Here is a 57671-nt window from a genome sequence, read left to right as displayed (position 1 = left end):
AAGCTTAAGCTTTCCTTCTGACGGCATCCCTTTCGCTACTCCTGCAACCAATACACCTTTATTTTCAAAAGAAACAGTACGGTTTGCACGTTTATACGCATTATAGATTGCTGCATTTTGCGAATCTTTCATCGCATAATTTTGGCGGAATTGATATTCTTCATCACTCTCACCTTTTTGCAATATTTCTTCCGCTTTCGAAATATGTGTATATTTATTAAACTGTGCCGCTATTAAATTCACCACATTTGCTGGTCCCATTGAAACCGTAACAAGCATAAAATCACCGGATTCTTTCGTTCCACCCTCAACTTGAACGTAAGGCTCTAATTTGGCCGCCATTCCTGGTTTTGTTACATAATACGGTAAACGTACGTAAACAAGTAACATCGCCAATATAACCCCTATTAAAATTGCATATATAAACCGAAAACGCTTAAACATTATGTTTCTCCTTCCACTGCTCAATTAATAAATAAATATTTGCAACATGTTTTTCCGCCTCTACTTCTCCAACTCGAATAATGTCTTCAATGTTTGTAAAAGCACGTGAACTAAATTGTTCTACAGCTGGTCGCATCATTAAATCCGATGCAATTTGTCGATTCATCACCAGCTCATGTTGCATAATTTCAATACTCTGCATAATTACATCATAAATAGACGTAACCTCTCCATTCACTTTAATCGGCGATACATCAACAGCAATAACAATATCGGCACCTAACTCTTTCACAACCGATACTGGAATGCGATCAATCACTCCGCCATCCACCAATAATCGTCCATCTATTTTTTCTGGTACAAACACTCCAGGTACAGATATGCTAGCTCTCACAGCCTCTGCAACAGGACCACTTGTAAAAACTACTTTTTCCCCCTTCAAGATGTCAGTAGCCACAACAGCCGTCGGGATATCTAACTCTTCTAAATTTTTATTATATGTAAACATTTTAATCATATCTTTGACACGTTTTCCAGCAATAAATCCCATTTTCGGAACTGTAAAATCTAAATAATATTTCCTCTTAAAAACATTTGCCAGTTTATACAACCTTTCAACGTTTGAGCTAGCTGCATAAAACGTACCTACTAAAGCCCCCATACTACTTCCTGCAATCATATGAATCGGTATACCATTTTCTCTTAAAACTTTTATAACACCAATATGCGCAAACCCTTTTGCGCCCCCAGATCCAAGAGCTAAACCAATTTTCGGTTCTTTCATTTTTCTCACCCTTTAATTTTTTTCATTCCTTTTTCATACTTATGGTCTAAATGCACTACGTATCCACGTATACTGAAATGAACGTTTTTTGGGACAAAGGGGGATTTACTTACATGTATGAAAAATGGAAAACGGCTTTTCTTACCATATCAACACTGTTTTTAACCTTTTCTCTTGTACTTCACCCCCAAGCTGCTTTGCAAGCTTCCATTCGAGGGTTAAATATATGGTGGGAAGTTGTATTCCCTTCACTTTTACCGTTTTTCATCATTGCGGAACTTCTAATTAGTATTGGTGTTGTAAAATTTATAGGTGTTATATTAGAACCACTCATGCGACCACTTTTTCGCGTTCCAGGGATAGGCGGATTTGTTTGGGCAATGGGAATGGCTTCTGGATTCCCTGCTGGCGCCAAATTAAGCGCTAGACTACGTAAAAGTAATCAGCTAACACAAATCGAAGCAGAACGCCTCGTATCTTTTACAAACTCATCTAATCCACTTTTTATTTTTGGAGCTGTTTCTATCGGTTTTTTCAATAATCCAAAATTAGGAATCGTATTAGCTGCTGCACATTATTTAAGTAACTTTGCCGTCGGGTTATTGATGCGTTTTTACGGCAATAACAATATTTCCACGAAGGATCAACATCCTACTAAAAAACGTCCTTTTCAAAACCCTTTTTCAGTCCTACACGAGACGCGCATGCAAGAAAAAAGACCATTAGGAAAATTACTTGGGGACGCTATCGTTTCTTCTATTCAAACATTACTTATGATTGGTGGATTTATTATTTTATTCTCTGTTTTAAATAAAATGATTACTGTATTTCATATTACAGCAGCACTTTCTTTTATTATGCAACATATTTTATCATTCTTCCAACTAACTACAGAATTTAGTATTCCAATCTTATCAGGCATTTTTGAAATGACACTCGGTAGCCAAATGATTAGTCAAATAAATGAAACACCCCTCCTGCAGCAAGCTATGGTAACAAGCTTTATTTTAGCGTTTAGCGGCCTTTCTATTCAGGCACAAGTTGCTAGCATATTAGCTGAAACAGACATCCGATTTAAGCCCTATTTTTTCGCACGAATTATCCAAAGTATTCTGGCTCCTATTTTTACTTTTATATTTTGGAAACCATTTTATGAAAAAGTAAGCTCTTTTTCACCTATGCAAAAAGATATCCCCGTATTTTTATCGAATCATTCTTCTATACTGCAAGAAATTTGGACATCTTTTGTACACTATGGACCGATCTTTACTTTATTTTGTTTATATGTATATGTTATCTTATTATTTTTTCGTAGCAACAAAGAAAAACCCCGTTCACTTTAACGGGGTTTGAAACTTTTCTTTTAAAGCACGTTCTACAACAGGAGGTACAAGATCTACTACGCTTCCTCCATATCTCGCAACTTCTTTTACAATGCTCGAGCTTAAAAATGAATATTGGTTATTTGTCATAATAAAAAAGGTTTCAATATTTTCATCTAATTTTCGATTCATAGAAGTAATTTGCATCTCATATTCAAAATCAGAAACCGCTCGTAACCCACGCAAAATCGCGTTTGCATTACGCATTTTCGCATACTCCACTAGTAGTCCACTATGTGAATCTACTTTTACATTCGGGATATCCTTTGTTGCTTCTCGAATTAAATCTAAGCGCTCTTCAACTGAAAAGAACGGTTTTTTTGACGAGTTGTTTAAAACTACTACGTATACCTCATCAAATACTTTTGCTCCCCTTTTAATAATATCCAGATGCCCAAGGGTAATTGGATCAAAACTTCCCGAAGAAATAGCTATACTAGTCATTCCGTCCCCTCACCTTCATACTTATAAATCGATATTGCTGTAATCCCATAATTTTCAGCTCTTACTTTTACAAGACTCCCTATAGAATCAGGTAAAACTACATCATTACCATGCTCTGACATAATTAATCCATCTCTATGTAGCAATCCATGTTGATCCATCACACTAATTAAAGATACAATTTTTTGATCTTTATATGGAGGATCAATTAATATAAGATCGAATGATATTTCACGTTTTATAAGAGCCTTTACCGCACGTTCTGCATCATTTCGATATACTTCAGCTTGTTCCTGTATTCGACAACTTTCTAAATTTTGATGGATTACTTTTATCGCTTTATTATCTCGATCAACAAAAATTGCTTTATCAATCCCTCTACTTATAGCCTCGATTCCAAGACCACCACTACCGCCAAATAAATCAAGAGCGATACCACCATCAAAATAAGGACCTATCATATTAAAGATTGATTCTTTTACTTTATCTGTCGTTGGACGTGTTGTATTACCTGGCACCGCTTTTAGTGGATGCCCTTTACATTTTCCTGAAACTACTCTCATCTGTTGTCACTACCTTTATTTCAATCTATCGAGCAATTATAGAAAACCTTTCTCCATTCGGTAACCGCTACCAAACTATACTATTCCATGAAATTTTCCATTCATTTCTCAACGAACAATAGGAGAACTTTGGCTTAAAATAACCGCTCTGCATTTTTATGTATTCATCTCACTATGCGCTAACACGAACCCATTATGTATATTCGTTTCACTTTATCTTTTTTATCCTATCATAAAATAAAAAAAAGAAAAATAAAAAGCCAAACATAAAATTTAATTTCATGATGTATATCTTCATTTAGATTGGACATAAATAATTATAACAACATCACCTTCGATGTTGTTGCCAACCGCGGAGAAGACTTACGTTTCCCCATAAGTTCTTCCTCCGGTTTCTCCTCTCCCTTTGCCTTCTTACTAGTACATGCTAGTATAAGAAGGGCCCTGCTTTGCAGGGTTTTTTTTCTTTGTCTACTTTTCATTTAAAAAGTGAGATGGTACAGTAAATAAAAGAAAGAGGAGGAAAAAAATATGATTCAACGCTTTATAGAACTCGGAGAAGGCTACTCTGATTTATATGAATTACTTGAAATTGCCAAAGCAAATCAAGAACGTATAACACATATGTTACAATTTGAAACGATTAAAAATGAAAAAAAAGTGTGCTCACTTGTTGTAATATTAAAACCAACTACTACTGGTGATTTCCAACCATTATACATATGTCGTGAAGGCATTCCTGTACTTGAAAATAAAAAAAGTAAACGCGTCATTTTATTTGAAGAAACGGCAGAACAACTAGGAAGAAAAGTGACTACCTTTACGGTAAAACCATCCACAACTTTCCCAGAAAAAGAACTGTTTTTCAATCATTTAATTGGTATTTTACGAATGAATAATTTCATTCCTCCAATGAAATAAAGTGTTATTTCAAGTAAAAAAATCCCCTACTAAAATTAGCAGGGGATTTTTTCTATTAACTATAATCGTATTCTTTTGCCCGATCAGGACGTGAATTTTCAAATTCCGTTTTTAAATACGGGCGGTACGACTGTTCTATCTTCTTCACAAAAGGAAGTTTGTTCAACTTTTGCATCATATGCTCAATTTGTTCCATATCACAATATACTACTGCGTATTTTAAGCGTTTTGATATGTAATGTATGTTACCATATTTCCTTAAAATCTTGGCATGTTTCAATGAATGTAAATAAACAATCATACTTTGTCGTTGCCCGAACATAATCTTCTCCATCTTCTCCTTTTAAAAACATATATTTTATATTTTATGAAAACCAATCAGAAATTTATGACATTACAGGACAAACTCTGTATACGTTTTCTTCTATCTTCTAAAAAACGGGGTAATTTACCCCGTTTTACAGCCACAACCTCCGCCGGTACCACAACCACCACCACAGCCACCAGCATCAAAAAATGGATTTCCTGTTGGAACTTTGATGGAAGAAGACACCTCAGAACCGATTGCTACACTAACTTCATCTAACAACTTTTGCAAAGCTGTTTCTACTCGTTTAAAAGCTGCAACCTTATCATGTAAGTCTACAGAACGCTTTAACTCCCTCATTTTCGTCGAAACGAAAGTATAATCAGGATGGTATTTACCGAAACGTTGCACTTCTTCATATCGTTCTTTCATCGCTGTAAATTGCTGAATTAACGTCTGAACTTCCATATCTTCATGCAATTCTTTATAACACTTACGATAGTCTTCTGCTATATCTGAACAGATAATCGCTTTTGCAAGCTGCTCTGCCTTATCTAATATCAATACGCTTTCCAGCGTCGCTACAATCATGAGAGACACCTCCGAGTATTCATCATACCACATTTAGAATAGAACTACTAATTGAAGTGTCTCACTAAACAGAAAGATATCACTCTAACTATTTTCCGTATAATCCCAGCACATACTTATACATTAATATGTTCCGCAATATTATATTTCAGAACATCCCATTTCCCACTATTTTCTTTCACATAACTAATACATGCATTTTTTAATGGTGTCTTAAACGAAATATCTTCCGGTGCAATTGCATGTAAAATTGCTTTTATCGCATGTGAATGAGCTACAATGATAATACGTTTGCCAGAATGAGTTTCTGCAACATCTTTTATAGCAGCAAAGCAACGAGTTACAATCTCGTCATCTTGCTCCATACCTTCTACTTTACCTTCTGCAATTAGCTCCCTAACAGTCGCAACCGGCTTCCCAGAAGCTTCACCAAAATTACGTTCAACAAATCGCTCATCTAATAAAATCGATTGCAATCCTGCAGCCCCTGCAATTTCCTTAGCTGTTTCGTGCGCTCTAATTAATGGGCTACTTATAATTACATCCCATGCTTCCGCTTGCAAAGCAACTGCACTTTGACTTGCTTGCTTCTTTCCCACTTCATTAAGTGGAATATCTTCACGTCCCTGAATAATCTCTTGAAAATTCCAATCAGTTTGTCCATGTCGTACTAAACAAATTTCCGTCATGCTCATGCTGCAACTCCTTTTTAAATAATCCGCTTCTATTGTATCAAAAGTTCTGCATGACGGACATAGTTTTCCCTTCCAATTATGTTGTATTTTGCTGCTTCATATACTGAAACATATCGATCATAATGGAGGCAACTGCCAATTGGTTTTGAAATTTCTCAACTTTATCTGGTATCGTTTTTTTGAAATGCTGCATAGCCGCTAACTCAAATGCCTCTTTTTCTTCAGGGTTTCGCGTTAGTTTTCTATACCAGTACGGTTGCTCCCTAATATAGCGAGATAAATCCTCATCAGCCTTTATAAACTCCATAATTTCTGCTCTCATCCGCTTTCCCCCTAATCCTTCTGAAAGAAAAATGGATTATTTTCGGAAGTACTTTCTTCTTGCCGCGCGGGCTTCCCTTGAAATTGTTGAAAAACTTGTTGCACACTACCAATAGCACTCGTCACATTAGCTAAATGGTGTTGCATCTGTTCCACATCTAGCTTTTTAAAGAAAGAAAGCATTTGTCCCATCACATCAGCAGTTTTTTCCTCTTCAGTTCGATTATCTTTTTCTTTTTCTTGTTTATTTTCTTTTACCGAAGAAAAAGCTGGCGCTCCATCAGGCCTAAAAGTTGCCCATATCGGATCTTCTTCACCAAGTAAGTACCATTCTTCATAAAACTGTTGCCAAGTTTTGTGACCACTTCTAACCTCATGAACCATTTTAGGGTGATGGTTTACAAACTCTTTAAACTGTTGAACCGATGGATGTAACGGCCCTTTTGTTGTTGGCATAATCCTCACCTCTTCATGTATATCTACTATATAGTAAGAAAAAAAAGGCACATGGTTCGCCTATTTTTAGACGATTCATGCACCTTTTTATCCTGCTATTTGCATACGGTAAGATTCCGACCTACACTTCAGTGAATACGAAGTACTTAAACGTGAGGTGTCCCCTACACAACTTAAAATTTCACTTTATTTTCGAATAAAGTTTTGTGTATAAAACTTATCGTATACCCCAACACCTAATCCTGTAAATTGTTCATTTAATACATTCTTTCTATGCCCTTCACTATTTAGCCAACCTTGCACCGCCGCAATTCCATCACTATGCTGCGCCGCTATGTTCTCACCAGCAAGTTGAAACCCTACTTTCCCGCGCTGTAAACGATCTCCTAACGTACCTAGTGTAGGTGAATCGTGTGAAAAGTAATTATTATCCTTCATATCTTTACTATGCCCTATAGCCACCTCTGCTGTTTGTTGATCCCAAGCTAGCAGCGGTAACTTATAGCGACTTCGAATAATATTTGTTAAATCAAAAATTTGTTGCATATTCCCATTCTCTATTTGTTTCATTTTATCTGGAGTCAATGGTTGTTCAGCTAGTAATTCACCCGAATAAACAAGCTGATACGGTCTTTGGCGTAATAACGTTTCATCATCCATATAACGAACACCAACAAGCTCATGTGTAAAATGATCAAAATATAATTGTGCCCAGCCATCTTCTACAGGTATTAATGGTTGTTCCATCACTTCCGTGTCAGATAACTCAAATTGATAACTATTTTTCCCTCTTTTTAACGAAATCTCATGCGAGAGTGGACTCTTTTTATACACTTCTTCATACTTTTCATTTATATAATAAGGCGGCACCTTAACTTGCTCACCAGCGACATACGCCGTTACAACTTTTCGTTCTGCAACTCCAAATTGCACATACTTAGTTAAATCTTGATTATATACCCACCATTCATATCCGTAAGCAGATGGCTCTATTCGAGATGGTTCGCCCCATTTTGCTAATAAATTTTCAGAGTCCCCACCAATCATATTTAAAACAGTATCGGAAGAGTCTTCATTTACTTGTTTTTTCTTTTTCACAATTTTATTTTCTTGCTTTGATTGAGATGGGGTTAATATATATTGTGAAACGAGTAATTTTCCGTATAAATCAACAGCTAAAATTAAAAATGTAATCATTACGATACGCAATAATTTCTTCAATCGATATACCTCCTGCACAAAACATAAAATTGAGATATACACAAATCCTTTTCTTTCCTTTTTTGTGTGTACCGTACTCTTTTCACTATATCATATTTTCGCAAAAAAAGTCTGGATTCTACCTTTTCTCTCAATATGAATTGCGCTTTCTTATTATTCGTACTATTATAAAAATAATGATGTAACATGAAAAGAGGAGGTATTATATGCAATTTACAAATACGAAATTTAATGGGGCAGTCGTTGATTTAACACTATTAACAGAGATTATGGAAAAGAACCATTTTGTACTTGCTGGACAGTGGGATTATGAACGAGTTACATACGATTATAAATTTGAAATATTAAATGATATTTATTATTTGCGCGTACAAGGTTTGGCTGTTGAAGGTGATGTTGGTAGCAGACACGCTGATATAAAGCTACTTCCCCCCTTATTAGGAAAACATTATTATCCTCACGGCGTTGAATATGGTGATGGTGAAACTTTCCCAACGAATGTACTTCAAAAAAGCGAACAACTCCTACAAAATATCGAAAAAGAGTTAAAAGAGTTCCAAATCATTGAGTAAATAGAAAAAGCGCATCATAGTGATGCGCTTTTTCTATTTATCTTACTTAAGAATGAATCGTCTTTTTGACTGGATACCCATAAATAGTTCCATCCTTTACTTTAATCTCATCTTCCCAAGGAACCTTATATTTACCTTCAGCTAAATCTTTTACAAACGTATACGGGTTTTCTTTCACCCCTCCAGGAGTCGCTACATATCCCCTTGAACCTAAATTATATATATTATTTTCGAGACCCCATCCTAATCTAGCCTGATCTGCTAGCTCTGGATATACTTCGGCAGTAACAATCTCCCAAGGATTTCGGTGTCCCTGCACTAAAGTAGTCCCATCAAAATTACATACTTGTCCTTCACCAAAGTAATAAAATACCCCATCATAACCCGCTAAGTTCACTGACAATGTATACATTAAGTTTTGCCATGCATTCGAACGATTAGTTAACATCCATTGTTCACTAACTTGTGTGCTATATCCAGAAATACGAATCAAGACATTTGCACCTTTATAAGCTGCTTCACGAGCTACTTCAGGAAACATACCATCATGACAAATACAAACAGCTAATTTACTTCCTCCAGGTCCATCACAAACAGGTAAGCCTAAATCTCCAGCTTTCCAAGGTTCGACTGGCACCCAAGGATTTAGCTTACGATACTTCAAAATCATTTCACCTTGTGGATCAATAATTATTGCTGTATTATACGGTTCTCCACCATCAGGGTTTCTTTCCATTATAGAAAAAACACCATATACCTCAGACTCTTTACATGCCTCAGCAAACAAGTCTGTTTCTGGCCCAGGAACTGTACATAAAAACTCTTCTGTAGTCCATTTTTTTGTATTAAGCCCTTGTGTACTATATTCTGGAAATACTATCAATTCCAATCCAGGATACCCTGATTTAGTTGAATAAATTGTTTTTATGATCTGTTTAATTTGTTTATCAATGTCTGCACGTGACTCTACTACCGGTACTGGATATTGTATTAATGCTGTTAAAAAACCACTAATTGGCTTTACCATACTTCCACTACTACCCATTTAAATTCCCCCTTAAAATAGTTCTTGTTTATTAAAGATAACAATATAAATTTGTAACTCTCTAAAAAACTTGCACTACACATGGAATCATTACGTATTAAAGCTAGTAGTAAATCTTATATCCACTTTTAGTACATGCCTACACTAACTTAACATAAATAAATTGAAAATTCAATCTTTTTATAGTTTACTAAAACTAAAACTAAAAAAGTGTATGGAAACCCATACACTTTTTTACTTAGTCTGTAAATACGGCGGCAATTGTTGCAACTGCTCTTTATCCTTTTCACGCTCTCGACGCGCCCATCGAAAGAATACATAGCCTATAATTGTGCCATACACTATTTCCTGGACAATTTTCATAATGATGCCACCTGTTTGTTGGTCTTGTACGACTGGCATCCAGTGTAAAAATTCTGGTCCCGTTATATTTAAATCTGATAAAGTTCCCGCGGGTACACAAAGTTCCATCGCCTTCATCCAAGCAGCCGGATCCGTATAGGTTGCAAATAACGGTGCAGTTGCAAAAATGATTAACGCACAAGCTGGCGTTAATAATATACCGTTAGCAAACATATAACCAAGTTTCTTTATATCACTTAATGTTTGATATTCTGGTAATGGATTTAGCATCGGCCACCACATCATGATTGCCGTAAAGAACAATATAGCGAGACAAATAGGATGAGCAATTTGACTTTGTTTTACTGTATCAAAAACAACTGGTAAATGATAAAAAGAAAACAGGCCATTAAATACAAACAATGCAATAAGTGGTTTAACAAATATCTTTAATATAATTTGAACGAACTTAAAAGAAGTAATATAACGATATAACCAATCTGGTATACCAAGCAACAATAACGGTGGAACTGCAATATACATAACTGCCATTTCAAACATATGTGCACTAAATATAATATGACCAATTAAATCAATAGGCCCTCCCTTTACAAGATACAAAAGAACAATCCCGGTCGTAAAATAAAAAATTTGCTTCTTACTTACCTTCCTCGCATTTTCAAATCGCATTCTATATGGCCCAATAATTAAAAAGTACCCAATAAGAATCGAAAGCATAAATAATAAAAAGATTGGACTCCATAGAGCTTGAAAACCAAATATCCACAAGTTACTCATTGTTACACCTACCTTCTTAAGGTTATCCTTTCACATAATAAGAAGAGGGAGCTGTGCCAACACAAGCTCCCTTATTTTTCACTTTTCAAATCCACACAATTGTCATAAAAGCTAAAATTGTAATTAACCCGATCAACAGACCAGAATAAAGAAAGAAACTTGCCGCTTCATGTCCTTTATGACTCATATGCATAAAATAATACAATTGAAAAATTACTTGTACCACTGCTAATAGTAAAATAAATGGTACTGAGAAAGTCGGACTAAAAGTTTTCGGATATGCGACTGCTGCAAATGCAACTAATGTTAAAAAAATCATTAATGCAAATGTAATAACTTGATGCTTCATTTCCTCCGCACTTTTTCTCTTCCGATAAACAAGATCAACTTTAGGATTATTCGTTTGCTTTATCGCCATTGTTTATCCCACCATTCCCATCAAATATACTACAGTGAAAATAAACACCCAAACTACGTCAATAAAGTGCCAATAAATCGATGCAACATAAAACTTCGGTGCATTGTATAAATTTAGACCTCTCTTCGCATTTCTAAAGATTAATGTTAAAATCCAACATAATCCAAACAATACGTGGAGACCATGTGTACCAACAAGAGCATAAAACGCGGAACCAAATGCACTACTTCTCATAGTATGCTTAAATTCATGCGTATAATGATAAAACTCATATATCTCAAATGCTAAAAACCCTAAACCTAGCAACACTGTTACTAGTAGCCAAAGTTGCATTTTTTTAAAGTTAAAGTTTTTCATATGATACATCGCATAAACGCTCGTTAAACTACTCGTTAATAAAAGCATCGTCATAATGAAAACGAGTGGCATTTGGAACATCTCTTGAGATGTTGGTCCACCATTTGTAGAATTCTTTAACGCCAAATATGTGCCAAATAAGGAAGCGAACAATACTGTTTCGCCTCCAAGAAATAACCAAAAACCGACAAACTTATTTTTCCCCTCAAGGGTTGCTTTTTCAGGCTCTGCTGGAAATGTTTCATTCGTTAATTTTTCATCTACATGCATTATGCCTTGCCCCCCTTATCTTCTAAATCTTCCTTATGAATATGATATCCATGATCATCAATTACTGAACGTAGGAACATTGTGCCAAATGTAATGATTAAACCGATAATTGCTACTAATAACCAAAACTTATCTTTTCCACCCTGCATATACATTGCACCGAATGCCGCTATAAACAATCCTAAAGAAATGATAAATGGTGAAAATGATGGATTTGGCATATGAATATCACCAACTGGTTCCGCCGCTGTCATCTCTTTATTCCCTTCACGTTTTTCAATCCAAAACGGATCTAACCCGCGAACAAATGGTAATTGTTTAAAGTTATATTCTGGTGTTGGTGCTGGCATCGTCCATTCTAATGTACGTGCATCCCATGGATCACGACCAGCCTTGTCTTTTGAAACTGTCGTTTTAATTACATTGAATAGAAGAACAATCGTTCCAAGAGCCATAAATACCGCTCCAATAGAACTAATCATATTCCCCATTTCCAACCCTTGGCCTTCAAGATATGTGTAGTAACGACGTGGCATACCAATTAAACCAAGGAAATGCTGTATGAAGAACGTTAAATGGAAACCGATAAAGAATAGCCAAAATGTTATCTTTCCTAACGTTTCATTCAATACTTTATTAAACATCAGTGGCCAATAATAATGAGCTCCTGCAAGTAGACCAAATACAACACCGCCGACAATTACATAATGAAAGTGAGCTACTACGAAATAGTTATCATGAAATTGATAATCCGCTGGTGCAGATGCTAGCATAACCCCTGTAACTCCACCCATTACGAATGATGGAATGAAAGCTACTGCCCACATCATCGGTGTCGTAAAACGAATACTTCCTCCCCACATCGTAAAGAGCCAGTTGAATATTTTAATACCGGTCGGTACTGCAATCGCCATTGTTGCAACTGAGAAAATAGCATTTGCAACTGGACCAAGTCCAACAGTAAACATATGATGCGCCCATACCATAAATCCTAAGAATCCAATTAATACTGTCGCGAACACCATCGACGAATAACCAAATAATCGTTTTTTCGAAAATGTCGCGAAGATTTCTGAGAATATTCCGAAAGCTGGGAGTATAAGAATGTATACTTCTGGATGACCGAAAATCCAGAATAAATGCTCCCATATAATCGTATTCCCGCCCAATGCTGGATTAAAGAAACTTGTTCCAAATAAACGATCTAACATTAAAAGTCCTAATCCTACAGTTAACGGCGGAAAAGCGAATAATATTAGAGAAGATGTTACAAATGTCGTCCATGTAAACATCGGCATACGCATATACGTCATTCCTGGCGCACGCATATTAATAATGGTTACAAGGAAGTTAATACCTCCAATTAATGTACCAATACCGGAGATTTGCAAGCCGAGTACATAAAAATCAACACCATGGCCTTTAGAGGCTAAAGCTAAAGATGCATAAGATGTCCAGCCTGCATCAGGTGCTCCACCTAAAAACCAACTTAAATTTAAAAATACTCCACCAAAGAAAAATAACCAAAATCCGAGTGAATTCAAAAACGGGAACGCTACATCACGTGCACCAATTTGAAGTGGTACAGCGGCGTTCATAAATGCAAACACGAGTGGCATAGCTGCGAGGAAAATCATTGTTGTACCGTGCATCGTTAATACTTGATTATAAGCATCCCCAACAAGAAAAGCGTTGTTAGGAATCGCTAATTGAAGGCGAATAAATAGAGCTTCTATTCCGCCTATTATAAAAAACAATCCACCTGCAATTAAATAGAGAATGGCAATCTTTTTATGGTCTACTGTCGTTAAATAATCCCATATGACAGCACCCATCCCCTGTTTTTTTGCTACAGAACTCACGTTTTCAACCTCCCCTTCGCGAATAATCTCTCTTTACTTTTCAACTTTTAACGTTTGTAAGTATGCATTTAATGCATCAACTTGATCATCCGTTAAGTTGCCATATTTACCAGTCATTTTATTTCCTGGTTTCATATTTTCAGGATCTTTCAGCCATTTTTTTAAGTTTTCTTCATTGTTTTCGGCAATACCGGCAACCATATCGCGATCCGCAAAGTTTGCTAAGTTTGGTGCGATACGAGCGGAAGGTGGTCTACTATCATTAGATCCAACTGCGTGACAACCAATACAGCTTTTATTAAATATTTCTTGGCCCTCTTGCGCCTTTGTTGAAGCTACTTCTTTCTTCCCATCAATCTTCTTCATATCAGCAAGCCACTTTTTGTACTCGCTTTCATCTAAAGCTTTCACTTTGAATTGCATTAAAGAATGTGATGGGCCGCAAAATTCTGTACAAAAACCATTATAAGTGCCCGATTTATCTGCCTTTAACCACATTTTGTTCACATTGTCTGTATTTGTATCCATTTTCCCAGCTAAAGATGGAACCCAAAACGAATGTTTAATATCGGCACCCTTCAAATTCAAATACACTTTCTTACCTGTGGGGATGACTAAATCTTGAGAAGTTACTATTTTTTCTGATTTATAAGAAAATTCCCACCAATAAAGATTCGCTGTTACATCAACAACGATAGTATCTTTATCAATATTCTTTTTCTCCATTGCACTTACATCAGCAAGTTTGAATGTATATGTAACCGTCGGAACAGCTAAGATTAACAAAAGAATAATCGGAATAACTGTCCAAATAATTTCTAGTTTGTGATTCCCTTCAACTTGCTCTGGAATATAATCTTCCTGACCTTTCTTTTGTCGGAAACGCACAATTACATATAAGAAAATAATAGTAACTACTAGTACTACTCCTACCATAATCGCAGTTGCTAGTAAGAGCAAATCATATTGCATTTTTGCTACTTCTCCTTGCGGAATTAAAGTAGATTGAAAGGCTTTACCGCATCCCCCTAACAGTAAAGCCAGCAGTGAAACGAACGAAAGCAGTCGCCACTGTTTCTTCATACAAACAACCCCCACTTTCCTTGTGAATTAGATTGTACTTTATAGTTAAGTAAAGTAAATCTCAACGTAAAGAAATCCAATTATGTCGTTGTCTTAGAAGAATGTAACTACAATCATTGATACAAATAAGATTGTTAAATAATTTAGGGAATAAACAAACATTTGTACGGACCATTTGATGTCATCTTGCTTACGGAAGCCATAAAATCCTAAAACGATCCATCCGATGTTTAACAATGTTGCAATTACCATAAATGTTATCCCTAGTCCACTCATATAAAATGGTAGTGGTAATAAACATACTGTCCAAATCATAATTTGGCGTTTCGTAATTTCAAATCCATGAACTACAGGAAGCATTGGAATTCCTGCATTTCGATATTCATCAACACGTTTCATCGCTAATGCGAGGAAATGTGGGATTTGCCAAATAAACATAATTAAAAATAACATCCAAGCAATTGGATGGCCTAAAGATGGATCGATTGCTGCCCATCCAATTAAAGGTGGAACTGCTCCAGATATACTACCTACAACAGTATTTAGTGTATACTTTCTCTTTGTCCATAACGTATATAAGACAACATATGTGAAAGCACCAATAAATCCCATTAATACTGCCATTGGTGTTGTTAATAATAAAAATACAAATCCAAGAAGTAATATAACTAGTCCAAATGTAAGTGCAAATCCCGGTTTATACTTCCCAGTAACTGTTGGACGGGTTTTTGTTCTTTCCATTAACGGGTCGATGTCTCGATCAATGTAGTTATTTAAACAACATACCCCTGCCATAATTAATCCAGAACCAACGATTGTAAAGAATAACTTATCCAGATTATCCATCACACTTAATCCATTAAAATGTAATGCCAACCAAAATCCTGTAAATACAGTAAGTGTATTTGAGTTTACAATCCCCATTTTAACGAGCGCTGATAAATCTTGTAGCCGAGTTGTTTCCGGTACGCTTGTAACAGCTGACTCATCATGCAGCTCACTTGTTGCATGGCTCATCACTTTAACCCCCTCTTAAAACTTTCATCTTTCTTTTTGCGCCTATTTCGAATGAAATATTTCGCTTCTATATAGCAATATTATTACAGTAGAAATATTGTTAATCCATTCTACTACTAATCTACGCCCATACTCCAATATATTAAATCATATTTCCCGAACATTTTGTGAAGAAAACATGAACTTTTTGTGTCGAATATAAAAACTTAATTCTTACTTGTCCTTATCATAACATGATGTTACCTTCTATAATAAACTTTTTTGTCATATTTAACACGTATTCTCCCCATATCTTTTCAAAATAGCCTGTTTTTCACCTAAAAATTCCCTTATATATCCTATTTCCACACCCATTTTCTCTCCCCTGTCTGCCCCCGCCATTTCTTTGCTATTTTATTATTTTTTATATATCATAGGAACTAGCGCTTTTTATTCTATACATAATGGAATGAAAATATTTCGCAATAACTTCATAGCAGAAAGATGGTGAAATAGATTGCAACGCTTTATTAAATGGTTAGCAGTCATTACGAGTCTTGATTTATTAATAGTTTTACTAGGAGGCGCCTTAGTTACAAAAACAGGTTCTGGCCAAGGGTGCGGTAAATCATGGCCACTTTGTAACGGTGAATTTGTTCCATCTAATTTATCAATGGAAACTATTATTGAACTAAGTCACCGCCTTACATCAGGATCAGCAGGAATTCTTGTCACTCTCCTTTGTATTTTGTCCTGGAAATATTATAAACATGTGCGCGAAACAAAAACGTTAGCAATTTTATCCTTCGTATTTTTAGTTGCGCAAGCATTAATGGGAGCGGCAGCAGTTGTTTGGGGACAAATGCCAGCTGTACTTGCTATCCATTTCGGTATTTCCTTAATTTCATTTGCTTCTGTCATTTTATTAACGTGTCTTATCTTTGAAATTGATCAGAAATTTGATGCACGTTCACTTATTATGGACAAAAAAATGAAATTTCATATTTATGGTGTAACAATTTACAGTTATATTGTCGTCTACACAGGTGCTTTAGTACGTCACGAACGAGCTAGCTTAGCCTGTCCAGACTTTCCTTTATGTAGCAAAAATAGACCTATGCCAACTCAACTACATGAATGGGTTCAAATGGGACATAGAGTTGCAGCGATGTTCATTTTCGCTTGGATACTATACGCGATGATTCTCGCTATTCGCCATTACAAGCAGCAGCCTGTCGTATACTGGGGATGGATCATTTCATTTATCCTTGTTACACTTCAAGCTATCGTAGGAATTTTAGTCGTATTTACAAATGCTAATTTAGTAATGGCATTATTACATTCACTATTCATTTCTTGCTTGTTTGCTGTACTATGCTATTTAGTTATGTTAGGTACACGAAGTAAAGTGAATGCAAAAGAAGCTGAATCAACTTCTAAACAAACAAAATAAATTCAAATTAAAATACCTTGCTGAATTGGCAAGGTATTTTTTGCAATAAAGTGAAACTTTAATCAGTGGGGGCTTCATCCCCCACTGATTATTAGCCCGCACCAATCAGGCTTTTATGGGCAGTTGATCCCCCATCTAACTTCTTTGTTTTCGCTGAATTTTGAGGCGGGTGTCTTACTGTCCGGCGAATAGCGGGATAAAGAAAAAGAGCTGCATTTACACAGCTCTTTTTCTTTTTTAGTGATCTAATTCAATGAGTAAGTCACCCGTTTGAATTGCATCTCCATCGTTAACATATACTTTTTTCACTTTACCATTGAACGGCGCTTGAACTGTCGTTTCCATTTTCATCGCTTCTGTAATTGCCATAGAATCGCCTTTTTTCACTTCATCGCCTTCTTTTACAACTACTTTAATAACCGTTCCCGGCATTGTTGCACTAATGTGGTTTGGATTTTCACGGTTTCCTTTCACACGTTGTGCCACTGTTGCTTTCACACTTTCGTCTTTCACAACAATCTCACGTGGTTGACCGTTAAACTCCAAGTAAAGAATACGATTTCCATCTGGCTGAGGCTCTCCGATTGATACTAGTTTAACCATCAATGTTTTACCTTGTTCGATTTCCACATTAATTTCTTCACCAAGTCTCATACCATAGAAGAATGTCGGTGTATCAAGCACAGACACACTTCCATAAAGCTCAGCAACTTTTTCGTAATCCATAAATACTTTTGGATATAATGCATATGCAACAACATCAAAAATCGTCACTTCACGTCCAAGCTTATGGAATAGCTCTTCTTTTAACGCGTCGAAATCTACTGGCTCTAATAATTCACCCGGTCTTACTGTTAATGGCTCTTTCCCTTTTAAAATAATTTCTTGTAACTTTTTCGGGAAACCACCATACGGTTGTCCTAAATCTCCTGAGAACATTTCAACAACAGATCCTGGGAAGTCCATAGAATGCCCACGCTCTAAAACATCTTGTTCTGTTAAGTGATTTTGAACCATAAATAATGCCATATCACCGACAACTTTAGATGATGGTGTTACTTTAACAATATCGCCAAACATGTCATTCACACGGCGGTACATTACTTTCACTTCATCGAAGCGATCTCCTAAACCAACCGCTTTCGCTTGTTGTTGTAGATTACTATACTGTCCGCCTGGCATTTCGTGCATATATACCTCTGTATGAGGTGCATTCATACCACTTTCAAACGGTGCGTAGTATTTACGTACATCTTCCCAATAATGAGATAGTTTTTCTAATGAATCTATATTAACGTCTGGCTGTCTTTCGTTTCCACCTAATGCATAGTATAGCGTGTTCGCACTTGGTTGTGACGTTTGACCAGCCATAGAACTTACTGCTACATCGACAATGTCAACACCTGCTTCAATTGCCTTTGTATACGTTAATATACCATTTCCACTCGTATCGTGTGTATGCAAGTGAATCGGAATCGATACCGTCTCTTTTAATGCAGAAACTAAATCATATGCCGCATTAGGTTTTAATAAGCCTGCCATATCTTTAATTCCTAATATATGTGCTCCTGATGCTTCTAACTCTTTTGCTAAGTTTTTATAATAATTCAAATCATATTTACTACGTAACGGATCATGAATATCTCCTGTGTAGCACATTGTTGCTTCTGCAATTTTACCAGTATCTCGTACAGCATCAATCGCAACTCTCATACCTTCTACCCAGTTTAAGCTATCAAAAATACGGAAGACATCAATTCCAGCTTGAGCAGAACATTCCACAAATTTTTGAATTAAATTATCCGGATAGTTTTTGTAACCAACTGCGTTTGAAGAACGAAGTAACATTTGGAATAAAACGTTTGGCATTTTTTCACGAAGATCTAGTAATCGTTCCCATGGATCTTCCTTTAAGAAACGATATGCAACATCAAACGTTGCACCACCCCACATTTCCGCTGAGAATAGGTTCGGTAACATTCTCGCTGTTGGCTCTGCAATTTGATGTAAATCTTTTGTACGAATACGAGTTGCAAGTAATGACTGATGCGCATCACGGAATGTTGTATCCGTTAAAAGTACACGGTTTTGATCTTGTACCCATTTTACTAATCCATCTGCTCCACGCTCGTCCAAAATTTGTTTCGTTCCATTTTGGATTGGCTCTGAATGTAATACATTCGGTATACGAGCATCCGGGAAAATTGGTTTCTCTTTTTTCCCTACTCCTGGGAAGCCATTTACTGTTACTGAACCAATGTAATTTAACATTTTCGTTCCGCGGTCTTTACGTTTCGGGAACAAGAATAGTTCAGGTGACACATCAATAAACGAAGTATCATATTCTCCTGATAAGAAGTTTTTATGTTTTACTACATTCTCTAGGAATGGAATATTTGTTTTAATACCACGAATACGGAATTCTTTTAAGTTACGTTCCATTTTTGCAGCAGCTTGTTCAAAAGTAAGCGCCCATGTTGTAACTTTTACAAGTAAAGAATCGTAGTACGGTGTAATAACTGCACCTTGGAAGCTATTTCCTGTATCAAGACGCACACCGAAACCACCGCCTGATCGGTACGCCATTATTTTTCCTGTATCCGGCATAAAATTATTTAGTGGATCCTCAGTTGTTACACGAGATTGGATTGCAAATCCATGCACAACTACTTCCTCTTGCTTCGGAACACCTACTATTTTACTATGTAATGCATGTCCATCAGCTATTAAAATTTGCGATTGAACGATATCGACTCCTGTAATCATCTCTGTAATCGTATGTTCAACTTGAACACGCGGATTTACTTCAATAAAGTAAAACTCATCACCTTTTACAAGAAATTCTACTGTTCCTGCGTTTAAATAATTTACATTTTTCGTTAATTTCACAGCAGCATCACAAATACGCTGACGCAAATCATCTGAAAGCGACACACTAGGTGCGATTTCTACCACTTTTTGGTGACGACGTTGTACAGAACAGTCACGCTCGTATAAATGAACAACATTGCCCTCTTCATCTGCTAAAATTTGAACTTCTATATGTTTAGGTTTTTCAACGAATTTTTCAACGTATACTTCATCATTACCAAAGGCTGCTTTCGCTTCTGACTTCGCTCGATTATACGATTCTCTTAATTCTTCACTACTACGTACAATACGCATACCACGACCGCCACCGCCAAGGGAAGCTTTAATAATAATCGGGTAATCATACTTTTCAGCAAATTCTCCAACTTCTTCTACTGAATTTACCGGCCCATCACTACCAGGAATAACTGGAATTTGTGCTAGCTGCGCTTGTGTTCTTGCTTTCACTTTATCTCCAAACATATCTAAATGCTTACTCTTTGGACCAATAAAGATAATCCCTTCTTCTTCACAACGTTTTGCGAATTGAATATTTTCTGACAAGAAACCATATCCAGGGTGGATTGCATCTACATGATTACTTTTCGCAATCTCAATAATGCCCTCAATATCTAGATAAGCATCAATTGGCTTTTTCCCTTCCCCAACTAAATAGGACTCATCGGCTTTATAACGATGATAAGAACCACTATCCTCTTTAGAATAGATTGCAACTGTTTTTAATCCAAGTTCCGAACAAGCTCGAAACACACGAATTGCAATCTCTCCACGGTTAGCTACCAATACTTTTTGAATACGTTGCAGCTTTGTCATGATTTTCCCCCTCTACTTTCCTACCACTCTAGAGATACAATATATACACACCCTAAAGAGCGTGAAGTTCTTCACTTTCTACATTATATTATACTTAGAAAGCTTCACTTTATTTTTATCCATCATACCTTATTTTTTAACAAATGATAAGTTTTCTGATCAATTTGTTTCACAAAAATAGTATAGCATACCTCTTCCTTTTCTAACAACTTAATTGTATATCACATTTAATTTAATGTGATATATTTTTCGGTATATATATCAATTAATGTATCCTATTTGATGTTTCTTGCACATAAAAAAAACACATCGCGCTCTAAAGCACAATGTGTTTTTTATTTTACTACAACAAGACGCGGTCCATCTTGCTCTCTTTCTTTCATTATCTCATTTTGTTGTTTCTCTTGTCGTTTTACATGACTAGCAACATTTAATAATATACCCATCGCAATTAGATTAGCCAATAAAGAACTACCACCATAACTAATAAACGGTAAAGGTACTCCTGTAAGTGGTATTAATCCAGACATACCACCAACATTAACAAAAGTTTGTATCCCAATTAAACTTGCAATTCCGATTGCAATTAAACTTCCAAATGGATCTTTACACTTCTGTGCAACTCTAAACGAACGAATGATAATAAGTAGTAAACAGATTAAAATGATGGCTACACCTATAAAACCTAGTTCTTCAGATATAATTGCCATAATAAAATCCGTTTGCGGCTCTGGTAAGTAGCCATACTTTTGTATACTATTTCCTAGTCCTCTACCATTTAACCCACCTGAGGCAATTCCAATAAATGAATTTATTAATTGAAATCCATCTTTTTGCGGATCACTAAATGGATCAAGAAAAACTGAAAATCGAGCTTTTTGGTAAAGACTTAATTTATAGTTTCCGATAAAATACAACGCCGGAATCCACACGACAGATGTTAATAAAAATCTTTTAATCCACAAGTTAACATTAACTCCTGAACAGAAGAACATAATTAACACTGTTCCACCTATTAATATGTCAGTCCCTAAGTCATTTTGTAATAAAATTAACACCATCGATCCACCGACAACAAATATAGGAGGTATTATCCCTTGAAAAAAAGGGGTTTGCCTCTCTTGTTTCTTAGCAAAAAAACTTGCTAGCGTAATAATAACTGCTATTTTTACAAACTCAGCTGGTTGTATACCTAGTATCCATCCTTTTGCACCATTGATTACCTTACCGAAAAGAAAAGCTGCTGTTAGTAAGCCCAGACTCCCTAACCCCATCGCTGTAAGAACTATTTTTTTCCTCCAAAATTTGTAAGGAATTACAGCGACAATCACTAGCATTACTGTTCCAATAGCAAGAGCAACTAATTGTTTTTTAAAAAAGTGATCTGCTGGCCAGTTATATTTCGACGAAATCGCGACAATGGAACTAGAACTATATACCATTATAACTCCCAACACACATAATATAACAAGAGGAAGTAATAATGAATAATCCATTGATTTCCATACTCTTTTCATTTCATTTCCTCTTTCTGTTTCAATTTAATTATTGTTGTATTCCATATGTACATTGATTCTTCCTGCTTTATTATACAAATAAAAAGCCCAAACTATTTCAGTTTGAGCCCCCCTATTTGAACCCGTTATTGTTGTTTGTTCGTAAATGCTTCATGAAGTGCAGATAACTCACGTTCAAGCTCTCCTAACATTGCTTTCCCTTGTTCTTCTGCAATAAGACCAAGGCGAACTGCAAAATCGACCTCGCGGGATAGTCCAAACATTTGTGTGTCTAACACTTCTTCATATAATGGACATTGCGGCATTGTAAGATTGTCCATTTGCACCTTAATAAGTCTTAAAATCTTCTCCGCATCCGCTTGTAGAAGGGCTAGTGCCTTTTCCTGATGATTTGATACTGTCTCAGACGCCAAATTGATTCCCTCCGTTTCCGTCCTACTCTCTCCTATCTATTAATATTAGCGATAGTTTTAGTAAATTGCAATAGAAACATTTTTTGTGACAACCGTGTCTAATGCTATTATACTGAAAAGTGGGAGTATAACACAAATGGGGGAACAACAATGAGCGAAATTTTATTTATTAATGGAAAAGTTCGTTTTCCAATCACTATCGATCCAACTGTTTGGATCTTTGATGATCGAAAAGTAGATTTGACAACTTACTTTGATGAAACAAGAGAAAACACTTCAGAACTAGAAGCTTATTTAAAAAACACTTCAGAGCATTGGGATCGCGAAATCCGTGATGGTGCTGCGTTTCCACCGATACAACAAAGTGTAAAGAAATATAAAAAAGAACAACTAATTACCGGAACGTTCGGTATACCATTTCATCCATTTCTTGCTAACGCCGAAATTTCAGAGGACGCTACGCAAGTCGAAATTGAAACAGTAGATCAAACAATAATACTTCCATTAGAAACTGTAGAAAATGCTATTCTTGGTTTTTCAAAAGAAGGAAAGCCATTAAAAGAGGATGGACCTGTTCATCTATATTACAATGATGGATCTAATAGACAAAATCCAATCCGTAACATCCGTAAATTTACAATTATTTAAAGTGTATACTTGGAAGAAAAAGGAGTGAGCCTCAGCTCACTCCTTTTATAATAAATCTGCTGCAAGTTGAGCTAAATTAGACCGCTCCCCTTTAACAAACTTTACATGACCACTAATACGTTGCTCTTTAAACTTCTCTACAACATATGTTAAACCATTATTATATTCATCCAAATACGGGTGATCAATTTGCTGAGGATCTCCCATTAATACAATTTTACTTTTTTCTCCTACCCTTGTTAATATCGTTTTCACTTCATGCTTCGTTAAATTTTGTGCTTCATCAATTATAATGAACTGATCTGGAATACTTCTCCCACGTATGTAGGTAAGGGCCTCTACTTCAATCGAACCCATTCCAGCTAAAATAGCATCTAACTCTCCTGGCTTTTTCGTATTAAATAAATACTCTAGATTATCAAAAATCGGTTGCATCCATGGTCTTAACTTTTCTTCTTTTTCTCCTGGTAAATAACCGATATCTTTTCCGACCGGAACAATTGGCCTTGCAACGAGTAGTTTTTTATATAGTCCTAAATCTTCCGTTTGCATGAGTCCTGAAGCCAACGCGAGTAATGTTTTTCCTGTACCAGCTTTCCCCGTTAACGTTACTAGCGGAATATCTTCACGAAGCAACAATTCTAATCCCATAATTTGCTGCACATTTCGTGGTCGTATCCCCCATACTTGTTCATTGTGAAAAATAAGTTTCTTTACCTTCTTACCTAAATGATCCACAATGCCAAGTGCTGAACTAGATCCCCCTAATGCATCTTTCATTACTACAAACTGATTTGGATAAAAAGGGTGATTTGCAATTTCGGATAAAGGCAATTCACCTTTTTCATAAAAATAATCTAATTGCTCTTTTGATATATACCCTTCTAAAAATCCTGAATATATATTATCTACTTCAATTACACGATCACTTAAATAATCTTCCGCCTTCAAACCAATTGCATCAGCTTTTACCCTTACGAGCACGTCTTTACTTACTAAAATAACAGACTTCCCGTCCTCTTTTTCTTGTTCTTCTAAAGATAGATTTTTTGCTACAGCTAAAATTCGATTATCATTCGTTTTTTCTACAAAAATATCTTGTAGTTGAACAAATGAACGATGATTTAATTCAATACGAAATGTACCGCCGTTTTCTAACGGAATACTTTCATGCAGCTTTCCTATTTCACGAAATTTGTCTATTAACTTAGATACATAACGAGCGTTTCGTCCTACTTCATCCATATAACGTTTTTTCGAATCAACCTCTTCTAATACAACTGCTGGAATCACTACTTCATTTGTTTCAAATGAAAAAATAGATAAAGGATCCTGCAAAAGTACATTCGTATCTAACACATAAATTTTATCCAACCTGTTACCCCCTGACTCCACTTTTAAATTTGTAGAACAAGGGTTTCATCCATAAAATATGGACGAACCATTGTTATAATTATATGTACCGTATAAACGAGGTAGAATCGAAATTCATAGCCATGAAACCTTTTATTTATTTTTTATTCATTTCTATTCAATATATTACTTTTAATTATAATTATTAACATAAAATCACAATAACTGATTACAAAAGTTAATAACTTATTTTCTTATTTATCACATTTATAATTCTTTTATTCCTACTAACACTTGGTTATCCAGCTTTTTCGCTGCGCGAATATCATATGTTTTTTCATAGGTTGGCTCAGTTGCAAGCTTCGCTCCATAAAACATAACATCACGTACTTCTTGTACATTTACTTCTATTACAGTTAATTTTAGAGGAATGCCTTCCATTCTATCAGTCAAAATTTCACCTGCACCACTTATGGAAAATACGGATTCATTCGCCATTATAGTCAATACTAGCCCAGTACTATGCCGTATATTTTCCACAATACGTGAACGTTGATCTACTGCAAATCGAATACTAGTTTTACTCACTGCATACACCCAAGAAATAGCACTTACGTTAGGAACTTGTTTTTCGAAGTCTGTTGTTGCTACCATAACAATACATTCTTTACGTAACGTTTGTACTAAATCATCTGTTAATGTAGGATCTACTACATTCGCCATATTTCCACCTCCAAATATAATTAGTATATCCTTATCATAACTTATTTTTCGAATTGCGAAAATATTATTTTTTCCCGCTATTATTCAAAAATATTACACTTCCATGATATACTTATACTGATAGAATTCGTATTGAGGTGACGAAATGAGAGTCAAATGTATGATTTGTGATAAAAAAGATATGTTAGATGATGAAAATCCTATGGCAAAAAAACTACGTAACCGCCCTATTCATACATATATGTGCATGGAATGTTCGGAACGAATTGCAGAACGTACGATGGAACGTCATGCAAGTGGTAATTTCCGATTATATCGTGATAAAAAAGTCGAAGACGATTGGTAAAATGTAAATAAGTCCTTAATCATATAGATAAGGACTTATTTATATTTTTCAGGTTCACGATTCATTTGATCCAAAAAGCAATCAATAGCTTCTAACGGAAACCTCGCAGATTTTCTTTCTCCATTCATTTCATATGTAATCAAATACATTTCTTCATTCTTTTTAACTTCCACATTCTTTAATTTATGTTCCTCATATATCATATTTTGAAATAACAAATACGTTTCTTTTGCAGCACGATCATCTGGACGTGCTTCGGCAACTGTTTTAATTGTTAACCAATTATATAATGCATCTTGTACTGAACGCATAAAACTCCCCCCTCATCCTGCTTTTTGTTGTCTCGCTTGACGTAAACGCAACCTATAAATCCCAAGTACAATTGCCGCTACAACAAGGCCCTCTCCAACAGGTAAAAAAACTGCAAAGAAAGTTAAAACTGTACACCCAATCGCTAACGATATATATATCACTATATTTTTTATTATTGATAGTTTTCTTGCAAAACCTAAATTATACACAAGTGCACTTAATATAATAATGATGCCATATAGCAACCACATCCCTAGTTCTGGATTTTCATCAACTTTACATAATTTCGCAAAAAACGACATTCTTTCTAACATCATTCATCCCCCTTTCTCACAAGAAACAAATTTTATTTATGTACTTAATACAAGAGTAACCCGCAAAAAAAATACTGTCCACAAAAAAGATTAAATATTCCAAAAATAAATACAATAAAAAAACAGCTACCCCTCAAAGGTAGCTGTTCTATTATTTTACGCTTCTACAGATTTCTTTTTCTTAGCAGCTCTTTCGCGCTCGCTCTTATCAAGAATCTTTTTACGTAGACGAATTGATTCTGGAGTTACTTCACAGAACTCGTCATCGTTTAAGTACTCTAATGACTCTTCTAAAGTCATTAAGCGTGGTTTTTTCATTGTTGAAGTTTGATCTTTCGTCGCAGAACGAATATTAGTTTGTTGTTTCATTTTTACAACGTTAACTGTTAAGTCATTCTCACGAGTGTGTTCTCCAACAATCATACCAGCATATACTTCTGTACCTGGTTCAACGAAGATTACACCACGGTCTTCAACTTGCATAATACCGTATTGTGATGCTTTTCCTGTTTCAAGTGAAACTAGAACACCTTGGCGACGTCCACCAACTTGTCCAGCGTGTACTGGTTGGTAGCAATCGAATGTATGGTTTAAAATACCGTAACCACGAGTTAATGTTAAGAATTCTGTTGTGTAACCAATTAAACCACGTGCTGGAACCATGAAAGTAAGGCGAACTTGACCGTTTCCGTTATTCACCATATCTAACATTTCACCTTTACGTGCACCCATAGATTCCATAATAGAACCAGTGTATTCTTCAGGTACATCGATTTGCACGCGCTCTACAGGCTCACATCTTACGCCATCAACTTCTTTAATAATTACTTCAGGCTTAGATACTTGTAGTTCATAACCTTCACGACGCATGTTTTCAATTAGGATAGATAAATGTAATTCCCCGCGTCCAGATACGATCCACGCATCAGGAGAATCTGTATTATCTACACGTAAACTTACATCTGTTTCTAATTGTGAACGAAGACGCTCTTCAATTTTACGAGATGTAATGAATTTACCTTCACGACCTGCAAATGGGCTGTTATTTACAAGGAATGTCATTTGTAGTGTTGGCTCATCAATACGTAATAATGGTAAAGCCTCTTCATGCTCAACCGGACATACCGTTTCACCTACGTTAATGTCTTCCATACCTGAAACAGCTACTAAATCTCCAGCTTTTGCTTCTTCAATTTCTTGACGTTTTAATCCAATGTAACCAAATAATTTCGTTACACGGAATTGTTTTACAGTTCCATCAACTTTCATTAATGCAACTTGTTGTCCTACTTTCATTGTACCACGGAATACGCGTCCAACTCCGATACGACCAACATAGTCATTGTAATCAAGAAGTGCTACTTGGAATTGAAGTGGCTCTTCGCTGTTATCAACTGGTGCTGGAATATGTTCAATAATTGTGTCAAATAATGATTTCATATTCTCTTCTTGATTTGCTGGATTTGAATCTAAGCTTGCTGTTCCGTTCATTGCTGATGCAAATACAACTGGGAACTCTAATTGATCTTCGTTTGCACCAAGTTCGATGAATAAGTCAACTACTTCATCAACTACTTCATCAGGGCGAGCGAAGTCACGGTCAATTTTGTTTACAACAACGATTGGAGTTAAGTTTTGCTCAAGAGCTTTCTTTAAAACAAATCGTGTTTGTGGCATACAACCTTCATATGCATCAACAACAAGTAGAACACCATCAACCATTTTCATGATACGCTCTACTTCTCCACCGAAGTCAGCGTGACCAGGTGTATCTAAAATGTTAATTCTTTTATCTTCATAGTGAATCGCAGTATTCTTCGCTAAAATTGTAATACCACGTTCTCTTTCTAGATCGTTTGAGTCCATTGCGCGTTCTTCAATATGTTCATTCGCACGGAACGTCCCCGCTTGACGTAATAACTGGTCAACAAGTGTTGTTTTACCATGGTCAACGTGGGCAATAATTGCTATATTTCGTAAATCTTGTCGTTTTTTCAACATGTCCAACTCCTAATGTCTTTTTAATCCTTCTCTATTATAAGAGCGAAGGGGATACAATGGCAATCAAAATAAAATCAAGAATGAAAATATAGTTGTATTCTTACTTTTGTGAAAGTAAAATGAGATTGGAGGGTGAAGAAATGGAACACATTCAATATCGCTTTTTATTAACTGCAATTATCGGTGTTATTTTCTTAATCGGTATCGGCATTATGGTTGCTGAAAATAGTCCCATCGGTATTATTATTTGCATTATCGGCACATTTGTTACAGTTGGATACGGTTTTGTAACAAAAAGAAAAATGCGTAAATCGAAATAACGTCAAAAAGTAAGAAGCGCTTATACAGCCTCTTACTTTTTTTGTTACTCCGCTATAAATCGTAACAACTCTTCATACACTCCTGGTTTTGCAACTAATACGCTGCTCTTCTCTACGATAGAAAGCGGGGATCCAGAAAAAGTTGTCACCTTGCCTCCAACTTCCTCTACAATTATCTGTCCCCCACCAAAATCCCATGGTGATAATCTCGGCGTTACATATGCATCTATTCTTCCTGTTGCAACGTATACCATCTCTAACGCTGCACAGCCATATGATCTCGTGCCTCTTGCTTTCTTAACCAGTGCCATCATACTTTCCTTATTAAGCATTGGATTGTCGGTAAGCCATATCGCATTTAAAGCTACAATACCTTGCTCTACAGTTCCTTTTTCCAATAAAGGTATTGGTACTTCATTACAAAATGCTCCAGCTCCCTTTACCGCATGGTATAATTCATCATGAACTGGATCATAAATGAGTCCAACCTTTCCGATACCGTTCTCATAAATTCCAATTGAAATTGCGAAATTTCTTTTTTGATGAACAAAGTTCATCGTGCCATCAATTGGATCAATTAACCAAACAACCCCTTCAGAAGAAGTTACCTCATCTCCATAACCTTCTTCTCCTAAAATATTATGGTTCGGGAATGTTTCTTTAATTTTCCCAATTAAAAACTGTTCTATTTCTCGGTCCATATTTGTTACTAAATCAGCTGCATTGGATTTCGTTTCTATAATAAGTGCTTTTTCCATTGATGCCATTAAAAACTCTCCTGCATCTCGAATCCACTGTTTGGCGTGTGCATCGATGTCTTTCCATACTTCTTGCATGTTTAAACACTCCGATCTATACTGTTCACAGAAAAAACGAACCCTTTATAAGGTTCGCACCAACTAATTTTTTATACATATACTATTATTACGCTTCTAAACGAATCATTTCAAGTCTTAACACTTCTAACTTTTGTACACACTCTTCTTTTTTCAGTTTATCATTTTCCATCATCGCATCATATAAAGTTGCTAATTCATAATCTAACTCCAAACGTAGCACCGGTATTCTCTTTTCAGCATCTGTTCTCTTTAACGCATTAATCACCTGTCTCATATTATTTGCCTCCTCCCAATATTCGTCTGCCCTCGGACTAGAATTGATTCAATTTTCTGATTTTTTGTTTTATACTATACTATGTTGGATAAATCATCTATGCAACAAAATTATATTTTTTTATTTAAATTTTTTTGTGCTGTTTTTTTTATGAATAGTACAAGCTATGCTAAAATAAAAGCAAAATAGGAGTTGGAGGAACAATCATGACACTACAAACATTCAAGTCAACTGATTTTGAGGTCTTTACAGTTGATGGTCTCGAAGAACGAATGAGTGCAATTAAAACGAACATTCATCCTAAGCTGGAAGCTTTAGGGGAACAGTTTGCAACGTATTTATCCAAACAAACTGATGAGAACTTTTTTTATCATGTAGCAAAACATGCACGTCGCAAAGTCAATCCACCAAACGATACTTGGGTTGCTTTTTCAACAAATAAACGCGGATATAAAATGCTACCACATTTCCAAATTGGATTATGGGGTACTCATGCCTTCATATACTTTGGTTTAATCTATGAGTGTCCACAAAAAGTGGAGACGGCTCACGCCTTCTTAGAACATTTAAATGATTTAAAAACAAATATTCCAAATGACTTCGTTTGGTCCATTGACCATACTAAACCAAGTGTAAAATTACATAAAACACTTGAAACAGAAGACTTACAAAAGATGATTGAACGTCTAGCTACTGTTAAAAAAGCAGAATTATTAGTTGGTATTCATATATCACCAGAGGAGTTTTCAGCAATGACCAACGAACAATTCCTTGCTAAGATTGAATCTACGATGCAATCACTCCTTCCTTTATATGCACTTTGTAATCGATAGTAGAAAACGGACAATTTATATTGTCCGTTTTTAGTTGTTATCACATTATATCACTTCAGTTTTTATTTTTCAAAATATTTTTACATTTTCACGAGCTTTTGTTCTTCCGTTTCTTTCGCCCTTTGAATCGCACGGTATATAGAATATCCACTTACTTCTTGAAACTCTTTATCAATTTTCTTCTCTTCTGCTTTAGATGGAACAATCTCTTTAAAACGACGATATAATTCCATTAATTCTTCTCTTATAATTCCTTTTTCGTATGCTTTCTCAATTGCTTCATAAAACTTTACAATTACAACCATTTCCTCATTTGACCAATTATAATCTAACGGATATTGATATTCCATTTCGCACCTCATTTATCATTTCTTCTTATTTCAATATGCTATCTTAAAGGGATTTTTTTCTTCTTCACTATAGCCACTTTGCATTATACACTATTTATTCATTGTGATGGAATTCTCTTCCTCTATAAGTTAATTGGAAATAACTATTTAACATACTCACTGTAAAAATATTTTTTTCTATACATCTATAATTATTGGTGATATAATGCTTTTGTTTTATAGAAAATAAAGTGAACCTACCATCTCAAAAATGCTTTTGTGATTGGCAGAAAAACAAGTCTCATTCTAAAAAGCACTTAACTTTTTTAGAACAAGATTATATAAAACAAACTCTAATAAATATTATGAAAAAGAAGGGGTGTATAGATTGTCCCAATACGAAACACCATTGTTTACCGCTTTAGTTGAGCACAGTAAGCGAAATCCAATTCAATTCCATATTCCTGGTCACAAAAAAGGACAGGGCATGGATCCTACATTTCGCGAATTTATTGGGCATAATGCATTAGCAATTGATTTAATTAATATTGCGCCGCTCGATGATTTACATCATCCAAAAGGTATGATTAAAGAAGCACAAGATTTAGCAGCCGCTGCATTTGGTGCAGATCATACTTTCTTTTCTATTCAAGGTACAAGTGGTGCAATAATGACAATGGTGATGAGCGTGTGCGGTCCTGGTGACAAAATCCTAGTGCCACGAAACGTGCATAAATCAGTAATGTCAGCTATTATTTTCTCAGGTGCAAAACCGATTTTCATGCATCCTGAAATCGATCCAAAACTTGGTATTTCACACGGAATCACAATTCAATCTGTCAAAAAGGCACTTGAAGAGCATTCAGATGCGAAAGGCTTACTTGTTATTAATCCAACATACTTTGGCTTTGCTGCGGACTTAGAACAGATTGTCCAATTAGCCCATTCTTATGATATCCCTGTACTAGTTGATGAGGCTCATGGTGTTCATATTCATTTTCACGATGAATTGCCGATGTCAGCGATGCAAGCCGGTGCAGATATGGCAGCAACAAGTGTTCACAAATTAGGAGGATCTTTAACGCAAAGTTCTATTCTTAACGTGAAGGAAGGCCTTGTGAACGTTAAACATGTTCAATCTATTATTAGCATGCTTACGACTACATCAACTTCTTACATCTTGTTAGCATCCCTAGATGTTGCTAGAAAACGTCTTGCTACAGAAGGAACAGCACTCATAGAACAAACAATTCAATTAGCGGAACAAGTTCGTGATGCTATTAATGCTGTTGAGGATCTTTACTGTCCTGGGAAAGAAATGCTAGGTACAGATGCTACTTTTAACTACGATCCTACAAAGATAATTGTATCTGTAAAAGATTTAGGTATTACAGGCCATCAGGCTGAAGTATGGCTTAGAGAGCAATATAACATTGAAGTAGAACTCTCGGATTTATACAACATACTATGTCTTGTCACTTTTGGGGATACAGAAAGTGAGACAAATACACTTATTGCAGCATTACAAGATTTAGCAGCAACATTTAGAAATAAAGCCGATAAAGGTGTTCAAATACAAGTAGAAATTCCAGAAATACCAGTGCTAGCACTTTCTCCTCGAGATGCTTTTTATTCGGAAACAGAAGTCATTCCGTTTGAAAATGCAGCAGGTCGTATTATAGCTGATTTCGTTATGGTTTATCCGCCAGGGATTCCAATCTTTACTCCGGGGGAAATTATTACACAAGATAACTTAGAGTATATTCGTAAAAACTTAGAAGCGGGTTTACCTGTACAAGGTCCTGAAGATATGACATTACAAACATTACGTGTGATTAAAGAGTACAAGCCTATCAGTTGATAGGCTTTTCTTTCACCCTTTTTCTCTTTTCCCATACGATATTAAGTAATGTAACGTATAGGTGGGGATACTATTATGATTGTAATAGGCCGTTCTATTGTACATCCTTATATCACAAATGAATATGAGCCATTTGCAGCTGAGAAACAACAAATTTTATCGATAATGGCAGGAAATCAAGAAATTTATTCCTTCCGAACATCTGATGAACTCAGCTTTGATCTAAATTTACGAGTGAATATTATTACTTCTGCATTAGAACTTTTTCAAAGTGGATTTCAGTTTCGCACATTTCAACAATCCTTTTGCAACCCCCAGTATTGGAAAAGAACACCACTTGGAGGATTCGAGCTACTACCAAACATACCCCCTTCCATTGCCATACAAGATATTTTCAAAAACGGAAAACTATATGGAACTGAATGCGCCACCGCTATGATCATTATTTTTTACAAAGCTTTACTATCGTTATATGAGGAAGAAACTTTCAACCGTCTCTTTGCAAACCTTTTACTTTATACGTGGGACTACGATCAAGATTTAAAGCTCATAACAAAAACGGGTGGCGATCTTGTTCCAGGTGATCTCGTTTATTTTAAAAATCCACAAGTGAATCCAGCTACGATCGAGTGGCAAGGAGAAAATACAATCTATCTAGGAAATTTCTTTTTTTACGGACATGGCGTAGGTGTAAAAACAAAAGAGGAAATTATATACTCATTAAATGAACGACGAGTCCCTTACGCTTTTATTTCAGCTTTCTTGACCGATACTATTACCCGTATTGATAGCCGTCTCATGAGCCACTACGCCTCTCCTAGCACTCCACAGACATCGATAGGATTTATTCCGATTAGAGATGATGCAATCGTTGCAACAGTTGGCCATACAACTACAATTTATTAAAAAAGCGCCTACATATATATGTAGGCGCTTCTTCTTATTTAAGCTTTTGTATGTTCTTTATGGTCACATTCGCAATGAGATCCACATTTTCCGTATAGTACTGTTGATTTTTCATCTTCAAAATGTCCGATTGTTCCTTCACATACTTGGCATACGATTGTTCCCATTTTTCATTTCCCCCTGAGTTTTAATAATAATCTACTTATTTATAATTAAGCTTTCGCCTTGTCTCTATTAGCACAGTCACAATTTGTACCACATTTTCCGTAAAGCACTGTCGTTTTTTCATCTTCAAAATGTCCGATTGTTCCTTCACATACTTGGCATACGATTGTTCCCATTTTTCATTTCCCCCTAAGTTTATGGTCCTAAAAACTTTTAGCTGTCCATTTCCTATCAATTATTGGGCTTTTGTATGCTCTGTGTGATCACATCCGCAAGATCCACATTTCCCGTAAAGTACCGTTACTTTCTCATCCTCGAAGTGTGCAATTGTACCTTCACAATCTTGACATACGATCGTTCCCATTTTTCATTTCCTCCTAAGTTTATAATCCCAAAAACTTTTGTAACCGCTTAACTTTCTGTCTTTATTTTAATATGTTATACTTTTTACGTCAATAGGTTTTTAGTATAACACATTAAATATTTTTAATTTAAATTAGTATGCGATATTCAAATAAAAAAACAGCCATATTTATACGTACGACTGTTTTACATTAATTATTCTTCATATTCCGCATGCAAAGAAGTAGATGGGACTAAAAATTTAAAAAACTGAGCTAACTCTGCTGCTTCCTCTTCTGACCCTAATTTAAAAACTTCCTGTATATGTTGCACATTCTCTACATCATCTCTTCCAAGTAAAGTAGACCTTCCTGTTTGCATACAAACAATGAGCGGCTTTCCAAAAAACATATTTGTATAAATAACACCAAAATCATAACGAGTATCATGTGTCATAAACCCCAAAAATCGTACCTTCACACTTTCATGCTCATCATACAATTTTTCAAACATCGGTTTCCACCTTTCTACATCACCTTTCATTAGTATATTAAACAAAAAAAGGAATACTCCTTTTAATTGTCAAAAAATTCAGTAGGATGTAGAATGATAGTATTCTACTAAGTTAGGAGGAACTTATATGCAACATGCCTTTATTACGCTTGTACCTAAATCCAATCAACAAACTGTTTCAACAGATGATATAAAACAACTTTTTCAGTACTATAAAACAGTTACTTCCAAAACTGGTGTTCAAATTAATTACGCTTATACAAATACCGCTTTTCCTTATGAAATTTTAGATACATCAGCAACAACATTAAAACTACAAGCTACTCACGATCGATATGACTCCATATATGTTGGTGTTGGTATAGAAAAGGAACAATCTTTTATTCAGATTTCTTTACCACCTAATGCAACATTCGGTGATAAAGGAAAAGCAAATGAATTTTGCCGTTTTCTAGCGAAGAAATTAGAAGGAGAATTACAATTATTTAATGGAAGAACGATGTATTTCTATAAACGTTAATTTAAAAAATAGAATATACAATAAAAAAAAGTATGCAATTTGAACACGTAAGGAATAATGCCTGCTTTCTGATGTGCAATACAAAATATGCGATCACATATGCTAAATAAAGAAATACAAAGAATAGCATTACTTTGTAATGCAACTTATCACCATTTGACAATGATAATACTACGGAAAAACCACTCCATAATAAAAAATGATAAAATATAACATGTAATATTCTCATGGAACCTTCTCCTTTGACATGCTCTATTTTATTAATATATGGGATTAAGTTTGAATCAATTACATATTATACGAAAGCATATATACTACTTTTGAATTAACATATGTTCTAACGATTCATTTAAAGTATTATATATTCATTCGACAAGTACACATAAAGACCTTGCAAGCTATTTTATTAAAATAAAAATAACCCCTCTCTTTAAATAAGAGAGGGGTTATTTTCATTACTTAAATTATTTTACAATGTGAATTGGCATTCCAAGAGCAACTTCAGCTGCTTCCATTGTGATCTCACCTAATGTTGGGTGAGCGTGGATTGTTTGAGCAATATCTTCTGCTGTCATTCCAGCTTCGATAGCTAAACCAATCTCAGAGATAATATCAGAAGCGCCTGCACCTGCAACTTGAGCACCTACAAGAAGACCATCTTCTTTACGTGTTACAAGTTGTAGGAAACCGTCAGTGCTGTTTAATGATAATGCACGACCGTTAGCAGCGAATGGGAACTTAGATACAGCTACTGTCATTCCTGCTTCTTCAGCTTGTTTCTTAGTGTAACCAACAGATGCTAATTCAGGATCAGTGAAGCATACTGCAGGAATTCCGATATAATCGATTGCTGATGCATGGCCACTAATTGCTTCAACAGCTACTTTACCTTCGTAAGAAGCTTTGTGAGCTAATGGTGGTCCAGGAACGATATCACCGATTGCATAGATGTTTGATACGTTTGTACGACATTGCTCATCGATTTCGATGATGCCGCGGTCAGTCATTTTAACTCCAACTTGCTCAAGACCAATTTCTTGAGTGTTTGGACGACGACCTACAGTTACTAATACGTAATCTGCTTCTACAGTTTGGATTTCACCTTTAACTTCAAAGCTAACTTTTACGCCAGTTTCTGTTTCTTCAACGCCTTTAGCCATAGCTTTTGTATGGATATTTACGTTACCTTTCTTTTGAAGAGCACGTTTAACAACAGAGCTCATAGCTTTTTCGAAACCAGCTAAGATTTCGTCGCCAGCTTCTACTACAGTAACTTCTGTACCGAAGTTAGCATATGCAGTTCCTAATTCCATACCGATGTAACCGCCGCCGATTACAACAAGTTTTTTAGGAATTTCAGGTAAGCTTAAAGCACCTGTAGAGTTGATAACACGTTTAGAGTATTTGAATCCTGGAATTTCGATTGGTGTAGAACCAGTTGCAAGAACAGCATTTTTAAACGTATACGTTTGTGCTGCATCTTCAGTCATTACGCGTAATGTGTTAGCATCTACGAAGTAAGCTTCACCGCGAATGATTTCAACTTTGTTACCTTTAAGAAGGCCTTCAACACCGCCAGTTAATTTCTTAACTACGCCGTTTTTCCATTCTTGAACTTTTGTAAAGTCAACTTTTACGTTCTCTGCAGTGATACCCATGTCATCAGAATGCATTGCATTCTCATAACGATGACCTGCATTGATTAACGCTTTTGAAGGAATACATCCAACGTTTAAGCATACGCCACCAAGGTTAGCTTTTTCGATAATTGCTACCTTTTGACCTAATTGTGCTGCACGAATTGCCGCAACGTATCCACCAGGACCTGCACCAACAACGACTGTATCTAATTCAATTGGGAAATCTCCTACTACCATTGTTATTACGCCTCCATTACTAATAATTGTGGGTCATTCAATAGACGTTTAATTTGGTTTAATGCTTTTTGAGCAGTTGCGCCGTCAATTAAACGATGGTCAAAGCTTAGAGATAATGCTAATACTGGAGCTGCAACGATTTCACCGTTTTTCACAACTGGCTTCTCAGCGATACGGCCGATACCAAGGATTGCTACTTCTGGGTGATTGATAACTGGAGTGAACCATTGTCCACCTGCAGAACCAATGTTTGTGATTGTGCAAGAAGCACCTTTCATTTCAGCCGGAGCTAAACGACCATCACGTGCTTTACCAGCAAGATCATTGATCTCGTTAGAAATAGTGAAGATAGACTTGCGATCTGTATCTTTAACAACTGGTACTAATAGACCTTTGTCTGTATCAGCTGCGATACCGATGTTGAAGTAATGTTTATGAACTACTTCTTGAGAAGCATCATCTAAAGAAGTGTTTAACATTGGGTATTCACGTAATGCAGATGTTAAAGCTTTAACAACGTATGGAAGGTAAGTTAATTTAATACCTTTGTCAGCTGCAACAGCTTTGAACTTCTTACGGTGAGCAACAAGTTCTGTTACATCTACTTCATCCATTAATGTTACGTGAGGAGCTGTATGCTTAGAGTTAACCATTGCTTTAGCAATCGCTTTACGGATACCACTCATTTTCTCACGAGTTTCTGGATATTCACCAGCTGGGATTGGTTGTGCTTTTGGTGCTTCTTCTTTCGCTGCTGCTGGAGTAGCTTCTACTGCTGCTGGAGCCTCAGTTGCTGCTACTGCTTGTCCACCATTTGCAAATGCATCGATGTCAGCTTTTACGATACGGCCGTTCTTACCAGAACCAGCTACTTTATGAATGTCTACGCCGTTTTCACGAGCATATTTACGAACAGATGGCATAGCGATTACGCGCTCATTTACTACTTCTGCAGTTGCTGCTGGAGTAGCTTCCGCTGCTGGAGCTTCTACTGCTGCTTCTTCAGCTTTTGGAGCTGCATCATGATCGTCACCTTTAAATTTAAGGTTTTCGTATCCAGGAGCATCAAATTTAATTAATGTATCTCCTACAATTGCAACTGTTCCTTCTTCTACAAGTACTTCAAGTACTTTACCTTTAACAGGAGAAGGGATTTCTACTACTGCTTTATCATTTTGTACTTCAAGAAGTACATCGTCTTCGTTTACTTCATCGCCTGGTTTAATAAACCATTTTACGATTTCACCTTCGTGGATACCTTCACCGATATCTGGTAGTTTAAATTCAAATGCCACGGAATTCAGCCCCCTGATTCATTTCATTATTATGGAATATGTACAAAAGAAACCAGCATGTGCTGATTTCTTTTGCACATGAAAAGCTAAAAATTAGAAGTTCATTACTTTGTTAACAGCTTCAACAATATCTTTATGGTTTGGTAACCATACGCTCTCAGCTTGAGAGAATGGGAATACTGTATCAGCAGCTGCAACACGTACAACTGGAGCTTCTAAGTTTAAGATTGCACGGTCGTTAATTTCCGCTACAACGTTAGCTGCAATACCAGCTTGTTTTTGTGCTTCTTGAACTACAACTACGCGGCCTGTTTTTTCAACAGAAGCGATGATTGTTTCGATATCTAATGGTTGAACTGTACGTAAGTCAACTACCTCTAAAGAGATACCTTCTTTTTCAAGTTCTTCAGCAGCTTTTAATGCAGCATGAACCATAGCACCGTAAGCGATAACAGATACATCTGTACCTTCACGTTTAATATCAGCTTTACCTAAATCAATTGTGTAATCGCCTTCTGGTACATCTTGACGGAATGAACGGTACAATTTCATATGCTCTAAGTAGATAACTGGATCGTTGTCACGAATCGCAGAGATTAAAAGACCTTTTGCATCGTATGGAGTAGATGGAATAACAACTTTTAGACCAGGTTGTTGAGCCACTAATCCTTCTAAGCTATCAGCATGTAGTTCAGGAGTATGAACACCGCCACCGAATGGAGAACGAATTGTTACTGGAGCAGTCCAACGTCCACCAGAACGGTAACGCATACGAGCTAATTGACCAGAAACTGAATCCATTACTTCATAAATGAAACCGAAGAATTGGATTTCTGGAACTGGACGGAAGCCTTCTAATGCAAGTCCAACTGCAAGTCCACCAATACCAGACTCTGCAAGTGGAGTATCCATTACACGATCTTCACCGAATTCAGCTTGTAAACCTTCAGTAGCACGGAATACACCGCCGTTTACACCAACGTCTTCACCAAACACAAGTACGTTAGGGTCATTTTTCATTTCAACGCGTAAAGCATCAGTGATTGCTTGAATCATTGTCATTTGAGCCATGGCTTACTTCGACTCCTTTTCTTTGTAAATTTCATATTGTTCAGCTAAGTTGTAAGGCATTTTTTCGTACATGATTTCCATTAAATCAGTAACTTTTTGTTTTGGAGCTTGGTCAGCCTTAGCAATTGCTTGTTTGATATCTTCTTTTGCTTCTTCGATTACTTTCTCTTCAACTTCTTGAGACCATAGGCCTTTGTTTTCTAAGAATGCACGGAAGCGTACGATTGGATCTTTTTGTTCCCATTCGTTCTCGATATCTTTTGTACGGTAACGAGTTGGGTCATCACCAGCCATTGTATGTGGACCGTAACGGAATGTTAAAGTCTCGATTAAAGTAGGGCCTTCTCCGTTTACTGCACGCTCACGAGCGAAAGCAGTTGCTGCGTATACAGCTAATGGATCCATACCATCTACTTGAATTCCGTAAATACCTGCTGCTACTGCTTTTTGTGCTACAGTTTTAGCTGCAGATTGCTTTTCTACTGGAGTAGAGATTGCATAACGGTTGTTTTGTACAACGAAGATTGCTGGAGCTTTGAATGCACCCGCAAAGTTCATACCTTCGTAGAAGTCACCTTGTGAAGCACCACCGTCACCAGTGTAAGTAATTGCAACAGATTTTTTACCACGTAGTTTCATACCTAACGCAACACCAGCAGTTTGGATGATTTGCGCACCGATAATGATTTGTGGAGCAAGTGCATTTACATTCTCAGGCATTTGGTTACCCATGAAATGTCCACGAGAGAATAAGAATGCTTGGTATAATGGTAAACCGTGCCATACTAATTGTGGCACATCACGATATCCTGGTAAGATGAAATCTTCTGCTTCAAGTGCGAAATGACTTGCTAATTGAGAAGCCTCTTGTCCAGCTGTTGGTGCGTAGAAACCTAAACGTCCTTGACGGTTTAAAGAAATAGAACGTTGATCTAGTACGCGAGTGTACACCATACGGCGCATTAACTCTTTTAATTGATCATCAGATAATTCAGGCATAGCTGCTTCATTCACAACTTCGCCTTTTTCATTTAAAATTTGTAATGTTTCAAATTGAGCTGCGATAGCTTTCATTTGCTCATCAACATTAAATAGGGTCTTTTTTGTTTTAGTACCCATTCCGTTCACCTCTTCCTCTCTTGAACCATATTCTGAAACGCTTTCACTATCTATTAGCTAGACTGAAAACGCAACAATGTAAACCAACAAATTTATCTGTCGGTTGAGAATAATTTTGTGTACCTAACAATCTGTACTAATGTTTTTTCAGAAACATATTAATACAATCTTGATCACGTTTTTTAGTTTACAACTATTCTAATTACGATGTCAATTACTTTGGATACGTTTTTTTATAAATAATATGCAGGTTTCTTCTACACAAACGTGTTTTTATTTTTCACATCTGTATTAGTAAGCATTAACCTACTGTTATATTATTCCCTTTTCAACTTATTTTTTCTCTTAGAATAATATGTAAACGATTTAATTCTCTTTAGTTTTTCTCTCTTCTTAGCAAAAATATACAAACTCTTCTTCCTTTTATAGGTAATTACCCATACATTTCTATCCTTCCCTCCATACATTATAGTAACCGCAGTGTTAGCGGGAAATGATAAAGGAGGTCATCTCATGTACGGATACTCATATTGCTATCCAACTTGTTCAAATCCTTCCTACGGTTATGGCGGTTCTTGTGGCGGGTCTGGACGCGGCTTCGCCTTAATCGTTGTGTTGTTTATTCTTTTAATTATCGTTGGTGCTGCTTGCATTCGCTAATGTAAAATGAAACAACTATGGAAGAAACAGACGGCTTTGCCGTCTTTTCTTTTTATTACATACATAAATATTCTATAGTAAAACACTTTCCAAAGTGCTTCCCTACTTGTCGATGACTTTTTCCACCTCCTTTGGTAGACTAAAGAAGAAAGGAGAGATTACATATGCTTACAATGAAAGATGTAATTCGCGAAGGAGATTCTATTTTGCGAAACGTTGCAGAAGAGGTATCAATGCCGGCGAGCGAAGAAGATACAACTGCCCTAAAAGAAATGATTGAATTTGTAATAAATAGCCAAGATCCTGAAATGGCTGAAAAATATAGTTTGCGCCCTGGAATCGGATTAGCGGCTCCACAAATCGGTATTTCGAAGAAAATGATTGCGGTTCATGTAACTGATACTGACGGTACGTTATATAGTCATGCATTATTCAACCCCAAAATCATTAGTCATTCTGTTGAACGTACATATTTACAAAGCGGGGAAGGCTGTCTATCAGTAGACCGCGAAGTACCTGGTTATGTCCCTCGTTACACAAGAATTACAGTGAAAGCAACATCTATCAACGGCGAAGAAGTAAAATTACGTTTAAAAGGTTTACCAGCAATTGTATTTCAGCATGAGATTGACCATTTAAATGGTGTTATGTTCTATGACCACATTAATAAAGAAAATCCATTTGCTGCTCCTGACGATTCAAAACCTCTAGAGCGATAATAAAAAAAGGCGGGAGTTAATCTTCCGCCTTTTTTATATGAAATGGGTTCCATATTCACTTATAGCAATCCAGCCCATTTTAAGCCATGATATATGCCGTCTTCACTAACATCCTTTGTCACGTGATTTGCAAGTTTTTTCAAGTCTTCGTGACCATTCCCCATCACAATACCTGTCCCAACTGCTTCGATCATTTCTAAATCATTTAAGCCATCTCCAAATGCATACACTTGTTCACGGTTAAATCCTAATTTTTCAATGAATTTCTCAATTCCTTTTGCCTTCGAACCACCATTCGGAATAATATCCATTGAATATGCATGCCAGCGAATAAAATGAAAGTCTGGGTAATGATTAATAAACTTTTCTTCTTCATTCACTTCACAGAAAAGAAGTGTTTGATAAATATTACGTTTCTCATAGAAATCAGGTTCATATGCCGGATGTTCAAAGTTTAAGCTTCCAAAACCTTCTTTCACATAATCATGATATTCTACTGATGCTCTCATTTCTTGATGATCCAGATATACAAGTGGATATCCTTCTTGTTTTGCAAACTGAGTAAACTTATGTAAGGCAGCTGGATGTAACGGGTTATTAAATATTACCTCATCTTCAAATACAACGTACTGTCCATTAAAGCTAACATAATTATGTATATTGAGTTCCTCACGAATATCTTCAAACATAAATGGCGCACGTCCTGTCGCAATTGCTACATGCACACCTTGTTCTTGTAAATGTCTTACTGCATCTCGTGTAGATTGCGGAATCTTCTTATCGTGATCTAATAATGTTCCATCAATATCAAAAAAGACAATTTTATCATTCATTTGTCAAAATCCTTTCCGTTACTCTATATTCCTATTTTGATTATCACTTTTCAAATTCTAAAAAAAAGTATAACATATTAAACATCTGTGAAGAAAGCGTTCACTTTCTGACCTTATTTATGAAACCTGCATATATATATTAGTAAAAAATGTGGATACTTGTTCGTATGAATTTTCTTTTCTATTCTTTCTCATACTATACCTATAACTAACGGCTACTAATCGTTACTATAGAATAACTTTCCCTGTATGAGAAAGGACAAGATTCAACATTCACTTTTGTCTTCTTTCTTATATCAGAGACGGAGTTTTCACTAGTAATATGCATGTTTAAAATAAGGAAAGGAAGGAGTAATCATGCTGAAGAAGCTGAAGAAAAAGCTCAAGCGTTATTTAAAAGATCTAGTCCGTAAAAAGACAATCGCTTAAATTGTGCCCATTTCGGGCTTTTTCTTCATTCTCATTCGAAAAAACATGAAAATCGTGACTGTTTGCTTTATAATAAGTAACAGATAATGCAAAACATAGACAAGGAGAGGTTTTCCAAATGATTTTTAAAGTATTTTATCAAGTAAAATTGACTGAGGTTCCAGTACGTGAAAATACAAAAGTTTTATATTTAGAGGCTACGTCTGAAAAGGATGTTCGTAAGAAATTAAATAAGTTCGCATATAATATCGAGTTCGTTCAGTCTGTTACTGGTGCTCATCTTGAATATGAAAAAGAAAACGCTGATTTAACATTAGCGGAAATCGTATAGTCATATGAAATTTCTAAAGAATGATCAAGCAGCCGTTTTTGCTTTAGGTGGACTTGGTGAAATCGGTAAAAATACATATGCTGTTCAATTTCAAGATGAAATTATTATTATTGATGCTGGAATTAAATTTCCAGAAGACGAACTCCTCGGAATCGATTATGTAATACCAGATTACACTTATTTTGTGCGAAACGAAGATAAAATTAAAGGATTATTCATTACACATGGTCACGAAGATCATATCGGTGGAATTCCTTACTTATTACGTCAAGTAAACATCCCGATTTATGGCGGAAAATTAGCAATTGCACTAATCAAAAACAAATTAGAAGAGCACGGATTACTTCGTAAAGCAAAACTTTATGAAATTCAAGAAGATGATGTTATTAAATTTAAAAAGACATCTGTTTCCTTCTTCCGTACAACTCACAGTATCCCAGATTCATACGGAGTTGTTGTGAAAACACCTCAAGGACAAGTTGTTCATACTGGCGATTTCAAATTTGATTTCACACCAGTCGGCGAACCAGCGGACTTAACAAAAATGGCTGAAATCGGAAAAGACGGCGTACTTTGTCTCTTATCTGACAGTACAAACAGTGAAGTTCCAAACTTTACAATGTCTGAGCGCCGTGTTGGTGATAGTATTCAAGATATTTTCCGCAAAGTAGAAGGTCGTATTATCTTTGCAACCTTTGCATCAAATATCCATCGTCTACAACAAGTTGTTGAAGCGGCTGTTGAAAACAATCGTAAAGTGGCTGTGTTCGGTCGCAGTATGGAAGCGGCGATTGAAATCGGACAAAACCTTGGTTATATTCGCTGTCCGAAGGATACATTCATAGATACAGCTCAACTAAACCGCCTACCGGCTAATAAAGTTGTTATTTTATGTACAGGTAGTCAAGGTGAGCCAATGGCAGCACTTTCACGTATTGCTAATGGTACTCATCGTCAAATTCAAATCATTCCTGGCGACACAGTTGTTTTCTCTTCTTCACCAATCCCTGGTAATACAATTAGTGTAAGCCGTACAATTAACATGTTGTATCGTGCTGGTGCTGATGTAATCCACGGAAAACTGTCAAACATTCATACGAGTGGACACGGTGGACAAGAAGAACAAAAACTAATGCTTCGTCTAATTAAACCGAAGTATTTCATGCCAATTCATGGTGAATACCGCATGCAACGTATGCATATGAAGTTAGCAAACGATTGTGGTATTCCAGAAGAAAACTGTTTCATCATGGATAATGGTGATGTTCTTGCTCTTCGTTCTGATGAAGCAAGCGTAGCTGGTAAAATACCATCTGGATCTGTCTATATTGACGGAAATGGTATTGGAGATATCGGTAATATCGTGTTACGCGATCGTCGTATTCTTTCTGAAGAAGGACTTGTTATTGTAGTTGTAAGCATTGATATGAAAGAGTTTAAAGTTGCAGCAGGACCTGATATTATCTCACGTGGTTTCGTGTATATGCGCGAAAGTAGTGATTTAATTAATGATGCTCAAACATTAATTACAACTCATTTAGAAAAAGTAATGGAGCGTAAAACAACACAATGGTCTGAAATTAAAAATGAAATTACAGACACATTAGCACCATTCCTATATGAGAAAACGAAACGTCGCCCAATGATTTTACCAATCATTATGGAAATATAAGAAAAAGGACAATACCTTCATGGTATTGTCCTTTTCTCTTATCTTAAAAAGTGTTTAAAACGATCTACTTCATCGTCATGACCAATTACAATTAATATATCTCCCGCTTGAATATTTTCCGTAGCTCGAGGAGATACAATAACTTCTTTACCACGTTTAATCGCTACAATATTCAATCCAAACTTCGCACGAATATCTAATTCGATTAAAGAATGACCATCAATTTTTTTATTTGCAATAATCTCTACAATACTATGCTCATCTGAAAGCTCAAGATAGTCTAATACATTACTTGATGCAATATTATTAGCAATCCTTTTTCCCATATCACGCTCGGGGTGCACAATGTGATCTGCCCCTATTTTACTTAACACTTTTTCATGGTAATCATTTTGAGCTTTTACAGTAATATTTTTTACACCTAACTCTTTTAAAATTAATGTTGTTAAAATACTTGAATTTAAATTGTCTCCAATAGCAACGACTACATGATCAAAATTACGAATACCAAGACTTTTTAATACCATCTCATCTGTTGAATCTGCAATTACAGCATGTGAAGCTATATTTGCAAACTCATTAATTTTATCTTCATCTGAATCAATTGCCATTACTTCCATACCTAATTGAGCGAGTTCTCGGCAAATGCTTCCACCAAAACGTCCAAGGCCAATGACAGCAAATTCTTTCTCTTTTTCACCCACAGGAATTCCTCCAATAACATCGAATACTATGTATTTTTATTGTAACATACTTTAGATTTGCTACAAAAACCTGTATATCATTCTTATTTTTGTTTTTGCATATAAAAATACTGTTGTAAATAAAATGCGATACTGAAAATTAACATACCAAATACAAATATATTTCCAAATGAACTAAATGTTTCAAAAACGAATAATAACGTTTCTTGTCCGAAGAAAGCAAATAATAGTTGTGTAAATGCGAATAGCAATGCCAATATATAATGATGTTGATGGAATAAATAATGTGTTGCACCTAAAAAAGCGATAAACGAAATAATGAAAATCCACCAATTTTCTAAAAACAGTTGCCAATTAGTAAATTGATATCCATTGACTAATATCGCAATAATTCCTATAACAGCCATCGTTGGCACACTCCAAAATAATGCTCGCCCTCTAAAGAAGCGCGTTCCTTTAACATCACCTTTTTCATGTGCAATGTATGTGAGTACTACCGTACTTATGTACAAAACTGAAAGAATTGTTAAAACGATAATAAGCCAAAAATGTAATTGATAATACTCATGCTCTATGTTTGTCACGATAGCCGCTAACATACACGGGATTAACATTCCAGTCCAACCATCTACTTTTCTTTCATTCCAAAACACTGTGTTACCAATCCGTATCCCTAACAACATAAAAATAATGATACCTAGTACAAATAATGTCGTTTTATTCCCTACTAAACTCGTCGAGAAAGCAATTAATCCAATAAATAAAAAGAGCACAAACCCATTCATAATTTCTAATACAGGTGATAAATATCTTTTCACCCATTTATAAGTTTCGTCATATTCATGATTATCTACTAAACGGTAGGCATAAAAACTTATCCCAAAATACACCGCCGCAATAATAACATACGCATATAAGACGAAACACAACATTGCACTGCTAATTTGCACGTAATTCCCCACCCTTTTTTCTATGTTTCACCTTGATTTTACACACTTTCTACACGAAATGTAAACATATATAAGCTAGTTAACTAATCATCTTCTCAATAAGCAATAATGAATAATGAGCAGCGGCTCAAAACCGCTGCTCATTACTTTATCCATTTGTATGCCAATGTGTATCCAAAACAAATATGAAAGATGTTTTCGTCTTGGAACTAACAAGTACCCACTGTAAGTTTTTGCAAAGTTGGCGAGCGAGTTTACTTTCTAGTTCCTTTCCACTTTACATATTGATCTAAAAATGCGATAGCTTTCTCAATAACCTCTTCATCTGGTTTTAATTTTGCATGGTGTAAACCATATTCTGAATTTACCCCAAGCCAAAACATAAATCCAGGAATCTCTTGAAGCATATAACCAAAATCTTCCCCTGTCATTGCCTCAGTACATGTAATTACATTCATATCAGTTTGTTCACTTACAAACTGCATAAACTCTCTCGTTAATACTTCATGGTTATATACTTGATGATACATCGCTCCATAGTCAATAACAGCTTCACATTGGAAGGAAGCTTCTATACCTGCAACAATTGCCTCAATCCTACTTTTAACACGCCTCATTGATTCCACTGATAACGTTCGGATCGTTCCTTCTAACCGAGACTTTTCTGCTATGATATTTTGAACTGTACCACCTGTTATTTTTCCGATTGTAATCACTGCACTATCAAGAGGATTCACATTACGACTAATAACGGATTGAAGTTGTGTAACAAGGTGACTTGCTGCTACAATCATATCATTTGCAGTATGCGGGTAGGCTGCATGTCCACCTTTCCCTTTTAAATCAACATATAACTCTGATGTATTCGCAAATAATAGTCCCTCTTTTGTGGCAATTGTTCCTACAGCGTATTCAGGTGCAATATGAAGACCAAGAATTATATTCGGCTTCCATTCTTTTAACTCTTCACTCTCTAACATAGGAAGAGCCCCTCCTGGCCCTTCTTCAGCTGGTTGGAATAGAAACACAAGGTCATCATCTATTCTTTCTGTTACAGCTGCTGTTAGAAGGCCTAAACCGATTGTTGTATGCAAATCGTGTCCACATGCATGCATCATTCCTTCATGAATAGAAGCAAACTCATATCCAGTTTCTTCGGTAATTGGTAAACCGTCTATATCTGCGCGATAACCGATAATTTTTTCTGGATTTTTTCCATTTACTTTAACAATGACACCCGTTTTCCATACTTTCACTTCCACATATTCATTCGAAAGCGTTCCTATGTAATCTAAAATATACTGTTGTGTTTTCCACTCTTTAAATCCAATTTCCGGTATTTTGTGTAAGTCTCTACGAATTTGAACGAATTTGCTTACTGCCATTTTTGCACCTCTATCTATAAAAAGCGCAAGAGCCTGTTATGCTCTTACGCTTTTTTTGTGTTTATTTCTCTGGGTTTAATTGACGAAGCTCTTGTTTAATTTCAGTTTTTGCTTTTGTCTTCTCATCAATCTCTTTAATTACACGTGCTGGAGTACCGGCAACAACTGTATATGGAGGTACATCTTCTGTTACAACAGCTCCTGCTGCTACAACTGCACCCTTACCTACTGTAACTCCCTCTAACACAACTACGTTTGCACCAATTACAACATCATCTTCAACGATAACTGGTTTTGCTGAAGGCGGCTCAATAACACCTGCAAGTACTGCACCTGCACCTACGTGACAGTTCTTACCAACAGTTGCACGTCCACCAAGTACCGCGTTCATGTCAATCATAGTACCTTCACCAATTACAGCACCGATATTAATTGTTGCATTCATCATAATAACAGCGTTGTCGCCGATTTCAACGTGATCACGAATAATCGCGCCTGGCTCAATACGAGCTTTAATACCTTTTAAATCAAGCATTGGAATTGCAGAATTACGACGGTCATTTTCAACAACGTAATCAACAATGTGCTTGCTATTTTCATCAAGAATTGTCTTAATTTCAGACCATTCTCCAAATAATACACCAGACTTTTTATTTACAAATGCTTGTACCGTTTCAGGGAATGTTACTTCTTTTAAATCCCCTTTTATGTATACCTTTACAGGAGTTTTCTTTTCACTTTTTTGAATAAACGAAATAATTTCGTTAGCGTCCATCATTTTCATTCTTGTTGCCTCCTAAATCCATTTATAATGTTACTCTACCAAACGATAGAGCGAGTAGCAAGATAATAATCCTATTTTTCCATTTGAATTTCTTCTATAATTTCTAAAAATGCCCTTACTTGCTTCAATTGTCTGGCCGATTCACTCGTCAATAACCATGTTTCTCTCGTTAATTGAACAGGTGTTTTATACATATTTTCCTGTACTTCTTTTAAAACAGTAGAAGGTAAAAGAGCATAACCTATACCATTTAAAACGAGTTGTTTGCAAGTCTCAATTTGATCAACCACAATTGTTCTCTTAGGTGGATTAGAAAATAAACCATACCACCAATTTTGTATTTGTCCATAATAAGTCGAATCACTTTTAAATTGAATAAATGGTCTATTTGTTTCTTTTAACATCGTAATATCTTTTATTTCTTTATCCACTAAATAAAGTTCATCTTCAAATAATTGTTGCTTCTGACCTTTATATTCTTGTGTTCCCCTCAATATAGCAACATGAACGTCCCCTTCATAAAATTGCTTTTGCACTTCACTACTCCAGCCAGTAAACAGCGATATTTTCACAGAAGGGTATTTATGTACAAACTTCTTCAAAACAGGAGGAAGCCAATATTGACCAATAACTGATGCAACAGCTATTTTTAACGTTCCGTGAGTTTCTGTTCTAAAAACAGCTAGCTCACTTTTAATATCCTCTTCCTTTTGTAGCATTTCTTTTGCATAATTTGCGACTTTTTCCCCTTCAGGTGTAATTGTCAATCCTTTTTGTGAGCGAATAAAAAACTTCATTCCCCATTGTTTCTCCATAGATTGTAATCGTTGACTAAGCGCAGGTTGTGAAACAAATAAACGTTCCGCCGCTTTTCTCATATTTGATTCCTGAGCTAACACAACCATCATTTGAAAATCATCAATTTGCAACTTTCTCCCTCTTTCCTTAGCTTCCATACACCTTATCTCAATAAGCTTTTCATCCTTAATTTAACTATATACTCTTATATTTTTTATCTTTTTAAATATAATACATACACAACTGATATGCACGAAAAAAAGTGACTTCTCCGCTTCTATGAAGTCACTTTTCTCACATTATCGATTATGTTGCCTTACTTTTTTATTCAACAATTTTAAAATAGCCCGACGTGTTAAAATCCCCTCAAAATACCCATCTTCATTGACAGCGCAAATAAAAGGATGATCAATTGTCATTTCTAAAGCTTTTGCAAACGAATCTTCTAACTTAAGAACCGGAATGTCTTCCTTCATCACCTGTTCTACTTTCATTTCGTCAAGTCTTTCAAACTCAATACGTTCCAGCCCTAACATACCGTCTAAAATCATGGCAGTACTAATTAACCCATGCAATTTATACATCGGGTCCAAAACAGGTATCGCCGAGTATCCAGATTTCACAAGAACGAGTAAAGCATGCTCTAAACCATTCCCCATTTGGACATGTGCTACTTTTTCTGATGAAATCATTAAATCTTTCACAAAAATTTGTTGAAACTCGTCTTTCGGAATACTAATCATATTACATCCCCCATTTTCCATTTTCCCTACTTTTAATCACCGAATCTATTCATATTTTATGACAGCGTTTTCATATTATTATTTTGTCCTTACTTTATTTCAATAAAAACAAAATTACACAGCTATTTTAGCATACAACACAAAAAAAAGACTACCATTCCGGTAGCGCTTAATACCCCTTATTTTTTAATCTGTAAAATAACCTTGTGATTTTTTTATATTGTGTCACATCTGTCTGTTTTAAACCATTCTCAATATCTGTAATTTCCACAGATAAAATTTCACTCGCATAATTTTGCTGAAATAGAATATCTAGTAACAAACTCTCTTCTTCTTCTGTTAAAACAAATTCCCTTTTCATATACCCCTCTCCTTATACTCGCATCGTTACTCTTATTATATATAATTTCCAGCCTATTTAATAGATGTAATATTCAGTTTTTAGCGAAGGATATATAAAAATTGTTTTTTATTTCGTATATCGATTTGCATAACTAAACGCCGCATAAGCATCTGGCTTAATTTTTGCTGTTAATCCCATCGCTTGAATTTTCGCTGTCATATCTAGAATAAATTCTTTTGTTAAACCATCATTTCCGATATCCAAGTGAATTTCCATTATAAATCCAGCTCCCTCTTGAGCATATGGATGCAATAAATCCCATATTGTTTGTATATGGTTCGGAGTAAATAGACATGCAATTTCTTGGCTAAACTGCGTTTCTAAATATATTTTCTCACGTAAAGTTGCTGGCTTATCTTTTACTGATTTATGGTGTAAACACCCCCAGGCACCTTTTCCAACGCGATGAATATGAATTGCCGTAATAAACCTCGTATCCTTTTGATGTGCTTGTGAGTCTGTCCCAATGGATAAACGATATAAATTTCGTGGATCCTTTTCAATGAAACTGCAAATACGCCTAAAGACCATATCAAAATTTAAATGTCTCTCTGAAACATTATAAAATGTATGTTCACCGGCCACATAGTCACGTCCTTTCAATTAGACAGACTTTTCGTATTCTCATTGTATGGGACAAAAATAAAAATTATAACTTCCTATCCTTTATTCGTTTCAATATTTCGAATTACATAATGGCAAACTTGCACGTATAAATTACATTTTGATTCGATTGAGCCGTTAATACATGAATAATCTCAGCAGAATTGTGACATTTAGGACAAACCACAACTGGTAAACGTTCCATACAACACACCTCCTCGTTATTTTTATCTCGCTTTTGCTATCTGTAAACAACCAATTGGTGATGACTAATATTCAGTATAGGACGAAGAAGCCCTACTGATTACAATTTCACTTTATTACCATTGTAGGAAAAATGAAAAATCCCTATACCTATATGCTAAAAAGTAATAGAACTAAAAAAGGTGTTGCCATATGGCAACACCTTTTTTATATGTATCAAGAAATGATATCGTAAATCTCAATTGCAACCATATCGATATTATCGAATTGATACACTTGAGGTTTTTCACCTTGTTGATACACTTCTAACTCATACATTTCACTTTTATCGAAAAATTTCACGCTACATTTGCGCTCACCGTTCACTTCAAAATAGCGTTGTGCTACTTCACCGCTTTCAGCTTGTTCTTGTAGACTAACAAGTCGAGTTAAAATTCCTTGGAGTAGAGACATGAAATCTCTCCTTTCTCTGATCTTCCTACCAATAGGTTTTACAGCTATACTCATTCTATCCGTCATAACAGAAAAAATGTTCCACAGTCTAGGATAAAGGTTATTGGCCAGAAACTCAACTAAAAATTTGTCGAAATGCGAAGGAAAAAACAGAAAGAACATCTTTTCCCTTCTTTATTGCGATTTTTATACTGGAAGAATATAATAAAAAACAGAAAAAAGGAGGAATTACAATGAGAAAAATTGAGGTTTACACACAACCTGATTGTCCGCCATGTGTCATTGTGAAAGAATTTTTAAAGCATAATAACGTTGTATATGAAGAATTTGACGTAAAAAAAGACGCTGCTGCACGCAATCGTCTTTTATACGACTATGATTCGTATTCAACTCCAACAGTTGTAATTGATGGAGAAGTTGTTGCTGGTTTTCAAATTGAAAAATTACAACAGCTACTCAATATTGAATAAGAATAGGTAAAGACCTATTCTTATTTTTATCCCACTATTTGTGGGCAGTAATAGCCCGATTGGTGCGAGCTATTAATCAGTGAGAGATGAACATCCCCCACCAATTACAGTTTCACTTTATAATTGTTGTAATCGTTTTATTTCAGTTAAAAGTTCTTGGCTTTCATGATATCCGGCCAATTTCCATTTCCCTTGATCTCTTTGCAATGTTACAATATGATATTGTCCACTTTTTGCCCGCTCATATACATATAAAATTTTATGCTCTTCATCATATGACATTTTCGTTTCTGAATGAAAAGAAAACGGCGCTTCTTTTGATGGAAGTAAATATTCACCACTTTGTTTATCACTTCTACTATTTTCATCTGTAAATACTTGAAGGAAATTCTCTGTAAAATATGGTGATAACGTTTCTATCATCTTATTCATCGGCAAATGCTTCCCACGAATTGAAAATTGGGTTTCATAGCCCTTTTGTATCGTTGTAAACACTTCTTCCCGATCGACTTTCGCTTCCTCTTTTCCTAAAACAGTTGTGACACTATAACCAACTAGAAAGGCAACGCATACAAATAGAACTAACCATATTCCATATTTCCTCATTTTTTCACCTTCCTTTTATGAAAACTTGTCTTTGTAGTATTCATTGTAACAATGATTATGCAAAGACAGGGGTGGTTTCGTTCGTAAAATCTTTACAACGATAGACAGCATTTTCATCACCATTTTCACTATTACCAATTTATGATAAAAACAAACAAAAAATGCACGAATCTCTTCGTGCATTAAAATAAAACATCTTCTTCATATAAATATTCATACGATAAATCTATAAATAAAAAGTTTTCATCATCAATTGGGAAGGAAAATGTTCGTACCATCTCACCGGTTTCAATATCAGCATATAAATCTGAAAGTCTTGCCTTATTCTCAAAACGCATTTTCATAATGTTTTCTAGAAAATACGGACGCCAACTCCAGTTCTTCATATAATACTCAGGCATCACAATCCATTCCCCATCTTTTTTCATAACGTTTCCTGATTGTTGGAAACCATCTTCGTTACAAATAAATATGCGAAAACTACACTGTGATACACTTTGGCTAAATTGTAATAACCAATCATTTATATCTTCATTCTTTTTCTGTTTGGCTAGAACATCACCAATTCGATCACGTAACATTTCTGTTAAATTATAAATCTTTTGTAACTTTTTCTTCTCATGTTGAATAAATTGATGACACTCATTACCAAGTCGTTCTTTCAAAACGTTCGTTTCAATAAAATCAGGTAAGCACTCTTTCAAATAATTCCCTTGATAATATCTACCACCGTTTTTCCAAGCATATTGTAGTTGATAAAAAGCATCTATTTCTTCATATAACAATGTTGCACCAATTCTTCTAGCAAGTAATGATAAAGAATATAAAATATCTTGATAAGATTGTAAAAGTGCAGTTTGCCTTAAGTTTGTTAAATCTACTTTTAAAATATCCGGTGCTAACACGCTAATACGTTCTAAATTACTTGTACCCGTTCCGACTTTATTAATCGAAATTTGAATACCATATGTACGATAATACATAAGCAAATGATTAAATTGCTCTATATCTTCTTGACATTCATGTTCTGTAATTTCTAAAACAATGTGTTTCAAATTTAAACCTTGCTCTTCATACATCAATAAAAGTTGAAGTAAACTTTCATCATCATCGTTCATTAATACGTTAGCATTCCGATGTATAAATAATAATAGTTTTTGATCACTTTCTAAATAACGATTTAAAGCTTTTTCTACTATAATGTTATCCGCTTCCAGTTGAAACTCACTCGGAATAGAATCATCATGAAAGAAAGAAGCTAGACTTTGTATGCCCTCTTCTGTTTGAATACGTCCTACTACTTCATATCCAATTACAGTATGCTCATCAGCACTAAAAATAGCTTGATAATAAGGAAGGACTTTATCCAAGTTACTCATTACATCTAATGCATCTATCAACGCGCTTCCCTCCCTTTACTTTTCAAAAATTATAACATGATATTTACGGAAAAATAATAAAAAATCCCTTCAGTTTTCCTGAAGGGATTAGAGGGGTAAAATGCTAAGGGGAATTAGCAATTCTACTATGAAGAAAAAAGAGGTCTTAAATATAACGTATATATGACCTCTTGTAAACACTTTTCTTTCACATGTCACAATTCCGTCACATTTAACCGTAAGAATATGAATCAAACATTCATTTTCTTATCCCTTTTAAAATGGATATTGATGTAAATGTTGTCCTCCATCCATTGTCATGCAAGTTCCATTTATGTACGCAGCTTCATCTGAACATAAATAATAAGCTAGACCTGCAATTTCTTCTGGCGTGCCCAGTCTTCCAAGCGGAACACTTTGTATCGTACGCTTAGCCATTTCTTCTGAAATCCATAATTTATCAGCACCGCCCGTACGTTCAATTGGTCCTGGCGCGATAGCGTTAACTCGTATTCCATATTTACGGCCCCACTCAACAGCGAGTGTCTTCGTCATTGCTAATACTCCAGCCTTCGCTGCAGCCGAATGAATAACTCCCGGACCTGCATCCCATGCATATGTTGCTACCATGTTAATGATATTCCCTTTTATACCTTTTTCAATCCAATATTTTCCGACAGCATGGCTGCAGTAAAATGTACCGTTTAATACAATATTAATGACTGAATTCCAGCCATTCACGGATAAATCTTCTGCTGGACAAATAAAGTTTCCAGCTGCATTGTTTATTAAAACATCAATTCGACCAAACTTCTCATCAATCTCTTCAATCATTTTCTGAATGTCATCAGTATTTCTTACATCCATTTGTACGGGTAATACTTGCCCCGGAAATTGTTCAATTTCCAACTTTGTTTCCTCTAGTTTTTCCTTTGTACGTCCTGTAATAACAACTCGTGCCCCTTCTTTTGCAAAACGGGTCGCCATTCCTTTTCCCATTCCGCTTGATCCACCTGTTATAATAACTACCTTTTCTTTCACATACATCCCCTCCCAAAAATGAATACACATTCATTTTATCATTTTATTTAATAGAAATCTTTATATTTTTAAACTTTTCTGATATTTTAACGTAAAGAGGTTTCTTTTTATTCGTTTCTTTCGTAATCTATACTACTTTTTTATTATTTAAAATATATTTTAAATAAACTGAAAGGAGATTTGAGTAACCTATAAATGTAACGAAAACATGTGATATAAGTTAAATAGGTATACTCATATTTTTATGAAGAAAATTACAAGAAGAGATTTTTTTAAAGCCGGAATGCGCACTTGTCTATATTCATTTATAACCACTAGCATCGGATACTATTACGCTAAATATATTGAGCCTCATTTACTCTCTTTTACAGAGCATACACTTACATCACAACTCATACCCAAAAGTTTTCATGGTATGAAGATTCTTCAATTTAGCGATTTACATCTCGGATACTATTTCTCTCTCCAACATTTATCTCAAATCGTTTCTAAAATTAATGCTGTAAAACCTGACATTGTTCTTTTCACTGGTGATCTCATTGATAATTATCAAACATATACTGACACTCCTTTCGTTCCATCTATTTTAAAAAATATACAAGCACCCTTCGGTAAATTTTCTATTTATGGTAACCATGATCACGGCGGATATGGAACGGAATACTACGAGCACATCATGCGTGAATCTGGATTTGAACTACTACTAAATAGCGAAAAGAGAATTCGTCTACTGGATAATAGTGAAATTTCAATTTTCGGTCTTGATGATATACTACTAGGCAAACCCAAAATAGAAGAAACACTACTGCACGCGAGGCAAAACACTTATAACATTGTTCTTGTTCACGAGCCAGATATTGCACCACAAATCGCTAAATATCCAGTTAACTTACAACTTTCTGGTCATAGCCATGGCGGACAAGTACAAATTCCCTTTTTAGGTGCTATTATTACCCCATCACTTGCTAAAAACTATGTTGAAGGTTTCTATACGATTCAAGATTTAGCTCTCTATGTCAATCGAGGTCTTGGCAGAACACGCGTCCCATTCCGATTTATGGCAAAACCTGAAATTACAATTTTTACGCTCCAACATTCGTAATAATTCGCCTATTTTCTTACATATCCTTTCTTGTACGCGCTCATCCACGTTTCATTTACCATATGATAAAAATGAGTCCAATAAAGGAGGTTTGTTCATGTATCCATATTATCAACCAATCCCAGTCCGTTCAGCACCTATTGGTCCAGTAGGCGACTCACGCTTCTTTCCGTTTTTTGGTGTTCCATTTCTAGCTGGGATTGCTGGTGGACTGCTCGGTGGAGCATTAGCTTTCGGTCCTAGACCGTATTACCCACCATATCCACCACCTTTCCCACCGCCAACACCTTATCCTTGTTATGGCGGACCTTGTCAACAACCATTCTATTATTAATGTACTCCAACAATTCTACCAATGTTATTCCCTCTCTTAACTGATCCATTAACATGCTTATAATAAAAACTATTCTCTCTACGCATCCTTCTATTTAGAGAATGTATAATAAGTAGAGAACAAAGTAAAAAAACCTCTTAAAATGAAATGAACCCCGAAAACGGGACA

Annotated in this window: 68 protein-coding genes (1 of these 68 running past the window's edge); 18 read left to right on the top strand and 50 right to left on the bottom strand. The window is 35.6% G+C overall.

The features are described 5' to 3' along the window. A protein-coding gene (locus DN389_RS08370; protein ID WP_000476310.1) for a SepM family pheromone-processing serine protease crosses the window boundary here: on the bottom strand, positions 1–444 show its 5' portion. Its footprint begins 582 nt before the window's first position; 444 of the gene's 1026 nt are visible here — the first part of the coding sequence; its start codon is at positions 442–444; its stop codon lies beyond the left edge, outside the window. Next, on the bottom strand, positions 437–1228 hold the full coding sequence (locus DN389_RS08365) for a patatin-like phospholipase family protein (RefSeq protein WP_000662602.1): 792 nt from the start codon (positions 1226–1228) through the stop codon (positions 437–439). The genes DN389_RS08370 and DN389_RS08365 overlap by 8 nt, the downstream gene beginning before the upstream one ends. A gap of 113 nt (positions 1229–1341) precedes the next feature. Here DN389_RS08365 and ylbJ point away from each other — a divergent pair, with 113 nt between their 5' ends. After that, positions 1342–2571 carry a sporulation integral membrane protein YlbJ gene (gene ylbJ / locus DN389_RS08360; RefSeq protein ID WP_000273093.1) on the top strand — a complete coding sequence of 410 codons (1230 nt, stop codon included), beginning with the start codon at positions 1342–1344 and terminating at the stop codon, positions 2569–2571. On the opposite strand, the gene coaD is transcribed toward ylbJ, so the two are convergent. Then, positions 2563–3054: a pantetheine-phosphate adenylyltransferase gene (gene coaD, locus DN389_RS08355; protein ID WP_000200598.1), complete on the bottom strand. Its 492-nt coding sequence runs from the start codon at positions 3052–3054 to the stop codon at positions 2563–2565. The two genes, ylbJ and coaD, sit on opposite strands and share 9 nt — an antisense overlap. Then, on the bottom strand, positions 3051–3617 hold the full coding sequence (gene rsmD / locus DN389_RS08350; RefSeq protein WP_001266975.1) for a 16S rRNA (guanine(966)-N(2))-methyltransferase RsmD: 567 nt from the start codon (positions 3615–3617) through the stop codon (positions 3051–3053). Before rsmD ends, coaD begins: the two co-directional genes overlap by 4 nt. 531 nt (positions 3618–4148) lie before the next feature. Between rsmD and DN389_RS08345 the strand changes: the two genes are divergently transcribed. After that, positions 4149–4538, top strand: a complete 390-nt coding sequence (locus tag DN389_RS08345) for a DUF7147 family protein (protein ID WP_000616012.1) — start codon at positions 4149–4151, stop codon at positions 4536–4538. A 55-nt stretch (positions 4539–4593) separates the two neighbouring features. Here the strand turns inward: DN389_RS08345 and DN389_RS08340 are convergent, their stop codons facing one another. The 6 genes from DN389_RS08340 to DN389_RS08315 form a co-directional block, all read right to left on the bottom strand. Continuing rightward, complete coding sequence (locus DN389_RS08340; RefSeq protein ID WP_002080814.1) at positions 4594–4860, bottom strand: YlbG family protein; 267 nt, start codon at positions 4858–4860, stop codon at positions 4594–4596. 126 nt (positions 4861–4986) lie between these two features. Beyond that, positions 4987–5436, bottom strand: a complete 450-nt coding sequence (locus DN389_RS08335) for a YlbF/YmcA family competence regulator (protein WP_000634355.1) — start codon at positions 5434–5436, stop codon at positions 4987–4989. A 116-nt stretch (positions 5437–5552) separates the two neighbouring features. Then, a complete protein-coding gene (locus DN389_RS08330; RefSeq protein WP_002008391.1) occupies positions 5553–6125 on the bottom strand; it encodes a histidine phosphatase family protein in 573 nt (190 codons plus the stop codon). 82 nt (positions 6126–6207) lie between these two features. Continuing rightward, complete coding sequence (locus DN389_RS08325) at positions 6208–6453, bottom strand: YlbE-like family protein (protein ID WP_001200991.1); 246 nt, start codon at positions 6451–6453, stop codon at positions 6208–6210. Between the two features lie 11 nt (positions 6454–6464). Beyond that, entirely contained in the window at positions 6465–6908 is a 444-nt protein-coding gene (ylbD, locus tag DN389_RS08320; RefSeq protein WP_001143336.1) for a YlbD family protein, read from the bottom strand. A gap of 186 nt (positions 6909–7094) precedes the next feature. Next, positions 7095–8129: a CAP domain-containing protein gene (locus DN389_RS08315; protein WP_000735385.1), complete on the bottom strand. Its 1035-nt coding sequence runs from the start codon at positions 8127–8129 to the stop codon at positions 7095–7097. Between the two features lie 206 nt (positions 8130–8335). Here DN389_RS08315 and DN389_RS08310 point away from each other — a divergent pair, with 206 nt between their 5' ends. Beyond that, positions 8336–8701 (top strand): YugN family protein, encoded by a 366-nt coding sequence (locus tag DN389_RS08310; RefSeq protein ID WP_001160937.1) that lies wholly within the window; start codon positions 8336–8338, stop codon positions 8699–8701. A 46-nt stretch (positions 8702–8747) separates the two neighbouring features. Here the strand turns inward: DN389_RS08310 and DN389_RS08305 are convergent, their stop codons facing one another. From DN389_RS08305 to ctaB, 7 genes are all read right to left on the bottom strand, one after another. Then, positions 8748–9746 (bottom strand): formamidase, encoded by a 999-nt coding sequence (locus tag DN389_RS08305; RefSeq protein ID WP_149237016.1) that lies wholly within the window; start codon positions 9744–9746, stop codon positions 8748–8750. A gap of 234 nt (positions 9747–9980) precedes the next feature. After that, positions 9981–10886: a cytochrome c oxidase assembly factor CtaG gene (ctaG, locus tag DN389_RS08300; RefSeq protein ID WP_149237015.1), complete on the bottom strand. Its 906-nt coding sequence runs from the start codon at positions 10884–10886 to the stop codon at positions 9981–9983. Positions 10887–10971: 85 nt separating this feature from the next. Further along, the gene (gene ctaF / locus DN389_RS08295) at positions 10972–11304 is read right to left on the bottom strand and encodes a cytochrome c oxidase subunit IVB (protein ID WP_000985699.1); all 333 of its coding nucleotides are present in this window, start codon (positions 11302–11304) and stop codon (positions 10972–10974) included. A 3-nt stretch (positions 11305–11307) separates the two neighbouring features. Continuing rightward, a complete protein-coding gene (gene ctaE / locus DN389_RS08290) occupies positions 11308–11931 on the bottom strand; it encodes a cytochrome c oxidase subunit III (protein ID WP_000557858.1) in 624 nt (207 codons plus the stop codon). Next, positions 11931–13766: a cytochrome c oxidase subunit I gene (gene ctaD, locus DN389_RS08285; protein WP_179955886.1), complete on the bottom strand. Its 1836-nt coding sequence runs from the start codon at positions 13764–13766 to the stop codon at positions 11931–11933. Before ctaD ends, ctaE begins: the two co-directional genes overlap by 1 nt. Before the next feature lie 60 nt (positions 13767–13826). Then, positions 13827–14876 carry a cytochrome c oxidase subunit II gene (gene coxB, locus DN389_RS08280; protein ID WP_000745279.1) on the bottom strand — a complete coding sequence of 350 codons (1050 nt, stop codon included), beginning with the start codon at positions 14874–14876 and terminating at the stop codon, positions 13827–13829. A 93-nt stretch (positions 14877–14969) separates the two neighbouring features. Then, positions 14970–15893: a protoheme IX farnesyltransferase gene (ctaB, locus tag DN389_RS08275; protein WP_000017546.1), complete on the bottom strand. Its 924-nt coding sequence runs from the start codon at positions 15891–15893 to the stop codon at positions 14970–14972. A 496-nt stretch (positions 15894–16389) separates the two neighbouring features. Here ctaB and ctaA point away from each other — a divergent pair, with 496 nt between their 5' ends. Continuing rightward, positions 16390–17325 (top strand): heme A synthase, encoded by a 936-nt coding sequence (gene ctaA, locus DN389_RS08270; RefSeq protein ID WP_149237013.1) that lies wholly within the window; start codon positions 16390–16392, stop codon positions 17323–17325. A 237-nt stretch (positions 17326–17562) separates the two neighbouring features. Here the strand turns inward: ctaA and pyc are convergent, their stop codons facing one another. The 3 genes from pyc to DN389_RS08250 form a co-directional block, all read right to left on the bottom strand. Then, positions 17563–21009, bottom strand: a complete 3447-nt coding sequence (pyc, locus tag DN389_RS08265; RefSeq protein ID WP_149237012.1) for a pyruvate carboxylase — start codon at positions 21007–21009, stop codon at positions 17563–17565. 335 nt (positions 21010–21344) lie between these two features. Beyond that, positions 21345–22526 (bottom strand): FtsW/RodA/SpoVE family cell cycle protein, encoded by a 1182-nt coding sequence (locus DN389_RS08255; RefSeq protein ID WP_098189976.1) that lies wholly within the window; start codon positions 22524–22526, stop codon positions 21345–21347. A 125-nt stretch (positions 22527–22651) separates the two neighbouring features. Continuing rightward, entirely contained in the window at positions 22652–22939 is a 288-nt protein-coding gene (locus tag DN389_RS08250) for an Fpa/YlaN family protein (protein WP_000135698.1), read from the bottom strand. 150 nt (positions 22940–23089) lie between these two features. Here DN389_RS08250 and DN389_RS08245 point away from each other — a divergent pair, with 150 nt between their 5' ends. After that, positions 23090–23587, top strand: a complete 498-nt coding sequence (locus DN389_RS08245) for a molybdopterin-binding protein (RefSeq protein ID WP_088123318.1) — start codon at positions 23090–23092, stop codon at positions 23585–23587. 45 nt (positions 23588–23632) lie between these two features. Here DN389_RS08245 and DN389_RS08240 read toward each other — a convergent pair whose 3' ends face one another. Further along, on the bottom strand, positions 23633–24961 hold the full coding sequence (locus DN389_RS08240) for a PhoH family protein (protein WP_000358079.1): 1329 nt from the start codon (positions 24959–24961) through the stop codon (positions 23633–23635). Positions 24962–25207: 246 nt separating this feature from the next. Then, entirely contained in the window at positions 25208–25663 is a 456-nt protein-coding gene (locus DN389_RS08235) for a PNPOx family protein (RefSeq protein ID WP_000024571.1), read from the bottom strand. Between the two features lie 145 nt (positions 25664–25808). Here DN389_RS08235 and DN389_RS08230 point away from each other — a divergent pair, with 145 nt between their 5' ends. After that, positions 25809–26009 carry a YlaI family protein gene (locus tag DN389_RS08230; protein WP_001995040.1) on the top strand — a complete coding sequence of 67 codons (201 nt, stop codon included), beginning with the start codon at positions 25809–25811 and terminating at the stop codon, positions 26007–26009. Between the two features lie 35 nt (positions 26010–26044). Here the strand turns inward: DN389_RS08230 and DN389_RS08225 are convergent, their stop codons facing one another. The 3 genes from DN389_RS08225 to typA all read right to left on the bottom strand — a co-directional run bounded on the left by DN389_RS08225 (position 26045) and on the right by typA (position 28636). Then, complete coding sequence (locus DN389_RS08225) at positions 26045–26320, bottom strand: hypothetical protein (RefSeq protein ID WP_001258133.1); 276 nt, start codon at positions 26318–26320, stop codon at positions 26045–26047. 12 nt (positions 26321–26332) lie between these two features. Continuing rightward, positions 26333–26635: a YlaH-like family protein gene (locus tag DN389_RS08220; protein WP_000893656.1), complete on the bottom strand. Its 303-nt coding sequence runs from the start codon at positions 26633–26635 to the stop codon at positions 26333–26335. 156 nt (positions 26636–26791) lie between these two features. Then, a complete protein-coding gene (gene typA / locus DN389_RS08215; protein ID WP_000914755.1) occupies positions 26792–28636 on the bottom strand; it encodes a translational GTPase TypA in 1845 nt (614 codons plus the stop codon). A gap of 140 nt (positions 28637–28776) precedes the next feature. Here typA and DN389_RS08210 point away from each other — a divergent pair, with 140 nt between their 5' ends. After that, complete coding sequence (locus DN389_RS08210; protein WP_000400128.1) at positions 28777–28956, top strand: DUF5325 family protein; 180 nt, start codon at positions 28777–28779, stop codon at positions 28954–28956. A 44-nt stretch (positions 28957–29000) separates the two neighbouring features. Here DN389_RS08210 and DN389_RS08205 read toward each other — a convergent pair whose 3' ends face one another. Both DN389_RS08205 and DN389_RS08200 read right to left on the bottom strand, forming a co-directional pair. After that, positions 29001–29792, bottom strand: a complete 792-nt coding sequence (locus tag DN389_RS08205) for an inositol monophosphatase family protein (protein WP_001158688.1) — start codon at positions 29790–29792, stop codon at positions 29001–29003. Between the two features lie 88 nt (positions 29793–29880). After that, positions 29881–30069, bottom strand: a complete 189-nt coding sequence (locus tag DN389_RS08200) for a hypothetical protein (protein WP_001250166.1) — start codon at positions 30067–30069, stop codon at positions 29881–29883. 206 nt (positions 30070–30275) lie between these two features. Between DN389_RS08200 and DN389_RS08195 the strand changes: the two genes are divergently transcribed. Beyond that, positions 30276–30902 (top strand): YktB family protein, encoded by a 627-nt coding sequence (locus tag DN389_RS08195; protein WP_000175087.1) that lies wholly within the window; start codon positions 30276–30278, stop codon positions 30900–30902. An 80-nt stretch (positions 30903–30982) separates the two neighbouring features. On the opposite strand, the gene DN389_RS08190 is transcribed toward DN389_RS08195, so the two are convergent. Further along, positions 30983–31252, bottom strand: a complete 270-nt coding sequence (locus tag DN389_RS08190) for a UPF0223 family protein (protein ID WP_149237011.1) — start codon at positions 31250–31252, stop codon at positions 30983–30985. 367 nt (positions 31253–31619) lie between these two features. On the opposite strand from DN389_RS08190, the gene speA reads away from it, so the two are divergent. Then, positions 31620–33092, top strand: coding sequence for an arginine decarboxylase (gene speA / locus DN389_RS08185; protein WP_000084901.1), 1473 nt, complete (start codon positions 31620–31622; stop codon positions 33090–33092). Between the two features lie 75 nt (positions 33093–33167). Next, entirely contained in the window at positions 33168–33998 is an 831-nt protein-coding gene (locus tag DN389_RS08180) for a protein-glutamine gamma-glutamyltransferase (RefSeq protein ID WP_000635322.1), read from the top strand. Positions 33999–34036: 38 nt separating this feature from the next. On the opposite strand, the gene DN389_RS08175 is transcribed toward DN389_RS08180, so the two are convergent. The 4 genes from DN389_RS08175 to DN389_RS08160 all read right to left on the bottom strand — a co-directional run bounded on the left by DN389_RS08175 (position 34037) and on the right by DN389_RS08160 (position 35018). After that, positions 34037–34165 carry a GapA-binding peptide SR1P gene (locus tag DN389_RS08175; RefSeq protein WP_000536796.1) on the bottom strand — a complete coding sequence of 43 codons (129 nt, stop codon included), beginning with the start codon at positions 34163–34165 and terminating at the stop codon, positions 34037–34039. Positions 34166–34210: 45 nt separating this feature from the next. Beyond that, positions 34211–34339 (bottom strand): GapA-binding peptide SR1P, encoded by a 129-nt coding sequence (locus DN389_RS08170; protein WP_000536801.1) that lies wholly within the window; start codon positions 34337–34339, stop codon positions 34211–34213. A gap of 59 nt (positions 34340–34398) precedes the next feature. Continuing rightward, positions 34399–34527 (bottom strand): GapA-binding peptide SR1P, encoded by a 129-nt coding sequence (locus tag DN389_RS08165; RefSeq protein WP_000536778.1) that lies wholly within the window; start codon positions 34525–34527, stop codon positions 34399–34401. A 194-nt stretch (positions 34528–34721) separates the two neighbouring features. Next, entirely contained in the window at positions 34722–35018 is a 297-nt protein-coding gene (locus tag DN389_RS08160; protein ID WP_033656384.1) for a DUF3055 domain-containing protein, read from the bottom strand. Between the two features lie 127 nt (positions 35019–35145). On the opposite strand from DN389_RS08160, the gene DN389_RS08155 reads away from it, so the two are divergent. Next, positions 35146–35538, top strand: coding sequence for a DUF1885 family protein (locus tag DN389_RS08155; RefSeq protein WP_001163318.1), 393 nt, complete (start codon positions 35146–35148; stop codon positions 35536–35538). Between the two features lies 1 nt (position 35539). Here the strand turns inward: DN389_RS08155 and DN389_RS08150 are convergent, their stop codons facing one another. From DN389_RS08150 to pdhA, 5 genes are all read right to left on the bottom strand, one after another. Next, positions 35540–35767: a hypothetical protein gene (locus DN389_RS08150; protein WP_149237010.1), complete on the bottom strand. Its 228-nt coding sequence runs from the start codon at positions 35765–35767 to the stop codon at positions 35540–35542. Between the two features lie 235 nt (positions 35768–36002). After that, complete coding sequence (gene lpdA / locus DN389_RS08145; RefSeq protein ID WP_000260106.1) at positions 36003–37415, bottom strand: dihydrolipoyl dehydrogenase; 1413 nt, start codon at positions 37413–37415, stop codon at positions 36003–36005. Positions 37416–37420: 5 nt separating this feature from the next. Continuing rightward, positions 37421–38710 (bottom strand): pyruvate dehydrogenase complex dihydrolipoyllysine-residue acetyltransferase, encoded by a 1290-nt coding sequence (gene pdhC, locus DN389_RS08140; RefSeq protein ID WP_000863412.1) that lies wholly within the window; start codon positions 38708–38710, stop codon positions 37421–37423. 93 nt (positions 38711–38803) lie between these two features. After that, positions 38804–39781, bottom strand: coding sequence for a pyruvate dehydrogenase complex E1 component subunit beta (gene pdhB / locus DN389_RS08135; protein WP_000068162.1), 978 nt, complete (start codon positions 39779–39781; stop codon positions 38804–38806). Between the two features lie 3 nt (positions 39782–39784). Then, a complete protein-coding gene (pdhA, locus tag DN389_RS08130; RefSeq protein ID WP_000536893.1) occupies positions 39785–40900 on the bottom strand; it encodes a pyruvate dehydrogenase E1 component subunit alpha in 1116 nt (371 codons plus the stop codon). Positions 40901–41413: 513 nt separating this feature from the next. Here pdhA and DN389_RS08125 point away from each other — a divergent pair. Continuing rightward, positions 41414–41560, top strand: a complete 147-nt coding sequence (locus tag DN389_RS08125) for a YjcZ family sporulation protein (RefSeq protein ID WP_000274561.1) — start codon at positions 41414–41416, stop codon at positions 41558–41560. Positions 41561–41724: 164 nt separating this feature from the next. After that, positions 41725–42279 carry a peptide deformylase gene (gene def, locus DN389_RS08120; RefSeq protein WP_000957060.1) on the top strand — a complete coding sequence of 185 codons (555 nt, stop codon included), beginning with the start codon at positions 41725–41727 and terminating at the stop codon, positions 42277–42279. 59 nt (positions 42280–42338) lie between these two features. Here the strand turns inward: def and DN389_RS08115 are convergent, their stop codons facing one another. Next, positions 42339–43112 (bottom strand): Cof-type HAD-IIB family hydrolase, encoded by a 774-nt coding sequence (locus DN389_RS08115; RefSeq protein ID WP_060488397.1) that lies wholly within the window; start codon positions 43110–43112, stop codon positions 42339–42341. 547 nt (positions 43113–43659) lie between these two features. On the opposite strand from DN389_RS08115, the gene DN389_RS08105 reads away from it, so the two are divergent. Next, complete coding sequence (locus tag DN389_RS08105; RefSeq protein ID WP_000576445.1) at positions 43660–43872, top strand: DNA-dependent RNA polymerase subunit epsilon; 213 nt, start codon at positions 43660–43662, stop codon at positions 43870–43872. Between the two features lie 4 nt (positions 43873–43876). After that, complete coding sequence (gene rnjA / locus DN389_RS08100) at positions 43877–45544, top strand: ribonuclease J1 (protein WP_000670370.1); 1668 nt, start codon at positions 43877–43879, stop codon at positions 45542–45544. A gap of 38 nt (positions 45545–45582) precedes the next feature. Here the strand turns inward: rnjA and DN389_RS08095 are convergent, their stop codons facing one another. The 9 genes from DN389_RS08095 to DN389_RS08055 all read right to left on the bottom strand — a co-directional run bounded on the left by DN389_RS08095 (position 45583) and on the right by DN389_RS08055 (position 52571). Then, entirely contained in the window at positions 45583–46248 is a 666-nt protein-coding gene (locus DN389_RS08095) for a potassium channel family protein (RefSeq protein ID WP_000504032.1), read from the bottom strand. Between the two features lie 83 nt (positions 46249–46331). Beyond that, positions 46332–47198: a hypothetical protein gene (locus DN389_RS08090; RefSeq protein WP_046956446.1), complete on the bottom strand. Its 867-nt coding sequence runs from the start codon at positions 47196–47198 to the stop codon at positions 46332–46334. A 254-nt stretch (positions 47199–47452) separates the two neighbouring features. Beyond that, positions 47453–48583 carry an N-acetyldiaminopimelate deacetylase gene (locus DN389_RS08085; protein ID WP_000301171.1) on the bottom strand — a complete coding sequence of 377 codons (1131 nt, stop codon included), beginning with the start codon at positions 48581–48583 and terminating at the stop codon, positions 47453–47455. Positions 48584–48644: 61 nt separating this feature from the next. Continuing rightward, on the bottom strand, positions 48645–49367 hold the full coding sequence (dapD, locus tag DN389_RS08080; protein ID WP_000783245.1) for a 2,3,4,5-tetrahydropyridine-2,6-dicarboxylate N-acetyltransferase: 723 nt from the start codon (positions 49365–49367) through the stop codon (positions 48645–48647). Between the two features lie 71 nt (positions 49368–49438). Continuing rightward, complete coding sequence (locus tag DN389_RS08075) at positions 49439–50323, bottom strand: LysR family transcriptional regulator (RefSeq protein ID WP_002008407.1); 885 nt, start codon at positions 50321–50323, stop codon at positions 49439–49441. A gap of 141 nt (positions 50324–50464) precedes the next feature. Next, entirely contained in the window at positions 50465–50908 is a 444-nt protein-coding gene (gene cbpB / locus DN389_RS08070; protein WP_000623572.1) for a cyclic-di-AMP-binding protein CbpB, read from the bottom strand. 169 nt (positions 50909–51077) lie between these two features. Further along, positions 51078–51269, bottom strand: a complete 192-nt coding sequence (gene abbA, locus DN389_RS08065) for an antirepressor AbbA (RefSeq protein WP_000817795.1) — start codon at positions 51267–51269, stop codon at positions 51078–51080. A gap of 108 nt (positions 51270–51377) precedes the next feature. Then, complete coding sequence (locus tag DN389_RS08060; RefSeq protein WP_149237009.1) at positions 51378–51896, bottom strand: ribonuclease H-like YkuK family protein; 519 nt, start codon at positions 51894–51896, stop codon at positions 51378–51380. Positions 51897–52334: 438 nt separating this feature from the next. After that, complete coding sequence (locus DN389_RS08055) at positions 52335–52571, bottom strand: YkuJ family protein (protein ID WP_000055151.1); 237 nt, start codon at positions 52569–52571, stop codon at positions 52335–52337. A gap of 233 nt (positions 52572–52804) precedes the next feature. On the opposite strand from DN389_RS08055, the gene DN389_RS08050 reads away from it, so the two are divergent. Further along, positions 52805–53041, top strand: a complete 237-nt coding sequence (locus tag DN389_RS08050) for a glutaredoxin family protein (RefSeq protein WP_001225788.1) — start codon at positions 52805–52807, stop codon at positions 53039–53041. 117 nt (positions 53042–53158) lie between these two features. Here DN389_RS08050 and DN389_RS08045 read toward each other — a convergent pair whose 3' ends face one another. The 3 genes from DN389_RS08045 to fadH all read right to left on the bottom strand — a co-directional run bounded on the left by DN389_RS08045 (position 53159) and on the right by fadH (position 56067). Further along, entirely contained in the window at positions 53159–53647 is a 489-nt protein-coding gene (locus DN389_RS08045; RefSeq protein WP_088123326.1) for a DUF3993 domain-containing protein, read from the bottom strand. 182 nt (positions 53648–53829) lie between these two features. Further along, complete coding sequence (locus DN389_RS08040) at positions 53830–55047, bottom strand: EAL domain-containing protein (RefSeq protein ID WP_046957433.1); 1218 nt, start codon at positions 55045–55047, stop codon at positions 53830–53832. Between the two features lie 255 nt (positions 55048–55302). Next, positions 55303–56067, bottom strand: a complete 765-nt coding sequence (gene fadH, locus DN389_RS08035; protein WP_000660912.1) for a 2,4-dienoyl-CoA reductase — start codon at positions 56065–56067, stop codon at positions 55303–55305. 244 nt (positions 56068–56311) lie between these two features. On the opposite strand from fadH, the gene DN389_RS08030 reads away from it, so the two are divergent. Then, positions 56312–57169 (top strand): metallophosphoesterase, encoded by an 858-nt coding sequence (locus tag DN389_RS08030; RefSeq protein ID WP_046956442.1) that lies wholly within the window; start codon positions 56312–56314, stop codon positions 57167–57169. Positions 57170–57266: 97 nt separating this feature from the next. Further along, positions 57267–57503, top strand: a complete 237-nt coding sequence (locus tag DN389_RS08020) for a hypothetical protein (protein ID WP_000283744.1) — start codon at positions 57267–57269, stop codon at positions 57501–57503. The last annotated feature ends 168 nt before the right edge of the window (positions 57504–57671 follow it).

This window comes from Bacillus sp. AY3-1, assembly GCF_008368785.1.
GTDB classification, from domain to species: domain Bacteria; phylum Bacillota; class Bacilli; order Bacillales; family Bacillaceae_G; genus Bacillus_A; species Bacillus_A wiedmannii.
Note: the sequence above shows the minus strand (reverse complement) of the source record. Positions and strands in the feature narration are given on the sequence as shown.

Bases quoted from the DNA above. Each gene is read 5' to 3' on its own strand.
- DN389_RS08075 (WP_002008407.1), bottom strand. From the start codon at position 50,323: ATGGAAGCTAAGGAAAGAGGGAGAAAGTTGCAAATTGATGATTTTCAA.
- DN389_RS08105 (WP_000576445.1), top strand. From the start codon at position 43,660: ATGATTTTTAAAGTATTTTATCAAGTAAAATTGACTGAGGTTCCAGTA.
- cbpB (WP_000623572.1), bottom strand. From the start codon at position 50,908: ATGATTAGTATTCCGAAAGACGAGTTTCAACAAATTTTTGTGAAAGAT.
- DN389_RS08305 (WP_149237016.1), bottom strand. From the start codon at position 9,746: ATGGGTAGTAGTGGAAGTATGGTAAAGCCAATTAGTGGTTTTTTAACA.
- DN389_RS08170 (WP_000536801.1), bottom strand. From the start codon at position 34,339: ATGGGAACAATCGTATGCCAAGTATGTGAAGGAACAATCGGACATTTT.
- DN389_RS08175 (WP_000536796.1), bottom strand. From the start codon at position 34,165: ATGGGAACAATCGTATGCCAAGTATGTGAAGGAACAATCGGACATTTT.
- DN389_RS08220 (WP_000893656.1), bottom strand. From the start codon at position 26,635: ATGTTAGAAAGAATGTCGTTTTTTGCGAAATTATGTAAAGTTGATGAA.
- DN389_RS08165 (WP_000536778.1), bottom strand. From the start codon at position 34,527: ATGGGAACGATCGTATGTCAAGATTGTGAAGGTACAATTGCACACTTC.
- DN389_RS08050 (WP_001225788.1), top strand. From the start codon at position 52,805: ATGAGAAAAATTGAGGTTTACACACAACCTGATTGTCCGCCATGTGTC.
- rnjA (WP_000670370.1), top strand. From the start codon at position 43,877: ATGAAATTTCTAAAGAATGATCAAGCAGCCGTTTTTGCTTTAGGTGGA.
- DN389_RS08325 (WP_001200991.1), bottom strand. From the start codon at position 6,453: ATGAGAGCAGAAATTATGGAGTTTATAAAGGCTGATGAGGATTTATCT.
- DN389_RS08190 (WP_149237011.1), bottom strand. From the start codon at position 31,252: ATGGAATATCAATATCCGTTAGATTATAATTGGTCAAATGAGGAAATG.
- ylbD (WP_001143336.1), bottom strand. From the start codon at position 6,908: ATGCCAACAACAAAAGGGCCGTTACATCCATCGGTTCAACAGTTTAAA.
- DN389_RS08235 (WP_000024571.1), bottom strand. From the start codon at position 25,663: ATGGCGAATGTAGTAGATCCTACATTAACAGATGATTTAGTACAAACG.
- ctaB (WP_000017546.1), bottom strand. From the start codon at position 15,893: ATGAGCCATGCAACAAGTGAGCTGCATGATGAGTCAGCTGTTACAAGC.
- DN389_RS08200 (WP_001250166.1), bottom strand. From the start codon at position 30,069: ATGAGACAGGTGATTAATGCGTTAAAGAGAACAGATGCTGAAAAGAGA.
- ctaD (WP_179955886.1), bottom strand. From the start codon at position 13,766: ATGGGTGCTGTCATATGGGATTATTTAACGACAGTAGACCATAAAAAG.
- pdhB (WP_000068162.1), bottom strand. From the start codon at position 39,781: ATGGCTCAAATGACAATGATTCAAGCAATCACTGATGCTTTACGCGTT.
- DN389_RS08030 (WP_046956442.1), top strand. From the start codon at position 56,312: ATGAAGAAAATTACAAGAAGAGATTTTTTTAAAGCCGGAATGCGCACT.
- coaD (WP_000200598.1), bottom strand. From the start codon at position 3,054: ATGACTAGTATAGCTATTTCTTCGGGAAGTTTTGATCCAATTACCCTT.
- DN389_RS08020 (WP_000283744.1), top strand. From the start codon at position 57,267: ATGTATCCATATTATCAACCAATCCCAGTCCGTTCAGCACCTATTGGT.
- ctaG (WP_149237015.1), bottom strand. From the start codon at position 10,886: ATGAGTAACTTGTGGATATTTGGTTTTCAAGCTCTATGGAGTCCAATC.
- rsmD (WP_001266975.1), bottom strand. From the start codon at position 3,617: ATGAGAGTAGTTTCAGGAAAATGTAAAGGGCATCCACTAAAAGCGGTG.
- def (WP_000957060.1), top strand. From the start codon at position 41,725: ATGCTTACAATGAAAGATGTAATTCGCGAAGGAGATTCTATTTTGCGA.
- ctaE (WP_000557858.1), bottom strand. From the start codon at position 11,931: ATGCATGTAGATGAAAAATTAACGAATGAAACATTTCCAGCAGAGCCT.
- typA (WP_000914755.1), bottom strand. From the start codon at position 28,636: ATGTTGAAAAAACGACAAGATTTACGAAATATAGCAATTATTGCCCAC.
- DN389_RS08230 (WP_001995040.1), top strand. From the start codon at position 25,809: ATGAGAGTCAAATGTATGATTTGTGATAAAAAAGATATGTTAGATGAT.
- ylbJ (WP_000273093.1), top strand. From the start codon at position 1,342: ATGTATGAAAAATGGAAAACGGCTTTTCTTACCATATCAACACTGTTT.
- ctaF (WP_000985699.1), bottom strand. From the start codon at position 11,304: ATGGCGATAAAGCAAACGAATAATCCTAAAGTTGATCTTGTTTATCGG.
- dapD (WP_000783245.1), bottom strand. From the start codon at position 49,367: ATGAAAATGATGGACGCTAACGAAATTATTTCGTTTATTCAAAAAAGT.
- DN389_RS08340 (WP_002080814.1), bottom strand. From the start codon at position 4,860: ATGTTCGGGCAACGACAAAGTATGATTGTTTATTTACATTCATTGAAA.
- pdhA (WP_000536893.1), bottom strand. From the start codon at position 40,900: ATGGGTACTAAAACAAAAAAGACCCTATTTAATGTTGATGAGCAAATG.
- DN389_RS08115 (WP_060488397.1), bottom strand. From the start codon at position 43,112: ATGAATGATAAAATTGTCTTTTTTGATATTGATGGAACATTATTAGAT.
- DN389_RS08210 (WP_000400128.1), top strand. From the start codon at position 28,777: ATGGAACACATTCAATATCGCTTTTTATTAACTGCAATTATCGGTGTT.
- DN389_RS08330 (WP_002008391.1), bottom strand. From the start codon at position 6,125: ATGACGGAAATTTGTTTAGTACGACATGGACAAACTGATTGGAATTTT.
- pyc (WP_149237012.1), bottom strand. From the start codon at position 21,009: ATGACAAAGCTGCAACGTATTCAAAAAGTATTGGTAGCTAACCGTGGA.
- DN389_RS08335 (WP_000634355.1), bottom strand. From the start codon at position 5,436: ATGATTGTAGCGACGCTGGAAAGCGTATTGATATTAGATAAGGCAGAG.
- DN389_RS08045 (WP_088123326.1), bottom strand. From the start codon at position 53,647: ATGAGGAAATATGGAATATGGTTAGTTCTATTTGTATGCGTTGCCTTT.
- DN389_RS08225 (WP_001258133.1), bottom strand. From the start codon at position 26,320: ATGCGTTCAGTACAAGATGCATTATATAATTGGTTAACAATTAAAACA.
- DN389_RS08085 (WP_000301171.1), bottom strand. From the start codon at position 48,583: ATGGCAGTAAGCAAATTCGTTCAAATTCGTAGAGACTTACACAAAATA.
- DN389_RS08245 (WP_088123318.1), top strand. From the start codon at position 23,090: ATGAGCGAAATTTTATTTATTAATGGAAAAGTTCGTTTTCCAATCACT.
- abbA (WP_000817795.1), bottom strand. From the start codon at position 51,269: ATGAAAAGGGAATTTGTTTTAACAGAAGAAGAAGAGAGTTTGTTACTA.
- DN389_RS08155 (WP_001163318.1), top strand. From the start codon at position 35,146: ATGCAACATGCCTTTATTACGCTTGTACCTAAATCCAATCAACAAACT.
- DN389_RS08345 (WP_000616012.1), top strand. From the start codon at position 4,149: ATGATTCAACGCTTTATAGAACTCGGAGAAGGCTACTCTGATTTATAT.
- DN389_RS08125 (WP_000274561.1), top strand. From the start codon at position 41,414: ATGTACGGATACTCATATTGCTATCCAACTTGTTCAAATCCTTCCTAC.
- lpdA (WP_000260106.1), bottom strand. From the start codon at position 37,415: ATGGTAGTAGGAGATTTCCCAATTGAATTAGATACAGTCGTTGTTGGT.
- DN389_RS08055 (WP_000055151.1), bottom strand. From the start codon at position 52,571: ATGTCTCTACTCCAAGGAATTTTAACTCGACTTGTTAGTCTACAAGAA.
- DN389_RS08180 (WP_000635322.1), top strand. From the start codon at position 33,168: ATGATTGTAATAGGCCGTTCTATTGTACATCCTTATATCACAAATGAA.
- DN389_RS08160 (WP_033656384.1), bottom strand. From the start codon at position 35,018: ATGTTTGAAAAATTGTATGATGAGCATGAAAGTGTGAAGGTACGATTT.
- DN389_RS08255 (WP_098189976.1), bottom strand. From the start codon at position 22,526: ATGAAAAGAGTATGGAAATCAATGGATTATTCATTATTACTTCCTCTT.
- DN389_RS08365 (WP_000662602.1), bottom strand. From the start codon at position 1,228: ATGAAAGAACCGAAAATTGGTTTAGCTCTTGGATCTGGGGGCGCAAAA.
- DN389_RS08195 (WP_000175087.1), top strand. From the start codon at position 30,276: ATGACACTACAAACATTCAAGTCAACTGATTTTGAGGTCTTTACAGTT.
- coxB (WP_000745279.1), bottom strand. From the start codon at position 14,876: ATGAAGAAACAGTGGCGACTGCTTTCGTTCGTTTCACTGCTGGCTTTA.
- DN389_RS08205 (WP_001158688.1), bottom strand. From the start codon at position 29,792: ATGCAAGAAGTATGGAAAGACATCGATGCACACGCCAAACAGTGGATT.
- DN389_RS08150 (WP_149237010.1), bottom strand. From the start codon at position 35,767: ATGAGAATATTACATGTTATATTTTATCATTTTTTATTATGGAGTGGT.
- DN389_RS08310 (WP_001160937.1), top strand. From the start codon at position 8,336: ATGCAATTTACAAATACGAAATTTAATGGGGCAGTCGTTGATTTAACA.